This window comes from Bacillus sp. EB106-06-01-XG163, assembly GCF_058791615.1.
In genome coordinates, this window is sequence record NZ_JBYTDS010000004.1 from 56,068 (window position 1) to 112,148 (window position 56,081).

The window sequence follows — 56,081 nt, forward strand, 5'->3', positions numbered from 1 at the left end:
ATACGCGACTGAAAAAAGCGAACATTGAAGGCGGCGACATCTTGATCGCAGACGGCACCGTTTACGCCGGGCTGAGCGAGCGCACGGATAAAGCGGCTGTCCGGGAGCTGCGGGAGGCGCTGCCGGAGATGACGGTTGTGCCGATCCCTCTCAAGGAAGATTTCTTACATTTGGACTGTGTATTTAATATGATCTCGGAAACGGAGGCGCTATACTGCAAAAATGGCTTGCGGCAGGAAGAAATTGATCTTCTCGCCGAACGTTTTGAGATGATAGAAGTGCCTGAAGAAGAGCAATTCACGCTCGGTCCTAATATCCTGTCAATCGGCAATCAGACAATTATCAGCCTGCCGCAGCACCGTCATACGAACCGCGAGCTCAGAAAAAGAGGTTATACAGTCATTGAAACCGAGTTTTCCGAAATTATTAAATCAGGCGGTTCCTTCCGCTGCTGCACCTTGCCGCTTGTCAGAACATCTTAAACATTTACAAGGCAGTTTCCTTCAAGATACGTTAATATAGAGAAGACAAGACTCTAAAGGGGGAAACCGAATGGCTAAGTACATAGGATACGCGGGAACATATACAAAAGGCGGAAGCGAAGGCATTTATTGTTTTGAACTTGATACAGAAGCGAAACGGCTCAGCCGTCCGAAGCTGGCAGCAAAGCTCGGCAACCCGACATACGTCACTCCGAATTCTGATAACAGCATGCTGTATTCCATTGAAAAGGCAGACGGAAAAGGCGGCGTCGCAGCCTATCAGATTCATCAGAACAGCGGGGAATTAACTTTTGTGAACCACCAGCTGATTGAAGGCCCGTCTCCATGCCACGTCAGCATTGATGATAAACATGAATATGTGTTAACCGCTAATTACCACAGCGGAAAAGTGCACGCCTTTCCCGTCAATGAAGACGGAAGTCTGCGGGAGCCGGCTGCCGAAGCCGCTCATACGGGAACAGGTCCTCATGAAAGACAAGAGAAACCGCATACCCATTTCGCAGGCTATACACCTGAGCATAACTACATTGCAGCCGTCGATTTAGGGACGGATACGCTTTATACTTACCAAATGAAAAACGGTTCGCTCACAGAGGTGAAAACTCACTCTTTCGCACCGGGTTCAGGGCCGCGCCACATCGTTTTCCATCCGGCGGAAAAATACGCCTATGTCATGACGGAAATCAGTAATGAAGTCATCGCGCTTGAATACAACCCGACCTTAGGTGAATTCAGAGAGCTGCAGGTCATTTCCGCTTTGCCTGAAGGCTTTACGGACAAATCGCAAGGCAGCGCGATCCGCATATCTAAAGACGGCAGATTTCTTTATGCCGCCAACCGCGGACATGACAGCATCGCCATCTATAAGATCAACCAATATTCCGGCGAATTGTCTCTTCTTGAATGGGTGCCGACAGAAGGAAACTGGCCGCGTGATTTCGCGTTTGACCCTTCCGAGACATTCCTTGTCGCGTCAAACGAAGAAACGGGAAATCTGGTTTTGTTTGAACGTGATCCGGAAACAGGCAAATTGACTCTGCTTCAATCTGACATTCCGGTTCCGTATCCGGTCTGCGTGTCATTTCTGCATCAGGTTTAATTAAAAAAGAAAGCTGACTTTATATTGTCAGCTTTCTTTTTTGTATAAATGGCAGGCGACAAAACGCCCCGCCTTCACTTCTTCAAGCTCAGGCGTTATCTTACCGCAGAGCTCCATCGCTTCAGGACACCGCGTCCTGAATACACAGCCGCTCGGCGGGTTAAGGGGGCTCGGCAGCTCCCCTTTCAGAATAATGCGTTCACGCTTGTCCTCAAGAAGCGGATCAGGAATCGGGATTGAGGATAAAAGCGCCTTCGTATAAGGGTGAAGCGGTTCCCGGTAAAGCGCAGCGCTTTCTGTAATTTCCATCATGCGGCCCAAATACATCACGCCGATCCGGTCGCTGATATGCTTGACCATTGATAAATCGTGGGCGATAAATAAAAATGTCAGCCCTTTCTCTTTCTGTAGCCTTTTTAAAAGGTTGACGACCTGAGCCTGTACCGACACATCCAGCGCGGAAATCGGCTCATCCGCCACGATAAATTCGGGATGCAGAGAGAGCGCTCTGGCAATCCCGATTCTCTGCCTCTGTCCGCCGCTGAATTCGTGGGGATACCGGCTGCCGAAATCCGGATGGAGCCCGACAGCTTCAAGCAGTTCATCCGCCATCATCAGACGGGCTTTTCTTGTATTGTAAAGATTGTGTATTTCCATCGGCTCCATAATAATTTCCCTTACGGTCAGGCGCGGATTTAACGAGGCGTAAGGGTCTTGGAAAATCATCTGCAGCTTGCGGAAGAAGACCGACCGCTGTTCTGCCGCGGCACGGTGTATATCCGCCCCTTCATATGATACCGAACCGGACGTCGGGTCATACAGACGGAGAATAACCCTTCCGAGCGTCGATTTACCGCATCCCGATTCTCCGACAAGTCCGAATGTTTCCCCTCTGTTAATGTGAAAGCTGACACCGTCGACTGCTTTTACGGCTTTCTTTCTTCCTGCGTCAAAATGCATTTTCAGCCCGCTGACTTCAAGGAGCGGAGATGCCGTCATTTTCTATTCCCCCTTTTCGCTTATACAGCGGCGTACGGTGCATAATTCTTTTTCATAGGTTCCTTCCAAAGACAGCACTTCGATTGTTTTTCCCGTTTTCGGGGAGTGCAGCATTCGGCCGTCTCCCAGCGCCAAACCGACATGGTGGATCGCGCCTTTTCCTTCTTCATAGGCGAAAAACAAAAGGTCAGCCGGCAGGATATCGTTTACCGCCGCGCCGCATCCGGCTTTTGCTTGGTCCGTTGCATCACGGGGAAGGGTATAGCCGTTTGCTTTAAATATCGAATACATAAACCCGGAACAGTCAAACCCGAAACCGCTCAGTCCTCCCCATAAATACGGAAGCCCGAGAAACATCATGCCCGTTTCGATGACATCGGCCGCCCGTCCTTCCGTATGCCGGCACTCGTCTGCGTCAGCTTCATTTACGAACCTTTCTCCGAGCGGCGTCACCACCCGGAAAAAGCCTTTCTCACGTCCTGATGCCGGAAGACGCGTTAAGAAACTTACTTCCAAGTCCGGTTTGCCGTTTGTGTGATATAAAAAAGCTGTCGGTTTGGTAATCCATACGGCGGGGGAAGATGCATGAAAGCCGTCTTTTGAAAGCTGGCTTTTTTTCATCCACCCCGGATATCCGCGCACATCCTTGTTTGAAGGCTGGCCGGGAACGGCGACAAAAGCCCATTCCCCTTCCTCTTTGAGAATGATCACTTCTTCCCCGAAAAGCGCTTGCGTTTGGACAAGGTTGTCTGTGCATAATTGCAGCCGCTCTTCATATCCCATAGACGCTAACCATTTTCTGATCTGCGGCGGGTTTTCGAGCATCGGCGCATCATACGAACGGGGAGATGACGGCAGCGTCCATACGTTGGCTGCTGCCGCTGTAACGGCTGCTCTCATCTTTTCGCCCCCTCTTGTATCGACACACCGGTAATGCCGAGACCCGGTTCGTCGGGAATCGCAATCTGACTGCCGCTGTATGTGATGCCGCCTTGAATCAAATCATCTTTCAGCATAAGCGGCGCATCAAAATCAAACCTTGTCACATTCCGTTTGGCCGCGGCAAAATGAGCCGCGGCGGTGATGCCGAGCTTGGTCTCAATCATGCTGCCGACCATGCATTCCACGCCGCACGTTTCCGCCATCGCATTGATTGTTTCCGCCTGCTTTATGCCGCCCGCTTTCATCAGCTTAATATTAATTAAATCGGCGCTTCTCGTCTGCAGCACGTGAAAGGCCTGACGGGGGGTAAAGACGCTCTCATCCGCCATAATCGGCGTGTCTACGGCATCTGTGACCTGCTTCAGCCCGGCGATATCGTCTTTGTGAACAGGCTGCTCGACCAGCTCAATGCCCAGTCCGGCGTCTTCCATCTTTCGGATCGCAGTCACGGCTTCTTTCGGCGTCCAGCCTTGGTTGGCGTCCAATCTCAGTTTGACGTTTCCGCCGACACGTGATCTGATCGCCTGAATCCGGGCAACATCGTCTGATATGTCACCTATGCCGACTTTTATTTTCAAAATATGAAATCCTTTGTTCACATAACGGTCTGCATCCCCCGCCATCTCCTCAGGAGAGTTAACGCTGACGGTAAAATCTGTTTCCAGTGTATTCCGATAGCCGCCGAGAAGCCGGTAAAGCGGCTGTCCGTGCATTTGCGCCCATCCGTCATATACAGCCATATCCACCGCGGCTTTTGCGCTTTGATTTCTTTCCAACAGCCGGCTGATATCAAACAAAACGGCTTCCATGCCGGAAAGGCCCCGCCCCAAGAGAGCGGGCTTCAGCACATCGTGGACGGCGCTTTCAATACCGGCCGCACTGTCGCCTGTAATGACAACCGTCGGCGGCGCCTCCCCCCAGCCGGTCAGACCGTTGTCAAAAGTGAGCTTCACAATGACCGATTCAGCATTGTAAACCGTGCGTAAAGCGGTCTTAAACGGCTTTTTCAGCGGCACGGACATCCGTCCCGTTTGAATATCTGTAATCCTCACGCCTGATCACTCCCTTCCGGAAACCCCCGATTCAAACGTTACCCCTTTGGCCGCCGTATCCATAACCGCGCGGGCTCCGATCGGAACGGCGAAGCTCGGTGAACAATGGCCGATTTTAAAGCCTTTGAGCGCGGGCTTCCCTGATTTGACAATGTAATCGTTCAGCACTTGCTCTAAAGTAAGCGACTTTTCTTTATGCTTCGGTTCGCATTGGTGAAAATCACAGACCAGGATTCCGGCTGCGTCTGACAGTTTTCCGGCCATCTTTAATTGATTCAGCATTCTGTCGATTTGATACGGCTCCTCATCAATATCCTCGATAAACAGCAATTTGTCTTTTGTATCAATTTCAAACGGCGTGCCGAGTGTGGACGTAATGAGCGACAAGTTGCCGCCTGCAAGCTCTCCCTCGGCCCTTCCGCCTGTCAGCACCTCAAGCGGAGAAATGTCCTCCGTATAGGTAAATTCCGTTTCTGTAAAAAGCTGATGATACGACGCTTTTGTCAGGGGATCAGCATCTTCAAGCCCGACATCGGTGCTCAGCATCGGGCCGTGAAATGTGACGAGCCCCGTATTTTGATGAATGGCGGTATGTAAAAACGTGATATCACTGTATCCCCAGAAAATTTTCGGATTGCGGCGGATTAAGCCGAAATCGATGTCGGCGGCAATGCGGCCCGTGCCGAATCCTCCGCACGCGCATATCACCGCTTTGACATTCTGATCACTAAACATGTCATGGAGATCATCGAGACGCGCCCGGTCTTTTCCCGCCAAATAGCCGTGACGGGTCTTCAGCGCCCGGCCGAGTTTCACTTGAAGGCCAAGCTCATTCTCTAAAAACAGCAGCGCGGTTTGCAGCGTCCCGCTCTCAGGCGGGCTTGCGGGCGCAATCACACCGACCGTGTCGCCTTTTTGCAGTGCTTTCGGTTTATGGTTCATGACTTTTTCAATCTCCTTTCCGGATTGAAAAGTGAAACACGCCGCTCCTTTAACGGCAAAAGAGCGGCGTATGTTTCCGCTGTAAGATCAGGACTTTTCCGCCCACTTCAGATCAATGTAACCGACGGGGTGCCGGACAATGCCCTTCACGCCGCTGTTCTGCAGATGCACCTGATTGTAAAAGTAAATCGGAATGATCGGAGCCTCGTTCATGAGCAGTTTTTCCGCTTTATGCATGAGCGCAAAACGTTTTTTGGCATCGGCTTCCTGTTTTGCCTGCTTGATGCAGCCGTCGTATGCCGCGCTGCCCCAGCCGGTGCGGTTCATGGAATTATCCGTCTGGAAAGCCTCTAGAAAACTGATCGGATCTGCGTAATCCGGTAAAAATGAGCTTTGAGAGAACTGGAACTTCAGTCCTTTCTGCTCTTCTAAAAAGACGTTCCATTCCATATTGGCGAGCTTAACGTCTATACCGAGTACACTTTTGAGCTTCTGCTGAATCGCTTCCGCTATTTTCTTATGCTCCGGTTTTGTGCTGTATGTCAATGTAACGGCGGGCAGCTTGTCATAATGCTCTTCTGCCATGCCTTTTTCCAGCAGTTTTTTGGCTTCTGATTCATCCGGATTTAATAAACTGCCGCCCGCTTCGCGGAAATCTTTCCCGTCAGGCTGAGTAAATCCCGGGGATACAAAGGCATGTGCCGGCTTTTCACTGTTTTTGGTCACATAATCCGTGATTTCTTTCTGATCAATCGCTGCCGCGAACGCTTTTCTGATCTTTTCATTTTGAAACGGCTCCATTTTTACGTTAAAACGATAGAAATAGAGTCCGGCCTGATCCCACGTGCGGACATTTTTTCCTCCCATCAGCTGCTCGCTCAGCTCTGCCGGCACAAAGGCGGTATCCAAATCCCCCGACTGGAACATCTGATAGTCGGTATTCCGGTCACTGACCATCGCCCATGTGACTTTATCCAGTTTCACTGTCTTTTTATCCCAATACGTCTCGTTTTTGACCATCGTCATGCTGTCGTCATGCTTCCATTCCGTCAGTTTGAACGGCCCGTTGCCGACAAAGGTTTTTGCTTCAGTGAACCATTTCGGATCAGCCTTGGCGACCTTCTCATTAATCGGGAAATACGCCGGATTGGACACGACACTCAGAAAATAATCCTGCGGTGCCGCCAATGTGACGACAAGCGTTTTTTTATCTTTTGCCGTGACTTTCACGTCTTCTTGTTTGCCTTTTCCGCTGTTAAATTCTTCTCCGCCTTTGATCATGTAGCCGAGAAAAGCGGAAGATGCGCCCGTTTTCGGATCGAGCATCCGTTTCCAGGCGTACACGAAGTCTTCCGCCGTAACGGGATCGCCATTTGTCCATTCGGCGTTATCCCGGATATTGAAGGTATATGTCAGCTTATCAGCGGACACCTTCCAGCTTTCCGCCATGGCCGGTTCGGGCTTATTATCTTTTCCGAGCCTCGTCAATCCTTCCATGATGTTATTCAGCGGCTGCCAGGAAACATTATTAAATCCGATCGGCGGATCAAGTGAGGTCGGCTCATTTTCGTTATTGAGCCGCAGCACCGTTTCACCCCCCTGTTCTTTTGCTTTGCCGGGTTCTGTCCCCGCCTGTTCATTGGCTGTACAGCCCATCAGAGCAAACGAAACAACAGCAATCACACCGATCGCCCATCTCTTTTTCATTTCAATCCCCCTTTTTCCTCTGCTGCCGTCATCTGCTGCTTCAGCCGCTCTGCACGGTGATCCTGAAGCCAGCAGTTGACGATATGGCTTTTGGATTTCACGGTTGTTGCCGGGTATACCTTTTCACAGACGATCATCCTGTCCGGGCAGCGGGCGGCAAACGGGCAGCCCGGCGGCGGATCGAATAAATCAGGCGGCGTCCCGTCAATCGGCGACAGCTCACTATCCTCCATATCCAGCCGCGGCACTGAACGAAGCAGCCCCTTTGTGTATGGATGAGCCGGACGGTAAAAAATATCATGCCTCGTGCCGATTTCGGCGATTTTCCCCGCATACATGACGGCGACTCTGTCGGCGGTCTGAGCGACGACGCCGAGATCGTGTGTGATCAGAATAATAGACACGCCTGTTTTTCTTTGAATCTTCTTAAATAATTCAAGGATTTGTGCTTGAATCGTCACATCAAGAGCCGTTGTCGGTTCATCGGCGATCATAATTTCCGGCTCGCAGATCAGAGCCATCGCGATCACGATCCGCTGCCGCATGCCCCCGCTTAATTGGTGGGGGTACTGCTTCAGGCGGGATTTCGAGTCCGGGATACCGACCAGATCCAGCATGGCGAGAACTTCGGATTCAGCTTGTTTTCTTGTCATGGCGCGGTGTTCCAACAGCGCTTCTGAGAGCTGATTCCCTATGGTCAAAGTCGGATTGAGCGCCGTCATCGGGTCCTGAAAGATCATAGAAATATCGCGCCCCCGGATTCCCCGCATTTCCCGATCCGACATTTGGCAAAGGTCTTTCTGTTTAAATTGTATGCTTCCGGATTCAATCTTTGCCGAATGTTTCGGAAGAAGACCCATCACGGCTTGTGACGTCACGCTTTTTCCGCAGCCCGATTCACCGACGATCGCAAACGTTTCACCTTTATATAAATCGAAGCTGACGCCTCGGACGGCTTTTACAGTGCCTCCGTATGTTGAAAAAGTAACATGCAGATTTTGAACGGAAAGAACTTGCTGCGCCATTTTTCCTACCTCCTCAGTTTCGGGTCTAACGCGTCCTGCAAGCCGTCTCCAAGTACGTTAAACGCGTACATCGTCAAGGAAATGAAAAAAGCGGGGAAAAACAGCCGCCACCAATGGCCTGATAAAATCGCCGGCAGCCCGTCGTTTGCCATGACTCCCCAGCTTGCAAACGGCGCCTGAATGCCGAGTCCGAGAAAACTTAAAAATGATTCCGCAAAAATCGCCGCCGGCACCGTAAGCGTCATTTGGACAATAATGGCTCCCATCGTATTCGGCAGCAGATTTTTCTTAATGATCCGAAATGTTTTCGCTCCAAACGTTTTCGAAGCCAATACGTGTTCATCATGCTTCATCCTCAGCACCTGCCCTCTGACAATCCGCGCCATGCCGACCCATCCCGTCACGGTCAGAGCGACGATAATGGAACTGAGCCCCGGCCCCATCAGCACCATTAACAAAATGACAACGAGCAGATACGGCAATCCGTAGAGAACCTCGATGATTCTCATCATGGCGCTGTCTGTCCGGCCCCCTTTGTAGCCGGCGACGCCTCCGTAGATGACGCCGATCAAAAAGTCGATCAGCGCCGCCATCACACCGACAAATAAAGAGATCCTCGCTCCGTACCACGTTCTTGTAAACACGTCCCGGCCAAGTTCATCGGTTCCGAACCAGTGTGAAAAAGACGGCGGAAGATTCTGCTCGGCGAGCGTCTGCCTTGTCACGCTGTGCGGTGATATCAGCGGACCGAACACAGCCGATAGAAACAGGCAGCATAATATCACAAGGCCGGCCATCGCCAATTTATTCTTTTTAAGCCGCCGCCACGCATCCTGACTGTAAGACAGGCTCGGACGCTTGACCGACTCGGTTTCACCCTTTCTTTCCGCGCCCGGCTGAAACCAGTCATCGGGCACTTCTGTGTGTTTTACCGTTTCTTGCGGGAGATTCATCAGGATCACCCTTTCTTATGAAGTTTTATGCGCGGGTCTAACAGGCCGTATGCCAAATCAACCAGAAACAGCAAGACGATCAGAATCACACTGTAAAATACGGTCGTTCCCATGATGACCGGGTAATCTCGCTGATTGATGCTTTCTACGAAATATTTGCCCATTCCCGGTATGGCAAAAATCTTCTCGATGACGAAACTGCCCGTTAAAATACTTGCGGCAAGCGTCCCGAGTACTGTCACAACAGGCATAAGAGCATTTTTCAATGCGTGTTTGATCACAATTTTGACGGGAGAAAGCCCCTTTGCTTTTGCCGTGCGGATGTAATCCTGAGTCAGCACTTCGGCCATGCTTGATCTTGTCAGCCTCGCGATAATGGCCATTGGACCGACGGCAAGCGCAACAGTCGGCAGGACCATGTGAACGGGACTCGTCCAGGTAGCTGCCGGAAACCATCTCAGATGAACCGCAAATTGCTGAATCAGCAGCGTAGCCATAATAAAATTCGGAATGGAAATCCCGAGCACCGCAAGGCTCATGGCCGCATAATCGAGAAAGCCGCCGCGCCTGAGAGCGGCCATTATGCCGAGCGCGAGTCCGGAAATAACAGCGATGATGATCGCCGTTATCCCAAGCTCAAATGAGACCGGAAACCCGCGTTCAAGCATAGCGTTTACACTGTCTGACGGTTTTTTAATTGAAGGACCGAAATCAAAGGTAAGAATGGATTTTAGATAGATGGCGTATTGAGTGATAAGAGGTTCGTTCAGATGGTAGTAGGATTCGAGATTTCGCTGGACCGCTTCGTTTGTGCCCCGCTCTTCGTTAAAAGGCGAGCCGGGTATCACTTTCATCATGACAAATGTCAGAGTGGTAATGACGAGGACGGTCATAATCATGGCGATAAAACGTTTGATAAAATACCGCAGCAATGCCGTTCACCCCTTTAACAGAATGTTGTTCTCATGGCGAGTTCTGTCATGACGAGCATGGCCTGATAGGCTTCCGGCATGTCTTTTGCCTGAAATTGAACGATTGTCGTTCCCGGGATGATTTCTGTGCCCGGCATTAAATGGGCCCATTCAGCCTGTCCGTAGTTGGCAAATTCAATGCCTAATACAGGTCTTTCAGGCGGAGTCAGCGGTTTGACCTTATCTTTATTTTTGAGCGCATAGGCTGTTTTTTCCGTCAGGAGCCGTCCGGCTTTTTGAGGGGACAGGCATTTGACCGCGGTTCTTGAAATGGTTTGTTTGACGGCGGCAGTCGTCACATTCGGGATCAGCTCCTCCGCTTCTTTTGCGGCGCAATCATCTCCGGCAGCCATGATGACCGGGACATCGTAAAATCCGGCGAGATAGGCATTTAACCCCAGTTCACCGACCGGCTTATCATTTATGTAAAAGTGGCGGACGCCGAATATCATGCTGTGCGACATAACGCCCGGCATCGACGCTCTCGCATGATAGCCGATAAACATCACGCCCGAATACGATTCATCAAGCCCCTGCATCATGGAAAACGGCTTGACATCCCCCGTAATCAGCTCTGCCTCAGGGTGAAGTTTTTCCGCGAGCAGATTATTCATCTTTGAGTGGCTGTCATTCACGGTCACTTCCGTGCATCCGTTATTAAACGCTTCTGCGATGCACCAGTTTGCTTCTTCGGTCATCAGAACCCTGCCGCGCTCATAATTGTGCATGCGGGAATTGACAAATGTTTCATCAGGCAGCCCGGAAATCCCTTCCATATCCACAGATAGATACAGTTTCATGTAATGCCTCCTTTTTTACTTAAAATTTCGATATTAAATTATGAATATTCTAACAAATTATATTAAAAAAGGATGAAACATGCAATATACCATTCTGCCATTATGGGAAAAAACAAACCCTTTTCACCGGGAAAAGGGTTTGCTGATAGAAAAAGTTACATACTGTTTTTGCTTATATGATGACGCTGAAACTGTCTGACCGCACTTCTGTATTCATGATCGGGAATGACCTGATGCCTGATCGGTTCAGGAGCCTGCGGCGAAGGCTGTTCAGCCGCCTGCTTACGGACGGCATGCGGTTTATGCGCCAGCTTATGTCCCATGCCGGTCGCATTCATGACAAATGATAAACACACTAAAAGCAAGCTTAAGATGAAAGCAATAAGAAACAAATCGCTGTATGTCCCCATCAGCAGATCATGCGGTGATTGCGTGCCGCGCGCGCGCCGAAGCGTGCCGGAAGCATCTCTTTTCGTAAAATACCCTATTAAAACAGGTGCGCCCATATAAATGAAAAGCCTCAAAAACTGAACTGCCGTCATGCGTTTCACCAGTTCCGGAAGCGGTCCGCCCAACGCGGCTCCCATCAGTCCGGCTGCCACAATAAGCCCTGTCCCGGCCGCCAGCATCACGAAAAGCCCCGCAAATAGAATAAGCGGTATATGATGATCCGCCGTCATCCATTGGAAATTCACGAACACCAGTATAACAGAGCCTGTTATGCCGAGCATGCCCGGACCGACTTTATCATATGCTAATGCACTGATGACAGCGGCGATGGCCACGCCTCCCAAAAGGCTCGCATAAAGGAATATCAGTTGAGTTTGTGACATATGATATGCGGTCTGAAGCTCCCCGTGAAATGCAGAAAGACTGACCGCTATGGAAATACTGCCCGCAGCGATCATGAAAACACCCAGAATCGGCTTTGGAATCAGCATAAGTTTAATCGAAATCAGCGCATGTTCGTTTCTGTACTGCATGATCAGCAAGATCAGAAGAATGACGATGCTTCCTCCAAATCCCGCCAATGTCTGCCATGATGAAAAGCCCCATTTCGGCAGATGAATAAATGTATAGGCGGTCAGCACGGCTGATACACCCGCTAACAGAAAACCGATGCCGTCAAATGGAGATTTTTCAGCATTTTTATGAGCGTCATCCCGCAGCCACATATAACTGAAAATGAGGCCGAAAAAAGACAGCAGGCCAAAAATGCCGAACAGCCAATGCCAATGGCCGGCGCTTGCCGCCGCCGTGCCTAAAACGGTTCCCATAATGACGGACCCGTAAAATCCGCCGATCAACACAAATAATGCGTAATTCCGGCGCTCAATCGGAAACGAAAGCACCAGCATCGGGATCATAATCATCAGCATAGTGCCCGCCGCAGCTCCCTGTAAAAAACGGCCCGCGGCGAGCGGATAAATATCATTTGTCACAGCAGCAAGGAGCGCTCCGATGACACCCGCGGCCATCGAAATCATATAGACAGGCCGGGAGCCGAATCTTTTTCTTAAATACGGCCCCGCCGGCACGAATAAGGCAAATGCCATATTACCGATAATAATCGGATGAAAAGAGTCAAAGTTTTCCCCGCCGACCGTCTGCCGGACAAGGCTTTGGACAGCCGAAAGAGCGGTATTCGACATCAGCCCCGGCCCGACCGCCAATACAGCAAGCAGAGAAATGATCCAGTGATGTTTTTCTTTCATGTGACAGCTCCTTTCTGACTATTTGACAAAGTGAAAAAGCTAACAGATCTCCCCCATTAGCTTGACAGAATTTTCATATCTTTTCATGTGAAGGATTGAACATAATATCTCATTTATTATTTCAAATCCGATGGAAATTGTCAATATAAAGCGCCGCCGTCCGATTTCGTCTTTTTCACAATTTCCCACAATCTTTTCATTATTATCCCACACTTTTTGTTTAAGATGGAGTCAGTAATAATAGGCAAATCATGCTATGATGAAATAGAGAAACGGAGTGAACATGATGGATAACTATCGTGATGAAAATCGGACAGACCAAAAAGAACAGGAAGTCCTTTTAGTAAAAGAAAACCCGCAGACGGCCGGATATTCCGCGCCGGACGAGGACAAGAAAAAACGAAGCTTCGGCTGGTTCAGACCGCTTCTCGGCGGAGTGATCGGCGGAGGGCTCGCCCTCGGCATCTATACATTTACGCCGCTTGGAGACCATCAGACTCAAGATACTTCCAATCCGGCTCCCGCTCAGGAAACGTCATCGGTAACCGCCAAGCAGACATCTTCTGAATCAGACAGCGGCAAATCGGCAAACAGCTCATCGGCAAATTCAAGCAGCATTTCGAATATGGTGGAAGACATTTCACCGGCGATCGTCGGGATCACCAATCTGCAGAAGCAGCAAAGCAGTTCCGATTTATTCGGATTCGGATCAAGCTCAGATTCAAACTCAAATTCATCGGGTGATGATGCGGAAACCGGATCGGGTTCAGGCGTTATTTTTAAGAAAGCAAACGGCAAAGCGTATATCATTACGAATAACCACGTGGTCGAAGGCGCCTCTTCCCTTAAAGTGTCATTATTTGACGGCACCGATGTAACAGCTAAACTCGTCGGCAGCGACTCTCTGACAGACTTGGCCGTTTTAGAAATCAGTGATAAACACGTGACAAAAACGGCAAGCTTCGGCAGCTCATCCGCTCTCAGAACGGGTGAATCCGTCATCGCCATCGGTGATCCGCTCGGAAAAGACCTTTCCCGCACCGTCACACAAGGCATCGTGAGCGGCTTAAACAGAACCGTCTCGATCTCTACGTCAGCCGGCGAGTCGAGCATCAACGTCATCCAAACCGATGCCGCCATCAATCCCGGAAACAGCGGCGGACCGCTCTTAAATACAGACGGCAAAATCATCGGCATCAACAGCATGAAAATCAGCGAAAGTGATGTAGAAGGCATCGGCTTTGCCATCCCGAGCAACGATGTAAAACCGATCGCCGAAGAGCTTCTCACGAAAGGACAGGTGGAGCGCCCTTATATCGGCGTGAGCATGATCGACTTGGAACAAGTGCCGCAAAACTATCAGGAAGGCACACTCGGGCTTTTCGGCAAACAGCTGAATAAAGGCGTTTATATTCGAGAAGTGGCGCAGGGCTCACCTGCTGCCAAAGCCGGATTAAAAGCAGAAGACATCATTATCAGCTTAAAAGGGAAAGAAACCGGCACGGGCAGCGAACTCCGCAATATTCTCTACAAGAATACGAAAGTCGGCAGCACCGTTGACGTGAAGATTATCAGAAACGGCAAGGAAATGACGAAAAAAATGAAACTGACTCAAAAAGAAGAAACATCTTCTTAACAAAAATCCAAGGCAGCCGCCTTGGATTTTTTATATACAGCTGAAACTTCAGGCCTGGATCAGCCGTATGACTTAGTGTACAAAGGAGGATACATACACATGAAACAAACAGGACTTTTGCTGGTCGTTACAGGCCTGATCTTGCTGCAGCTGAGCATTCAGTTTCCTCAGCAAAACGCTGCTTGGGGAATGACGCTGGGTGCAAGCATTTTACTGAACCTTTCGGGAACCGGACTGATCATGCGCTCTCTGCACACGCAGACCGGCCGCAGATGAATGAAAAAAGCCGCGGGACATTCTGTCATCCCGCGGCTTTTATTTCACATAAAAGCACCCTGTCCGCTGGCCGGACAGGGTGTTTCGGTTAAGACATATGCTGGTCCCGATAAATCTTTTCGTTTTTCATGCCGTACGCTTTTTGCACGATATAGAGCGGACGGTCTTTTGCTTCGTCATAAATCCTTCCGATATATTCGCCGATCATTCCGAGCATTAATAGAACGATGCCGCTGAATAACAGCTGTATCACAATCAGAGAGGACCAGCCCGTAATGGTGCTGTTCGTAAACAGCTTCATGTATAAAACGATAAACATATAGAGAAAACCCGCTCCGGACATGATCATTCCCGCATAGCTTGCCGCCTTGAGCGGTTTATGAGAGAACGTTGTGATCCCGTCCATGGAAAGCTTCAGCATTTTTTTAAGCGGGTATTTCGTTTCCCCCGCAAGCCGCTCATCACGTTCATATTCTACAGCAGTCTGCTTAAAGCCGACCCAGCTGACGAGTCCTCTGACAAAAGGATTTTTTTCTTTTAATCTTTTCATCTCATCACAGACTTTTCTGTCCAGCAGGCGGAAATCTCCGGTGTCGAGCGGAATATCAATATCAGTCACGCTCCGCAGCAGCCGGTAAAACATAGAGGCCGTCTGTTTCTTGAAAAAGGTTTCTCCCTTTCGTTTCGTTCTGACGGCGTACACCACATCGTAGCCTTCTTTCCACTGCTCAATCATATCAAGGATTAATTCAGGAGGGTCCTGCAAATCGGCGTCAATGACGGCGATTGCATTCCCCTCTGCATAATCCATACCCGCCGTGATCGCGATCTGATGTCCGAAGTTTCTGGAAAAGTCAATAATTTTCACTCTCGGATCAATCAGACTTTGCTCTCTTAAAATCTCAATACTGCGGTCTTTGCTTCCATCATTGACAAAGATCAATTCATAATGCTCTTTTGTTTGATCCATGACTTCTTTCAGGCGCTGATAGGTTGTCTGAATGACGGGTTCCTCGTTATAAACCGGGACGACTATTGAATATTGAATATGTCTGCTCATGTTTTTTCCTCCTATTCATCAGATTGAAGTTCGTATAGTGAAGCTGATTGATTCATTCCGCCCGGCCCGCCGCTCATTCGGCTGTTTTTACCCGCGGCCTTGCTGCTTTTTGTATCAGCCGGATCACTATTTTTCGTTTTCTGATCTGTGCTTGATTGCCATTTATCTGAAGATACTTTCTTTCCGTTTTTCTCAACCCACTGCACAATATCGTTATTTCCGCCTTTGCCCATTCCGGATGTTAAGAAGTATTTTACTTTCCCTTCTTTTACGAGCTTTTTAAATTGAGTCAGCGTAATGGCCGGGTCAGACCCGCTGAATCCGCCGATCGCCATGACCGCTTTTTTCGTTTTAATAATGTAAGGCGCCGCCGTGTTGGAATCGGTTGCAGCAAATAGATAGTCCGCTCCGGCGTTGTGTTTCTCTAAATAGTTGATCAGTTTTGTATTGACAGATGCGTTATCCATTCCCATGCCTTTTCCGCTTGTTGAAGCGAGCTGAGGGCCTGTTTCAGGCAATGAGCTGTTGCCTCCGTACAGAAGCGGTGTGCTCGCCCAATAAATCGGCATGACCATCAAGACGAGAAGGGCTGCAAGTGAAACATAATAACTTAGCGGTTTTTGGCGCTGTTTGAATACGAACAGGGCGATTGCTGCCACTGCGCCGAGAACGCCTGCTCCGATGCTCCAGCCTGCGCCGATTTGATCATTGTAGTTTCTGAGGATAAACAGCTCAAATCCGGTTGTCACAAGAATAGCGGCCGGCAATAGCCAAGTTTTCCATCCCGCCTGCTTGCGGTACAGATGAACGAGGGCGACCCATCCCGCACCGACAAGTGCCGCGATCGGAGGCGCCAGCATAATGAGATAATAATGGTGGAAAAATTCCGCCACACTGAAGAATCCGGCAATCGGCACAAGCCACGCTGCCCAAAAGATCGTTTCCTTCTGTTCTGCTGATAATCGTCTTCTTTCTCTCGCCCCGGCGATCAATAAACCGGCCATGCCAAAAATCGCAAACGGCAGAAGCCAGCTGATCTGATCAGATAATTCCGTTTGGAAAAGGCGCAGCGGACCAGGGGTTCCCGTACCGAACATTCCTGAACCTGATTGCATTTTCGAGCCGGTGCCTGCACCGCTTTTTCCTCCGCCGCCATCTCCGCCGCTTGGAGGACCTCCTTGACCGCCGCTTGGCATTTTCCCGTTAGATGGAGGTGCCGTCATACTGCCGTTTTGTGGTTTGTCTCCGCTTGCTGAACTGCTGCTTGAAGACTGGCCAGGCGGTTTTTGCATTTGTGAAGAACCATCGGAAGAAGACATCTCTTTCGATGCGTTTCCGTCCGGCCCGCCCTGGCCGCCGCCGGAACTTTGCCCTGTCAGCCGCTGAATCCCGTTATATCCGAAAGCCAATTCCAATACGGAGTTTGTCTGGCTGCTTCCGACATATGGCCTTTTGCCGGCAGGAATATTATCAACAATGAGCGGCCATGACAATGAAACGGCTGCTAAAACGGCTAACGCGCTTACCAATGAGATGATTTTTTTCTTAATCGTGGTGTTTGCCGCAATCATATAGAACAGCAAGAAGGCCGGCAAAATCATATAAGCCTGAAGCATTTTTGTGTTAAAGCCTGCTCCGACGACAAAAAATGCCGCCAAAAGCCAGATCAGTCTGCCTTTTCTGATCGCTTTAAAGAGAAGCCAGGTGGCGAACAAGAGGAAAAAGACCAGTAAAGCATCGACATTGTTCGTCCGCGCGACCGCTACTGCGATCGGTGTACACGCCATGACAAATGAGGCGATGCGCGCCGCCGTTTTTCCGAACGTCGGCTTTATTAATAAGTACATGAATAGAACTGAACCTACACCCGCCAATGCCTGAGGCAGGACGACGCTCCACCCGTGCATACCGAATATCAGCGCGCTGATCGTTTGAATCTGGTATGTAACAGGCGGTTTATCTACCGTGATAAACCCGGCTGCGTCAAATGAAGCGTAAAAGAAATTATGAAAGCTTTGAAGCATACTCGTTACCGCTGCGGTGTAATAAGGATTCACCGTATCGTCATTCCAGATGTTGTACATATTCAAGAATGCGGAAGCGAGTAAAATGAGAATGAAGACTGCGTCTATCTCGCGTTTTTTCATTTTCACCTGTGTTTTCACTCCTTTTGTTTAACTTTGAACAAGTGTAACAACCAAATGTGAAAAATTTATTAATAAACAAAGACAATTATTTTGCCGTTTACAAATAGGTAAAAAGAATGACAAAACGGGTAAAAAAGCAAAAAAAAAGATGCCCCCGTCAAGCCGGGAGGCATCTGTCATGATTTCTGATTTACTGTATCGGTTTCAGCCGTGCTTCTATTTCAGAACGGCGGTGTTCGAGATAAGGCGGGAGCGCAACCGTTTTGCCTAGCTCTTCAGGTTTTTCATCAACCATAAATCCCGGACCGTCCGTTGACAATTCAAACAGAATTCCGTTCGGCTCCCGGAAGTACAGCGCTTTGAAATAATAACGCTCTACAATGCCTGAGTTGCTGAAACCTTCTTTCGTAATGATGCGGTGCCATAAAGCAAGCTCCTCTTCATTCTGAACGCGGAAGGCCACATGGTGGACGCTGCCTTTTCCAGGACGCTCGCGCGGAAGATCGTTTCTTTCAATCAGATGGACTTCCGTGCGCGCGCCTCCGTTTCCGGATTCGAGCACCGTAACCGTGCCCCGGTCTTCATGCGTTTCTTTCCCGATTTCAGTGAAGCCGAGCACATCGGTTAACACACGCAGCGTCGGTTCTGCATACGGGACGGTCAATTCAACGGGACCAAGACCGCGGAAAGAATATTCTTCCGGTATGCCGCTTTGCTTCACCGCTTCACCGATGTCTTTTCCTTTTTCGTCAGCTGTCAGCACAAGCCGCTGTCCTTCATGATCCCAAAAAGCGAGTGTCTCTCTGCCCGCTATTGTCATGATGTCGCCATGAGCGACCTGATGCTCTTCGAATCGTTTTTTCCAATATTGCAGCGCTTGTGCATCCGGGACACGCAGGCCGATTGAAGAAATACTGTTTGTTCCCGCATGAAACGGCGCAATCCGCGGAATTTCGAAAAACGTCAATTCCGATCCCGGATTGGCTGCTTCATCACCGTAAAATAAGTGATACATCGTCGGTTCATCCTGGTTTACGGACTTTTTCACAAGCTTCAATCCCAGGATGTTCCGATAAAAATCTAAATTTTTCTGCGCATCAGCCGTCAATGCTGATACATGGTGTATTCCATTAACTTTCATTATGTTATCCTCCAGTCAATTATCTCGATTTCGAGATATTTTATATATACAATTTATGTTATCCGGATCGCAAAGTCAACCCATCTGCTTCACAGACGGTCTGCAGACTGTCGCTCCCCAAATAACGAACCTTCGATATTAAAAAACCATTAATGTTCGTTTTTAAAACGGTATTTTTTCCTTCTCAAAAGCAGAAACCTTTATCTTTTAGGGAAAACAACAAAATCAGAAAATTTATTTTATTCGTGTTTCAGCAATTAGGGTTTACAATATGGAAAATAGTTTTTTCAGCATGACGATTTTACATCTGGAGGGAAAGGATATGCAGATTGAAGAGAACGGACTTAAAAAAGAGATCGGCCTTACCATCGCCCTCTCACTTGTTATCGGCACCATCATCGGTTCCGGCGTATTTATGAAACCAGGCGCCGTGCTTGCCTACTCCGGTGATGCGAAAACTGCGCTTATCGCGTGGCTGTTAGGAGGCATTTTGACGCTTGCCGGCGGCTTGACCGTTGCGGAAATCGGCACTCAGATTCCGAAAACGGGCGGACTTTATACATATCTCGAAGAAGTGTACGGCGAATTTTGGGGCTTTTTGTGCGGATGGGTTCAAATTATCATTTACGGCCCCGCCATTATCGGAGCAATCGGCTTGTATTTCGGCTCTTTGATGGCGCACTTGTTCAATTGGGATTCCGGCTGGTCTAAATTGATCGGGATTTCAGCCGTTTTGTTTTTAAGCATCATTAACATTATCGGAACGAAATATGGCGGCATCGTCCAGGGAATTACGACTGTCGGCAAATTGATTCCGATTATCTGCATGATCGTGTTCGGCCTTTGGAAAGGCGATCAGCATATTTTCACAGCCGTTACAAGCAGCATGTCGGACATGAATTTCGGCGCTGCCATACTGGCCACCTTGTTTGCTTATGACGGCTGGATTCTGCTTGCGGCACTCGGCGGCGAAATGAAAAATCCGGAAAAGCTGCTCCCGAGAGCGATGACGGGCGGACTGCTGGTCGTCACCGCCATTTATCTTTTCATTAACTTTGCGCTGCTGCACATTCTTCCTGCGACCGACATCGTCAAACTCGGTGAAAATGCGACCGGCACCGCTGCCGGAATGCTGTTTGGCGACATCGGAGGAAAATTGATCAGCGTCGGAATCATCGTCAGCATCTTCGGCTGTTTAAACGGAAAGATTCTCGCTTTTCCGCGTGTCTCATTTGCGATGGCGGAACGGAAACAGCTGCCGTTTGCCGGACAGATTTCGCGGGTGCATCCGACGTTCCGCACCCCGTGGATTGCCGTGTCATTTCAGATCGCGCTGGCCATTATTTTTATGATCGCCAGCAATCCCGATAAGCTGTCTGAAATCTCTATTTTCATGATTTATATTTTTTACGTCATGGCCTTTTTCGCCGTGTTTATCCTCAGAAAAAAAAGCGGCGGAAAACCGCGCGCCTACAGCGTGCCTTTGTATCCGATCATTCCTGTTTTGGCCATCGCGGGTTCACTGTTTGTGCTGATCAGCACGATCATTACAGATACACTGAGCTGCGTGCTGTCCCTCTTGATCGGCCTCGCCGGGCTGCCGCTTTATTTTTGGCTGAAAAACGGCAGAAAAAACTGACAAAAACGGTTCCTTTTACGGGAGCCGTTTTTTTTCTGGCAAAATCACGTGCAAAAGTTGACAGCAAATTCACATCTTTTGTTATACTTTTTAAGCAAGATGTCTGAATTCGAAGTATGTTACGTTTTTTTGGCGAAGTGGGTAACATAAGAAAAACAGGATGAGACACGTTTTTACGAAAAAATCAAGAGGCGTTTTTTTCGACTTTATCTGTTTTTTTTCGACAAAAGGCTATATAATAATTTGATGTGTGCATTGTCTCATTCAAACAATGGAGGGTTTTTAATGATAAAAAGAAAAAAAGATAAGTTCTCACTCCTTTTAACAGAAATCGCAAAAAACATAGACGAAACCGCAGAATACTTTGTCAACTTTAAAGTGACGAACCAGACGACTTTAAAGGAATTTGCCGATACGTTAAAAGAGTTTGAAACAAAAGGAGATAATCATGTTCATGTCATGATTAAAGAGCTGAACAAAGCTTTTATCACTCCCATTGAACGTGAAGACATCCTTGAGCTGACAAACAGCCTCGATGACGTGCTTGACGGAATCGAACATTTTTCAGCAATGATGGAGATTTTCTCGATCACTTCTTCCGATGAGCATATCGATAAGTTCAGCGGATACATCAGAGAGTGCGCGAAGGAAATTTTAATCACGATTGAACTGCTTGCAGAAAACCGATTGAAGGACATTCACCCTCACGCCATTAAAATTAAGGAATACGAGCACAGCTGTGATAACCTGCACCGTAAATCATTAAAAAATCTGTTCGGCACAGAAACCGATCCGATTAAAGTGATTCAGTACCGCGAAATTTACGAAACGCTTGAGGAAATTGCCGACTCTTGCCAAAGCGTTGCCAATAACCTTGAAACCATTATTATGAAAAACGCGTAACGAGGGGTTATAATGGATACTCTATTACTTTTAACGATATTAATTGTCATATGCGCTTTGGTATTTGACTTCATTAACGGATTTCACGATACCGCAAACGCAATCGCCACCTCAGTTTCGACAAAAGCGCTGAAGCCGCGGCACGCAATCGTCATGGCCGCCATCATGAACTTTCTCGGAGCGATGACATTTACCGGTGTGGCGAAAACCATTACAAAGGACATTGTGAATCCTTATACATTAGACAACGGGTCAGTTGTCATTCTGGCGGCTCTACTCGCCGCAATCGCCTGGAACTTGATCACATGGTATTTCGGCATTCCGAGCAGCTCTTCACATGCGATTATCGGAGCGATCGCCGGAGCGGCCATTGCAGCGTCAGGTTTTGCAACGCTTAATTATAAAGGGTTCATTAAGATTCTCGAAGCACTTATTTTATCACCGATCATCGCCTTTGTTCTCGGCTTTATCGTATATTCGATCGTGAAGCTGATTTTTAAAGACAGCAATTTGGCGAAAACAAATAAACGTTTCCGCAGAGTGCAGATTTTGACGGCTGCCATTCAGTCCTATACACACGGAACGAACGACGCGCAAAAAGCGATGGGTATCATTACGATGGCGCTTATGACGGCCAATTTACATAAAAGTGATGCCATTCCTTTTTGGGTGCAGCTCTCTTGTGCCCTGGCAATGGGTCTCGGCACATCCATCGGCGGCTGGAAAATCATTAAAACCGTCGGCGGAAAAATTATGAAAATCCGTCCGGTAAACGGCGTATCTGCCGACTTAACCGGCGCAGCCATTATTTTCGGGGCCACGTTTATTCATCTCCCTGTCAGCACGACGCATGTCATTTCGTCTTCCATTCTCGGTGTGGGCGCTTCCCACCGCGTAAAAGGCGTAAACTGGGGAACGGCTAAACGGATGCTCATTACATGGGTCATCACCCTGCCGATTGCAGGTACACTCGGCGCCATCGCCTTTTTCATCCTAGATCTCTTTTTCTGATGACATCCGCTTCTTTACAGAAGCGGTTTTTTTGTGACAGGAAAATGATGTCATGACATAGAATGAACATAGCAGACCATTTTTCAAATTGTGAGGGATGCTCATGCTTATGTTTTTTCAGATTATGGTGTGGACGATGGCGGCCGCACTCATTTTATATGTGTACGCATCCTGGCGGTATGAGGCAAAGGTAAAAGAAAAAATGTTTGCCATCCGTAAAACGTGGTATTTACTATTTGTACTGGGCTCCATGGTCTATTGGACATATGATCCTGAATCGCTCTTTGCCGCATGGAGACAATATTTGATTGTTGCCGTCTGCTTTGCCCTTATTGATGCGTTTATCTTTTTGAGCGCGTATATCAAAAAGCTCGCCGGCAATGAATTAGAGACGGATACGCGGGAAATTTTAGAAGAAAATAACGAAATGCTTCACTCCTATCTTGAAAAACTGAAAACCTATCAATATCTGTTGAAAAATGAACCGATCCATGTATATTATGGAAGTACAGAAGCTTATGCGGAAGGCATCAGCAGACTGCTGGCCGCTTATGCCGAAAAAATGAATGTCACGGCTTCCTTGTGCGACTATTCCGCACAATCGGATAAGGACCGCTTGACGGAGCATATGCCTGATGCGGCGGACGTTCAGTCCCGTCTTAACCGTAAAGACGTCTACTATGATCAAAAAGGCAGGCTTGTGCTTATTCCGTTTACAGTCCAGAACCGCCATTACGTGATCAAACTCACGTCGGAAAACCTGTTGACGGAATTCGATTATTTGCTTTTCACATCGCTAACGAGCATTTATGATTTAATGCTGCCAATAGAAGAGGAAGGTGACGGTTAAATGGAGCAGGCATTTCAAAACGGGCAGCCGGAACAAAGAGCGAAACCGTTCAAAATGTTTAAAAAACGTTCAATGACAAGTATCGCAAGTTACCAGGTCAGCCCTCATACCGCCAGAATTTTCAAAGAAAACGAGCGGCTGATTGACAAGTATAAACAAAAAAAAGCTTGATTACACTAAGGACAGGAGACACGGCTCTTGTCCTTATTCCTTTTTTCCTTATCTTTCATATAATAAAACCAACAAAGAGATGCGACAGGTGATGATGTGAAGAAAATTGTCAGGCGCGTAAAGTTTGTGGATTACGGACGCTTCGGGCTTTCCGCTTATTCGCTGAGGATGCGGGCGAGGAATCTCAGGCTATTGAACCGGTTAAAAAAGAAAAAAGGCTGAATCCCGCAATGTGAACGGGACTCAGCCTTTTTTGTTAAAGCTGCATCAGAATTTTCGCTTTTACAGCGGGGCCGTAGACGCCGTCAGACGTCAGTCCGTTTACAGATTGGAAGCGGGCCACGGCATCTGCGGTTTTCGGACCGTAGATACCGTCAATTCCGTTATTGACAGCTCCTTTTTCAGGATAGAAATAAAGCGCGGCGAGCGCGTTTTGCACCTGGTATACCTTTTCGCCGGACGTGTACGGCTCTGTCAGCTGAATCACCTCGTTCGGAAGAGAATACAGTGCTTCAACCGGCGGGCTGACGATCAGTACTTGTCCGACTTTAATCAGGTTCGGGTCAGCGATGTTATTCCACTTCTGCAGATCGGCCACGCTGACGCCGAATTTCCGCGCGATCGCCGACAGCGTATCTCCTTTTTGGACGGTATACGTCTGTCTTTCCCCAGAACCGATTCCCGCTTTAAACTCATCCCATGTATCCAACAGTCTTCTCGGACAAAGCTTTCCTGACCAATGCTTGTGCGCAACGACATTTGCAAGCGGGATGCCGTGCGAGGTCATTAATGTGCGGATGAGCCATTGGGCGTTTGCCACGGCCTGTGAAAAGTTGCCGTCTGCGTTTTCACAAATTTCAATACCAATGGATTTACGGTTGCCGTCCCCGTTTCCGTCACCGGCATGCCAGCCGTTTTCGTTCAGCGGAAGATGCTGATAAATTTCCGTATCATCGACTGTGAAATGCCAGCTTGTCGGTGTATCGGGATTTTTCACATAGCTTGCGTGACTTTTGGCGTTAGCTCCGACTGCGGTATTGGCTGTATTGTGCACCGTAATGTAAATCGGTGTCATTGCATAGCCTGGACGGTTATTGTTTCCTGCCGGGATAAAATCCTGTGTGATTTTTACCATATTCTCATCTCTCCTATTTCGATAAATTGTTTATTTTTAATAAAGCCTGCTGTTTTTTCCCTTTTGCTGTAACGTAATTGTTTTTAAACCAGGCAGCGGCAGTCGTTATGATTGTAAAAACGGCCGACCCGGCGGCATACAGCGTATCTGCAAGCTGGCTGACCTGGTCCTCCTGAATATTCAGCGGCGATTTGCCGAACATCAGCAAAGTTTGATTCAATAAAGCAAGCAAAAGAAGCACCGTCCTGACGACCGTGCCTTTGTCCGCGAATTTCATATCGGTTTCCCCCTTACTTTTGCAGCAGATTGTACATGATGGCGATGGCTCCGCCAATGACGCCCGTGCAGATTGCTGTCACGATCGCTCCTGTAATGGTCCGCTTAATCCATGTTGTGTTTTCGTCAATTTTGTTCAGTTTTTCATTCAGCGTCATGATTTGCTGATCCTGCCGGTCGGATACCCGCTCTAATGCGGCTACCCGCTGTTCAAGCACCTTTTGTTCACCTTTGATGCCTGCGAATTCTTTTTGCACCGCTTGTTCATCCAGAAGCACTTCCGCTCCCCCCTCTTACATTGTTCTCACCTCCCTTCGGAAGCTTCATTCTTACGAAAATGCCGTGCCTTTGACAGAAAGGCTCCCGCCGGAAATGCTCTGGATTTCCATGACGATTTCCTTAAAGCCGGCAATATCAAATGACCACACTTCTTCTGTGCCTGACGTACCGGCGGCTGATGTCCCGTCATCAGACCTGATTCCTCTGATCGGCACATTTTTTCCCGAGATGGATCTCCCCCAAAACGCGACATGGCCCGACTCAGCCGTGCCGGTGATTTCGACGAGAAGTTTTTTCCAAGCGCCCGCCGAGAAGATGCTTCCCTCGCCCGCCTCTGCTGCATTTTCATGAAAAATCACGTCTGTATATGAAAACGCCATATCACCGCCCGTACCGACAGATTGGTATAAAACAAATTCGGACTGCTTTTGATTTCCGTTTTCAAAACGGAACCGGTAATATCGTTTTGTCAGGAAGACCCACCCCGAAGCGGTCAGCACTCCGCCTTTGACTGCGACAGAATGTGAAGCCGTCCACGAATTGTTATCCTCGCTCTCTTCGATAAAAAGAGTTCCGCTGCGGTCCGAATAAGCCCACCCCTGTGCTCTGTCTATTAAGACGGCTCCTAAACGGTCTTGTCCGAATTGGCTGTATACTTCTATCGCTTCTAGCGGCGTATTGGTAAGAAGCTCTGCCATTCCGGACAAATCAGCAACCGGTGTGACATAATCGTTTTTGTTACCGCGATAAGCTTTTACGGCGCCGGGTCTGCCAAGTTGATCGGCGGGAAATTCAAATGAATGCTTTTTCATCGGCCGTCCTCCTTTTCTCATTTATTAAAAATGACAAATAAAAAAGCCATTTGGCTTATGACACAGCATTTTTATAGTTTTCGTATGTTTCACCTGTTATTTCTTGAAATTCCTCAGGCGTGATATACTTCGCGGCCACACCTTCAGCCAGATCTTCGGCAGAGCAGTCATCATAGCCCATAGCTTGTTTTACCATTTCTATTGTGGCCCACTTATAAAACAAAGCGTAAACCCAAAAGTTAAGTCTCTTCATTTTTTCATTCTCCTTTTACGTTTAATAATTCTAATTTTAAAGACGCTAATTGCCTGCCGAGTGACTGCTGCGCTTGTTCGGCTGCTTTTCTGGCCAATTTCTCATTCGCCAGCTGTCCGCCGAGGCCTGCAAGCTGGTTTGAATCGGGAGCCGTATCTTTTTTTAAGCTGTCTTTATATGCTTCGTCAGCCGTTTCCACCCATTCTTGTTTCTCTTCATCAAAAAATGGGCGCCACATGCCTTCGCCGTTTATTTCCGGCGGAAAGTCCGCAGCGTTAGGAGGCATCATATAATCTCCTGTCTCAGAATCCGGATAAAGCTCAACCGGAGTGCCTGTATAAATGTTGTCATTGTCATACGGAAATATTAATTTCATATTCTCGCTCCTTTACGTGAGTGCCAAAACAAGGTCAATATAATAACCGTTCACGTTATTTTCTATATTGGCCATAATTCCCGTCAGCTTCATATCTCCATTAGAATAAATAATAAATTTGCTGTAACCGGTGGTGCCGCTGGCTGCAACCATCGTCACAACGCCTTTGGCCGGCGCACAAGAGGATGGCACACTCCCGAATACCACTTCTCTGTCCGTAAGAACGTGTCCGTTCAGGTGAAGGGTGTTTCCCACTTTGCGGTATTGAAGCGGCCTGTCTCCTGATTTAGCGCCATTTTTATAAGGAACATTGATCCAAGGTACATTCTCAGTATCAAGTTCAGTAACGAGGCGACGCCAGCCCTGCCAGCCCAAGTTCAAATCCAAATAGTTCGTGAACATATTATTTTTATAATCGACGGCAATGACATACCCAAACGTTCCCTTTCCCTCACTGTCAAGAGAGGTAAAATGAAACATGCCGCGGGTCGAAGCGTTGCTCGGACTGTTTGCCGCTTTGCCGGTTGAATAAAAGGTGCCGAACGCCCTGCCGTTTTTAACGATTTTTTCAAGAAAGTTATCATCATCACCAATTGTAAGAAGATAGCCGCCGTTATCGTTTGTTATTTTCGAAAGCTGTGCGCCGTTCCAGATATTTTTATCCGCCTGTGTGACATGGATGTCTTTTTTATTGGCGTGAGCGTCTACTTTTGCTTGAGAGCCTGCATCTGTTTCTCTTTGGCTCCATTCCGACCATACGCCTTTAGTGCTGAAACTTCGGACGTATATGGGATTTCCGGCGGTTACTGTGTCTATAAACATTTGGACAAACGTCGGTGATGCTCCGCGGGTTCTTTGCATTACAATTAATTGTCCGTATTCCGCAGAAAACAGCCGCTGGCGTTCGTTTAACTCATCACCTTCGCCCGGGTTGTTTTTTCCGCCGCTTTCCGCGTTCTTATGAAGCGCCTCGTCCCAGCGCCCTTCTTTTTTCCATCTGCCGATCGTTCTTGCGGATACGCCTGATTTGCCGGCAAGGGCGCGATTTGTGATGCGGCCTTTATGAGACTGATAGATTGTAAATGCCTGTTTTCTTTTTGCGTTTTTCATGCTACGGCATCACCGCCACCTCCGACATGATTGTCTATAATAAAAAGCGGCTTCTAATCGGGCCGCTTTTTGTGATCGTCTGTTCACTTCTAGGTGGCAAACGTATGACAACTTATGAAGCAGGCGATTGATTTCTTTGTTCCTGCTGTTTTTGTATTTTCAGAAGCGCCCGTTTGACCGTCGTCTGTACGGTTGATTTCTTTACATTCAGCAAGGCGGCGATCCGTTCATATGAAAAGCATTCCGCTTTGTGGAGCAGCAGCATTTCTTTTTCTCTATCCGTTAAAACGGCTAATGCGTCCCGCAGTCTGATTCTGTCTTCTTCAGTCACATTCCCGGAAGGTTCAAACATCAGCGCCTGCGAATAGGTTTCTATGATTCTCGGATCTTTAATCAGCATTCTCTGATAAGCGTCTCTGCGGTCTATCGCTCTTCTTATGCCGGGCTGCCGGCCTTTTTCAAGCCATTCGATGACATATTCCACATCTGTAATGATCGTTCTGATGATTTTTTTATCTTTCAGTTCTTCTGAAGTAAGCACCGTTTCATCGGCTTCCTCCAGCTGCTTGTACCACTTTTTCGTCTCTTTCAGCGTGCGTTTATATTCAAATAGTAAGTCTTCCATGCAGATCCTCCTCTTTTTCGGAACAAAAAAAGGACACCAACCAATGCGCAGCATGTACGCGATTGATCAGTGTCCGCAGGCTTTCCGTCTTGGACGTATTCTGTTTTTTTCGATTAATTCAATTTAAAGCCGATTTCATATTCGACCCGGGCCAGATCCCCTTTTCGCGTTTCGACAAGCGTTTTGCCGTGCTCCGGCGCTTCGGCGAGCCATGCTTCCTTCTTCAGTCCGTCTACAATAATCACCCGAACCTTGCCTTCTTCCAGCTGGCTTTGTAATGTTGTATGTTCAATGTCAGTCAGTTTTTTAGGATTCATGTTTTACGTCCTCCGTTTTTTTCAGGATGTTTACTTCATGTATGAGGCTTCCGAGCTCATTTATGAACGCTTCTTTTTCTTCAGAACTTTCTCCCCGGAGCAGGCGGAGAGCCGTTTCGGCCGCCTCAAAAAGTTCCGGAGCCTTTGCCATCAATGCCGCGTTGATCTGCTGAGAGTATGAACTTAAGTTGAAAACGGCCGCGATGAGCCTTCCGTTTGAATAAGGGAACTTCTCTTTATCCGCTTCGCTGTAAGCGGAATAAATGTAAATGGGTTTTTCTTTTCCGCTGTGTACGGCCCGCCATGGAGCGGGGCTGTGTTTTTCTTGCAATGGTTATCCTCACTTTCCATCAGCCTCATGCCATGCTTCAATTTGCTTTTCTATCCGTTTCGCCCTGAACAGCAGGCAAAAAAGCCATTTAATATATTTATACACGTGCATCAAGCCTCGCTTTTGCGTCTTGAACCATTCGCTCAAGACGTTTAATGACCGGCGTTAAATCAGTGCCTGTTTTGCAGTTCGGGCAAGGGTGAAAGACAGCGCCGAAACCCGTTTCCGTCACAATGACCTTCTTCGGCCCGCACAGCTTACACATTATCTCGCCCCCTCTAATCTGTGGTTTACGTCAAATGAATTGCCATTAATGATGACTAAATAATCGCTGCACATCTCATAAATTCTTGTGCCCAAGGCTTCATCAACCTGCACCAGTCTGTCACAGGCCAGCTCGCTCGAGATAAGAACCGGCTTATGATTTAAATAGCGGTAATTCACGACGGCGTACATTTGTTCAATCTGCCAATCGGTCGCCCGGGGTTTTCCGTTCAGCGGTTTGAACAGATCGTCAATAAAAAGCACATCCGCCTGTTTCATACGGCCAAGCTTTGCATCAAGCAGATCAAAATCATTTTTTAAATCCGTAAAGCCCTCCACAAAAGGAAAATACAGCACGGGTGTCTGCATCTGTCTCATGACATAATTGCTGAGAGCGGTCAAAAGATGGGTTTTTCCCGACCCCGGACGCCCTAAAAGGGCAATGCTGTTTTTCCGGCAGTTTTTAATCTTGTCGAAGTTTTCAACATATTCAAGGGCGCACTCGTATGCGTCGACGACTGCCTGAGGCTTGCCCCGCGTGATAAATCCTTTGAAATCCAGCTTCCGAAAGGCGCCTGTAATCTCACTTGCGCTGAGAATGCGCTCTGCTTTTCGTTCGGCGGCGCAGCGGCACTTAACCCACACATCCATTCCCAGCTGGTTTTTGAGATAACCGCCCTGATCTTTACAGAGCGGACAGTCAAAGCGGCTTTCGTCTGATTCTTCCGGTCTGTCCGCCAGTAATGGACGTTTTCCGTTTTTCAGGTCGGCCAGTATCTGCTCGATCGTTCGTTTTGTCATGTATCGTATTCCTCTCTTTTTTTGTTGTGATTGTCCTTCCCGCAATTCGTGCATTCAAGCGGTCTTCCATATACTTGGCGCAATAGCTGAAAGCCTTGATCGTTTCAGCTGAAGATGTGCGCCGCTGTTCAAAAGCGGTAAAGCATTCGCCGAGCCATTTGATTGCTTCTTGTGCTGACGCACCGAGGGAAACAATACGGGCGATGGCCTGATAATCCCGGGGCGACGGGTATACGCTCCGCCCCTCCTGTGCAGACCTTAATCTGATAAAATGGGCGGCAATGTCGTTAATCGCTTCTTCAGCAGTATGATTTTTTGTTATATCTATTTCTCTCCGGACATTTTTGTCCCGGTGATCCGCCGATATTGTCCGGTCAGTTGCTTCCGGGCGGGTCAATGTCTTTTTCGGCGTGAATCTTTTCGAGTGCTTTACGGAGACGATGAGTCCGTAAGGGGCGCGGACGGTTTTGATATATTCATGCTGTTCCAAAACCTCAAGCCACCGTCTGACGGTTTTTTCGCTGACGGCAAATACATCGGCCATCTCTCTTGCTTTTACGGGCTTATGACCAAGGACGATCCCCCACTTTACACCGTCTTTTACGTGTTCCTTTGTCGTTGAGCTGATGAACCATAAAAACAGCCAAATGGCGTGTCATAATGTTCTGAATTCAATAATCCGGAATAGATGAAAAACGGGTAGCTTTTACGACTCATAAGGAACGTCTCCGTTTGTCTTCAGACCTATATAGCGTTCATACTGCAATCGGTTATCAAATCGGAATACCGGAAGTCCGCAAGCGGTAAAAGATATCGAACCGCCTGCTTTTCCTAAACATCTCTGGTCAGCCGGATTGCTGCTGAAACGGATGATTATCGGCTGCATCTCTCACCCTCCTGATCAATTTTTTATCGTATATTGATACATTTTGTATCCTTATGATGTTGATTATATACGATACATTTCGTATCATCAAGACCTTTTTGATACTTTTTTTATCATCTCTTTATTTTGATACATTTTGTATCTATAATCATAAGTAACTTAGGGTGTTGAAAAAAGAGAGGTCATTCGGATGATAGGCGGAAGATTAAAGAGTCTCAGAGGAAAGAAAACGCAGGAAGAAGTCGCAAATCATATCGGTGTCTCACGCGCCAGATATTCTCATTATGAAAACGGCCGATCTGAACCCGATTATGACACGCTGCAAAAGCTTGCGGATTATTTCAAAGTGTCGACTGATTATTTGTTAACCGGAAAAGAACCTTCAGATGAAGACATGTTTGCCGATCCCGACCTGCAGATCGCATATCGGGACATGCAGGACTTTTCCCCGGAAAGCAAGCAGCAGGCCATTGAATTCATTAATTATTTAAAAGAAAAAGAGAAAAACCGCAGGCCGAAACATAAATAATCCGCTCTTTTCCTTTAAATTGCTTAACGTTCAGCCGATATAAAAGCTGAATGTTTATTTTTAAAAGAAAAGGGAATTGATTCAAAGTCCGATCAGGGCTTTTCTTTCTCGCTTAAAAAAGAACATATGTTCGAAAGGGTGTATTCAATTGGGCGATTTTTTAACACATCTTGAGGAATACGTCAAAAACTTATATTGCCGCATGGGAATGACCGCCCCTCTCCATATTGATATGCAGATGATTGCCAAGGAGCTTGACATTTGGATTCATTTTGAAGATACGCACAGTATGATGCTGAAGCGGGACGGCATGTACAGCATCGTCCTGAATCAAAGAAAGTCACCCGAAGAGCAATGGCAGGATTTTGCGCACGAACTGTGCCATGTGCTGAAGCATACCGGCAACCATTTTCATATGAACAAGCTGTTCAGGGAACTGCAGGAATTTCAGGCCAACCATTTTATGTACCACTTCTGTGTGCCGACCTTTATGCTGTTAAACATGGAGCTTCCCCAACGGAGAAGCCATGCCGTTATTTTAATCGCAGCCGCTTTCCGGGTGACGGCATCATTTGCGGAAAAAAGACTCGAGCTGTTTGAACGGCGTAAAGCAGGTATTCAATTTCAGAAGCGGCTCGCTTGTCTGTTATCCGACAAGCGGCCGAATGTGTATTATGAAAGCGGACAGACACACTTGCATGCCGCTGAAGAAAAAACGCCGTATTTTATTGAAAATTAGCGATTCTCCGCGGCTTGGAACGCAGCCGGCAGAATGTCATCATTTTCACATCGCAGGAAAGGTTTTTGCATCATGACGCTGTTCTCACCGTGCTGCCCGCCACGCACTTCTTGCGCCGCATAGCAGCTCCAGTAAATATAAGAACGGGCCCCCTGTTCATTTATCATAAAAACCGGCCTTCACGGCTTCTACATACCGAAAAAACAGATCGGTTGGCGTATATTTTTCTCCCCGGCAGCCAAAATTGCTGAACAGCGCGTGTCTCTGCGCCGTGCTCACTTCCAATTGCAGCCCCATTTTCCTTTTTGTCCGATTGACAATGTTGCGGGGATTTACACCTGCCAGCCGATCATTCTTCTCTGTCAGCTCGGCATCAAACCCCGCTTCACGCAGCAGATCACAAATCAGTCTTGCTTTTTCCAGATCCGCGCCCCCGACGAGTGTATTTGCCTTTTTCAGATCATGATACCCATGAAAAGCCAATCCGTAATGATGGGCGGTCACTTTTTCTAAAGCCAGGGGTTCGTCAAAGCGTGTGCTTGTCAAATGGAGAGAACGGTTATCGCACCGCTTCGTTCCTTCAAATAAATAAATTGAGCTTTGGTCAGAAAATGCCCGCACCAGCTCACTGACACCCGGCTCAATCCTGCCGCCGTGGGGAGCGAGGACGATACATTTACTTCCCTCTTTTTCTTCATAAATAATTCTGTATTCCGATTCAGTAGCAGAAAGGGCTGCGAAATTGTCATATCTATCTTTCATGTGTAGCATGCTCTCCTTTTCCAGTCAGCACCAGTTTACTCTACTCATCTGGGAATGGAAACCTTTTTATAGTATGATTTGATAGAATACGTATCAGGGGGGATATATCATGGGGTTCATCAATGGATTGCTGGGCAATGCGTCGACAATATCGACGGCTGAAGCAAAAGCAGAACTGGCTCGTATTCTGCTGGAAGGTGAGAATGTCAACGCCGCATTTAAGCTTGTCCGAGATATCATTGTCTTTACGGATAAGCGTCTTATTCTTGTTGATAAACAGGGACTCACGGGGAAGAAAACGGAGATTCAATCCATTCCGTACAAGAGCATTTCCAGATTCAGCGTAGAAACCGCCGGCCGCTTTGACCTTGATTCAGAGCTGAAAATTTGGATTTCAGGCGCGGAACTTCCCGCTGTCTCAAAGCAGTTTAAAAAAGATGAAAGCATTTATGATATTCAAAAGGCCCTTGCCGCAGTTTGTATGTAAGAAGAAACGGAAGCCCGGGGAGCTTCCGTTTTATTGATTACAGTTTTTCTTCAATTTTCGCCTTCGTTTTCGGGCCGTAAATTCCGTCTGCCGTTAACCCGCTGACGGATTGAAAACGTTTTACAGCATTTGCCGTTTTCGGACCGTAAACGCCGTCCGCCCCATGATTTTTTGCTCCTTTATCGGGATAAAAATAAAGAGCGGATAAAGCGTTTTGCACTTGTTTTACGTTTGTCCCTTTCGTCAGCGGTTTCGTCACTTTGATCACACCGGATGGAAGCGGATAGGAAGACACAGCCTGACTTTTTGAAGAAGAACCCGTCTGAGCGAGCTTGATCACTTGTCCGACTGTAATGTGATTCGGATCTGTGATATGGTTGATGCTTTGCAGCGATTTTACGCTGACACCGTGCGATGCGGCGATTTCCGATAAGGTGTCGCCTTTTTTCACATGGTATTCAGACGCGGAAGAAGAAATAGAGGCTTTTTTCGCCGGCATACTTCCGCTTAATTTCTTTTCAATCTTCGCCTTCACTTCATCCCAGCGGCCTTCAGACAATATGCGGTGCGGGCAGTACTTTCCGTTCCAGTCCTGATGCTTTCTGATTCTGTCAATCCCCCAGCCCCGTTCTTTCAAAAGCTGCGCCGCAAACGCAATCGCCAGTTCTTCTGCGGCTCTGTACCGTTCGCCGCCTGACTTACTGTAACAGATTTCTATAGCAATCGACTTTCGGTTTCCGGTACCGTTCGTGCCGTCTCCCGAATGCCAGGCATTCCGGTCCAACGGAATTCCCTGGATCACTTCTTTGTCATCAACCGCAAAATGATAGCTCGTTGATTCGCTGTTTCCCGTCATATAGCTGATTTCATTAGCGGCGGATGCGTCGTTTGCCGTGTTATGAATGGTAATATACTCCGGCGTCATCGGATTCGGACATTTTAACGCATATTTATCAGCCGATACGAGCAGTTTTTTCACTTCAATCCCCACTCTTCATCTCTCCTTATGCCTTTTTCATCAATAGGTGGCATTCGTAGGACAGATAACTTGAGCATATAGACCCTGCATTCGGATAAAAATGGAATGGATACGCATGCAAAAAATAAGACCCTTCCACAGAAGGGTCTTTATGTTATGTTTGGTTGCGCGCGGCAATATGGAATGTGCCGTCCGCTTGGTTTTCCAAATGGCTTTCATGGCCGATCACCTGTGTAAAGCTGAACCCGACAGCAACAAGCAGCAATCCTGACAACAGTTTAGATTTCATATAGACAATCTCCTCTCTGGATTTGTTTTTGGGCGTGCACCATTTTTTCATAAAACGTGAGCGCTTTTTCAGGCTGTCCGTGTTTCATGTAAAATTTGGCAGCATCATGCGCCAATTCTTCCACATACGGATACAGCATGTGTTCTTCCAGAAAATCAAACGTGTGCCTGACGGATGCGTTATCCATTTCCTTGCCGTATAACGCATGTAAAAATTGAAACAGATTCACAAACAATTCATCATTGTATTCGCGGGCGATACTGAGCCCGAGACGGTATTGCTTCTCTGCTTCGGCTGTAGTGTTCTGTTTATAGAGAACCTGTGTTAATGAGTAAATAGAATGCGGAAGATTATCGAACTTTTCTGACCTGCAAATGGAAACGGATGTCTCAAAATATTCGGCTGCTTTAGAGAGGTCTCCCATTTTTTCGTAACAGTTTCCGAGATTATATAAGGCTGAACTGATAAGACGGGGATTGCCTTCTTGTTTTGCAAGATCTAAAGCAAGTTCTAAGTGGGGCAATGCTCTTTCTGGATACTGCATGTCATCATAATTCCCTGCAATAACGAATTCACATTGGATTCTGCGGACGTTGTACGTCTCATACGATTGGTACGTTTCAAGGGCTTGAACGGCATAACTCATGGAGACGTAGGTTTGTTTCAGGTTGTAAAATATCTCGGCCATTTTAAAAGCAAACTCAGCTTTCTCGATGTCATCAGAAACGAGTGCAAGGTTTTTTTCAGCCCGTTTGTAATACATCATGGCGTTTAGGAACATTTTCTGTTTAAATTCGTACATTCCTCGAAAAAAATTAAAGTAGTAATCAAGCAGTCCTGTCAGTTTATACTGGTTGCCTTCAATGTCTTCCAATAATTCTGAAAACTCAGGCTGAGAAGGGTCCTCTTTTAAGGGCTTGATGTAATCCAGCATGACACGGTGTCTGAATTCCATTAATGAATAATACAGCAGCAGATCCTGATCTTCTTCCATATCCTCGATCTCTCTCTCTACTTCACGTTTGACGCGCTCCGCCTCAAGAACGTGAAACTGCCGGATATGGGTATACCATTCATTAATTTTGAGCCCGACAAAAGAGGACGGAATAGTCTGCTTCATCCTCAATAAATCCCCCCTTTTGGAATGACCGAGATATGTCATATTTTATCATATTTGCTAGAAAAAGAAGAACGCAAAAAGACCGCAATTGTCGAATTTCGGATATCCGCAACGATTTATCTCCGTCACAAGCTTATTGCTTGTTTCTTCCGTGCCGTTGATATAGCATATCCTTGCAGCTTTTTATTCTGTATTAAATGGGGGTTTTCACATGACAGCACAAAATCAGTTGGTCAGCCACTTTCTGTCACATCGAAACGTAACGATTGAGCTGGCGGAAAAAATCAGCCGCGAACATTACGATTACAAGCCGGCAGAGACATCAATGTCCGCTCAGGAACTTGTAAAACACATGGTTTATTCTTTTCTTATGTTTGCAAACGTCATTAACGACGGAAACGCATCAGCCATCCAGAACAAACCGAAAGAAGAAGCAGAAACAGACCTCGTCAAACTGGCTGAAACGTGTACTGAAAAAACGACAAACATCCTGTCACAGCTGACAGAAGAGCAGCTGAACCGCGAAATTGACCTGACCGCCTCTTTCGGCAGAAAAGTGACCGGCGCGGCTCTCCTTCAGCTTGCCATGGAGCATGAAATTCATCATAAAGGCAATCTTTTCGTGTATGTCAGAGAAATGGGCCACACGGAACTTCCGTTTTATCAGCAAAAATCATAATCCGGCCATCCGCCGGTCTGCGACATAACAGCAGGCTGGCGGATTTTTTGTTCTGTATAAAATTTTCCGAAAATTTAATTGATTACCGCCTCTTAATCATATATAATCTGATAAAAATAGTAGGATTATTCAGGAGGCACACAGATGACTGTAAGCATTGTGTTTATGGGTTTCTTTGTCGGAATGCTTGTCGGATTGACGGGTGTGGGAGGAGCGGCGCTCTTGACTCCTTTACTGATCGTTTTGGGGATCAACCCCTCAATCGCCGTCGGCACTGACCTTTTATATAACTCCATCACCAAACTGTTCGGTGTCGTTTCTCATTGGAAGCAGCGCACCGTTCAATTTAAACTTGTCGGTTACTTGGCGCTCGGAAGCATTCCCAGCGCAACAGCCGCCATCGGTGTTCTTCACTTGTTTCCCGCTTTTCACCAGCATCAGGAGCAGATTATCAAACAGGCGCTCGGCTACGTACTGACCCTTGTCGCCATTTCCATTATCGCCCGCCTTTTTTTCGATAAAAAACTGCGGCCGAACCGCTGGCAGCAAAAAACGCTTGAAGAAAAGCGGACACTCATGATATTGATCGGCGTCATTTTCGGTTTCATCGTCGGCCTGACATCTATTGGATCCGGCTCATTATTTGCGATCGCCATGCTATACCTGTTCAGAATGAAAACGGCAGAAGTGGTGGGAACGGATATCGCACATGCCTTTCTGCTCGTAACTGTTGCCGGTCTGTTAAACGCAAGCTTCGGAAGCGTCGATTACCTGCTTGTATTGAATCTGTTGATCGGCTCTGTGCCGGGTGTGCTTCTCGGCAGCTTCTTTTCGCCGAAATTCTCACCGCGCCCCCTGCAGTTTGTGATGGCGGCGATTATTTTAATCAGCGGAATAAAACTAATATAAAAAAGGCGGTCTGTTGTCAGATCGCCTTTTCCCTTATAACGTCACACCGGACTTAAAGATTGCAAGCTCCCGAAAATCGTTTTTTTCGTTATTGACGAATTCTCCGCTTGCAACTTTAATAATGTATTGAATAAAATCTCTTACAATGTGATCTTCTGTTGTTTGGTCTTCCGCCAATCTGCCCGCGTTGTAATCAATCCAATGAGGCTTTGATTGAAATAAATCGGTATTTGTTGATACTTTCACAGTCGGGACAAATGTGCCGAACGGCGTGCCTCTTCCGGTTGTAAACAAAACGATGTGACAGCCCGCCGCGGCGAGCGCTGAAGAAGCGATTAAATCATTGCCGGGCGCACTGAGCAGTGTCAATCCCTTTGTTTTCAGTGTTTCACCGTATGTCAGCACATCAGAAACCGGTGCAAGACCGGCTTTTTGGGTGCAGCCGAGCGACTTGTCTTCGAGCGTTGAAATGCCGCCTTCCTTATTCCCAGGTGACGGGTTTTCATAAATCGGCTGCTCGTGCTTCATAAAATATTGCTTGAAATCATTGATCAATCGGACTGTTTTATGAAACACTTCTTCACTCGCCGCACGCTGCATGAGAATCGTCTCAGCGCCGAACATCTCAGGCACCTCCGTTAAGACCGTGCTCCCTCCCTGTGCAATCAAGTAATCTGAAAATCTCCCTAATAAAGGGTTTGCGGTGATGCCGGAAAAACCGTCCGACCCGCCGCATTTCAATCCGATGCTCAATTCTGACAGCGGAATCTCCTCACGTTTATCTCCCTTTGCCGCAAGGTGTATCTCTTTAAGAAGCGCAGTACCCGCTTCAATTTCATCTGTGACAGCTTGTGATTCGAGAAATTTCACCCGATCTCCATTCACTTCAGAAAGCGTTTCCCTAATCGCCGCCAGCTCATTATTTTCACAGCCGAGCCCTAAAACCAGCACACCGCCCGCATTTGGATGACGGATGGCGTTCATCAGCATTTGTTTCGTATTCTCATGATCATCGCCAAGCTGGGAGCAGCCGTATTGGTGCTTTAAAACCAGCACATTGTCAAAGGGCGCAATGTCTTTCGCCTCTTTTACGAAGCGCTGCAGGATTTTCTCAGCGACGCCGTTAACGCAGCCGACTGTAGGCACGATCCACAGTTCATTCCGGACGCCGGATGTACCGTTTTCTCTTCTGTAGCCTTTAAATGTCCGGTTCTCATTTGTAAAAGGATTGTCCTCGAAGCGCGGTGAATACGTGTATTCTTGCACATCGGATAAATTCGTTTGCAGATTATGGGTATGAATATGCTCGCCGGCCGAAATCCGCCTTGTCGCACGCCCGATTGAAAAACCGTATTTAATGATGCTGCCGTTTTCTTCAATGGTTTGCAGCGCGATTTTATGCCCCCGCTTTACAGGGTCCTTCACTTCAATCGTCAGTCCGTCTGTATGCAGCCGCTCCCCTTTGTTAAAATGGCGCATGGCGAGAAGCACGTTATCGTTTTTATGGATTTTTATGACCTCTTTCATTTCACTTCCCCCTTTTTGCCGCAGCATTCATGTATCGCCTGCTTCATACCCCGCTCATGAATGACAGACAGAAAAAAAGCCGTTCGTTCAGTCAGCCCCGGAAGATGGTTCAGATTCTTTCCCCACAACCGGTCTTCTCCTAATATGGCAGACGCCGCTTGAAACATATCATCTTTGCAACAGGACCGCGCCATTTGAAAACGGTTAAGAACCTCCTCGCAGTCAGCCGGTTTGTTCGGTCCGTTCCAGTATGAATAGATCATGGCGCTGAACGAAAATACCAGCTTCTCAGGTAGCCGGCCCTCCTGTTCGATATAAGCCTTCAGCGTCGGCAGGTTTCTTGTTTTGAATTTCGCGGCGGCGTTAAGGGTAATGCTTTGCAGATAATGGTGGATATAAGGGTTTTTAAACCGCTGTAACACATCTGCCGCGTATTGGGTGACATCCTCCATTTGCAGCACAGGGAGGATTTCTTCATTGATCAGCTCTTCAATGAATCTGCCCGTCAACTCGTGCTCAGCCGCTTCCCGGACGGTTTGCAGTCCGTATAGTAAAGCCACTGGCGCCAATGCCGTGTGAGCGCCGTTTAAGATTCTCACCTTTTTTGTCCTGTAAGACGTAAGGTCAGACGTGATCAGTGCGTTCAGCCCGGCCTCAGCAAAAGGAAGCTCATTCTGAAGCTGTTCCGGCCCTTCTATCACCCACAAATAATAATGCTCACCAACCACAAGCAGACGGTCTTCGTATCCGAGAAAATCGGTAAGTTCTTCCGCGGTATCAACAGGAAATCCGGGAACAATCCGATCCACGAGGGTATTGCAGAAGATGTTCGCGTCATGAATCCATTGAGTAAAACCAGGTTCCAGCTCCCACAGCCCGGCATATTGAAGCACGGCCGCCTTCAGTTTCCGTCCGTTTTCTTCGACCAGTTCACATGGAAGCACAATACACCCTTTCTCGGCGTCACCCGCAAATGCCTTATAGCGGAAATAAAGGAACGCCGCTAATTTCCCGGGGAATGTTTTTTGAGGTCTATCCTCAAGCCGGTCGCCTTTCTCAAACGTAATTCCCGCTTCTGTCGTATTGGAAATGATAAAACGAAGCTCCTCTTGTGCTGCCAGCCGTTTAAAGGAATCATAGTCAGAAAAAAGATCAATGCCGCGGCTGATGGATTTGACGATCATGTGTTCTTCAGCCGGTTTTCCGTCCTTTATCCCCTGCAAAAAAAGCGTAAATAAACCGTCCTGCTCGTTTAAACGTTTTATTTTCTCAGAGCCTCTCGGCTGTACGGCGACAACGCTTCCGTTAAAATCCGTCAATTGATTCAATTGATCGATCTGCCAGTCAGCGAAAGCCCGCAAAAAGTTGCCTTCACCGAACTGAAGGACTTTTTCAGGATATTGAATGTATTCGCCGCACATCTTTTTATTCAGCTGCTGCAAGCTGTCCGCCTCCTTCTGTATTTATGCACACGTTAACATTTCTCCGTGTGAAAACCCGGATATTCAGACGGGCCGTTATGTGAGTTTTTTAATGGAATCTCTTATCATCACCTCGGTGTTTTCATATATTTTTTCCGCCGCCGTATCCGGGTCGGCGATTAGCGCCAAAATCTTCTCTGCGCCGAGTATGCTGATGTTTTCAACCGGGCGTTTTACTGTCGAAAGCCTCGGCGTCATGTATTGGGAAATGCCGATGTCATCAAACCCGATAACAGATATATCTTCCGGAACGTTCAGGCCTTTGGCGAAAATGGCATTCATCGCCCCGATCGCCATATCATCGTTTGAACAAAAAACAGCCGTAGGCGGTGATTGAAGCGCCAAGAGTTTTTCCATCGCCTGACTGCCGCTTTCCATATCATAGCGGCCTTTTACACTGTATTCATGCTTAATCGGGATAGAATGATCAATTAAAGATGTCAAATAGCCTTCTTTCCGCTGAGAAGTTGACCTGAATCCTTCCTTTCCCTCAATGATCGCGATATCTCTGTGTCCGTTTGCGATCAGGCAGTCGACCGCCTGTCTGGAGCCTTCTTTATCGTTTGACAGGATATTCGTGATGCTCCGGTCATCAATGTCCCGGTTCAGCACGACAAGCGGGATGTTTTTCTCGCGGATATGATAAATAAATGAATTATCACTGTCGCTTTGGCTCATTAAAATGATTCCGTCATATCTCATGGGCGTAATGGTTTCAAAGCTTTTCAGGTCGTCAATCGCGCGGACGAACAAATTGTATTCCTCACTGATTGTTCGGTTTACACCTTTGATGGTATCGGAAAAAAAGCTGTGTGAGGTTCCGTTTGTGATGCTTGTAAAAAACAGCCCGATCGTATGGGACTTTTGCATGGCAAGGCTTTTTGCATTTACATTCGGTGTGTAATTCAGCTGTGAAGCGAGCTCTAATATTTTCTGTTTTGTATGCTCTTTAATGTAGGGGCTGCCGTTAAGTGCCCGGGATACGGTTGTGTGGGATACGTTGGCGAGTTTTGCGATATCTTTTATGGTTACCATCGTTTTTCCTTTCTTTCTGTATGCTGTCATTTATTTCTATTGTACCATTAACGGACAGTCCATAAAATCACTAAAGTTAAGGTTTTGCATGATGTAAGTCCTGAACGAGCTCGGCATGCTGCCGGTCCGTCAGCTTATACATCAAACCGATAATCAGCATGGCGCACGCTAAAGCGAAAGCCGGGTACAGCAGCAGAAGCCCTTTAATCCCGATCAGCGTGCCTTTTGTCTGAGATGCATTCGGGATATAGCCGATAACGCTCAGCCCGATGCCTGAAAGAAAACCTGATAAAGATTGGGCGAGTTTTCTGGAGAAGTTGAAAAGCGAATATGTCGTCGCCTCCTTCCGTTCACCCGTCTTCCATTCCCCGTAATCAATAATGTCCGACACAAGCGCCCACGTAATGCCGTTTGGTATGCTGATCCCGATAAAAGCAATGCTCGCTAACGCCGTAAAGATATATACATTTGACGGCAGACAGAAATTCAGCGCATCAGCCGCGGCGCTGACGGCAAAACCGATCATCACCGTTTGCTTTTTTCCGAAACGTTTGACGAGTTTCGGCATAAACAAAACACCTAAAAATGAAGAACCGATGATGATAAAACTCATGTAGGACATCAGCTCCGCATTGTTGAGATTGTACTGGGCGAAGTAAACAAGCATAGCGGATTTAATGTTATATGCCGATATTGAGAAAATCGTCATGAAAACGACGGTCAGAAGCGGTTTGTTGCCGATAAAGCATTTGAAAACCGACATGACGGACAGCTTTTCTTTCGGCGCTTCACGGACGATAATTCTTTCTTTGCAGTTTCGGTAGCAGATCATAAATCCCGCGATTCCGATTACGGCCATCATTCCCATGACTGCCGGGTAGCCGATGTGAACGTTATCAAAATGAACAAGAATCGGGATGACGATGACACTTGTAATGAGCAGCGCGCCGAGGGAGCCTATCTGGCGGAATGCGGAAAGCGCCGTTCTGTCCTCCGCATCCTGTGTAATGGCCGCGCCGAGAGAGCCGTACGGAATATTGACGAAAGAATAAGCGCCCCCCCACAGCATGTAAGAAGCATAGGCGTACACAAGCTTCCAGGTGACGCTCACGTCCGGTGACACAAAAATCAATACGGTCATGACCGCAAGAATAATACTTCCGAATAATAAGTACGGCCTGAATTTCCCCCGGGGTCCGATCTTTTTTCTGTAGTCAATGGCCGAGCCGACAATCGGATCAGTCAAAGCCGCAAACAGCTTGCTGACCAAAAAAATACTGCCGGCGAACGCTGCCGGAATGCCTGCGACATCTGTGAAAAACTTCAGCAAATAGATCTGCCCGAGATCAAACATAAATCCGTTCCCAAAATCTCCAAAACCATAGGATACTTTTTCTTTCAGACTCAGCTTATGCTCCTTCACTTTTGCGGCAGGTGCTGTCACGACAGGCACATTACTCATAGGCCACCTCTTTCATTCCATTTTTTAAAAGCGGAAATATTCCTCAGCATTCCGGTAACAAATCCCCTCGACAATCTTTCCTAAAAGCTCCATATCGTAAGGCGCTTCGCCTTGTTCCGCCCAGCCGCCGATCAGCGTGCAGACAAGCCGCCTGAAGTATTCATGGCGGGGATAGGACAGGAAACTTCTTGAATCCGTCAGCATCCCGATAAAACGGCTGAACAGGCCTGTGTTTGATAACGCTTTCATTTGCTGGAGCATTCCATCTTTCGTGTCATTGAACCACCAGGCTGTGCCGAATTGAATTTTCCCCGGTGTTTTCCCATCCTGAAAGCTGTTGATCATGCTGGCGATAATATAGTTGTCATTCGGATTCAAAGAATACAAAATCGTTTTAGGCAATTGCCGCTTTTTTTCGGCGGAATCTAACAGCCGGGCAAGCGGTTTTGCGATACGTTCATCATTAATTGAGTCATATCCCGTATCAGGACCGAGGCTGCTGAACTTATTTGTATTGGTATTTCTTAACGCGTTAATATGGAACTGCATCGCCCAGTCCAGTTCGGCGTAAAGACCGCAAAGATATTGCAGTGTCCGTGTTCTGAATTTCTTTTCATCTTCAAAAGACACATGCTCTCCGCTTAATCCGGCTGCAAAAATCCGGGCCGCTTCCTCTTCGGTCGTCTCGGCATAAACCATTTGATCTAACGCATGATCCGACACTCTTCCCCCGGCATTGTGAAAAAAGCGGACGCGGGATTCTAACGCATCTAAATACGATTGGTAGGTGGTGACAGCCATTCCGGAAGCGCTCTCCAGCGAACGGACCCAATCGGCAAAACCCGGGCTGCTGATGTCCAGTCCTTTGTCAGGCCGAAATCCGGGCAGCACTTGAACCGGAAAATCACTTTCTTTCAACAGTTCGTGGTATGTCAGCGCATCGGCAGGATCGTCGGTTGTGCAAATGACTTTGACATTTGATTTCAGAATGAGATCCCTTGCGCCAAACCCGTCTCCCTGCAGGAGCTCATTCGTTTTTTTCCAAATTGCCGCGGCCGTTTTTTCATTCAATACGTCATAAATGCCGAACCAGCGCTGCAGCTCTAAATGCGTCCAGCTGTACAGCGGATTGCCTATCGCCATCGGCACCGTTTTTGCCCAGGCGAAAAACTTCTCTTCATCTGAAGCGTTTCCGGTAATGCAGCGCTCTTCAATGCCGTTGGCCCTCATGATCCGCCACTTGTAGTGGTCACCGTAAAGCCATGCCTCCGTAATCGTTGCGAAGGTTTTATTTTCATAGATTTCCTTTGGGCTTAAGTGACAGTGATAATCAATGATCGGCATGTTTTCGGCGTATTCCCTGTACAGCTTTACGGCCGTTGTACTATCCAGTAAAAAATCATCACCCATAAAAGCTTTCACACTTTCATCCTCCCTCTTAAAAATGTTAACGTTAACAAAATGATTCTTTTTTATTTTAGCTTCCTCTTTCTCACATATCAATCATTTTTATTTTATTTTTCAGAAAATTGTATCCGTTAACATTTTCATACAAAAAAAAAGACACTGCCGAGAAAGTCCGGCAATGTCTTCTGTGTGATCTTAAGGATTAGTAAGCGAGGCTGAATAATCCTTTGATATGTGTTAAATAACGTACGTTACTTGCTTCTTTCATTAAAGATGCCGGAAGACCTTTCAGCGGAGTAGAGTTCGCTCCGATGATGGCAACCGCGTCTTTACGTCCGAGGCTTGCAAGCGTACCAGAGTTTACAGGCTTGAATGTTTCAAGCGTTTTTCCTTCTAAGTAAGCGAACAGGTTGTAACCCACAAGTTCACCCATCTGCCAAGCGATTTGCGCTGTCGGCGGGTACGGACGGCCGTCCGGCGCAAAGTATACAGCGCTGTCTCCGACAACGAATACATCTTCATGAGAAGTAGATTGTAAGAAATCGTTAACCGTCGCACGTCCGCGGTTCACTTCAAGGCCGGATTCGCCGACTAACGGGTTGCCTTGTACGCCGCCTGTCCATACAAATGTGTTGGCAACGACTTTTGAACCGTCTTTCAGATCAATAACGTTTCCTTCAACATTTGTAACAGGAAGACCTGTTAAGAACTCAACGCCGCGTTTTTCAAGACTTTTTGTCGCGCGTTCGATAAGGTCATCAGGAAGAACAGGAAGAATTTTCGGACCTGCTTCTACTAATTTCAGTTTGATTGCTTTCGGATCTACGCCGTATTTTTTCGTAAGGTTCGGCATGATGTCAGCAAGCTCACCGACAAGCTCGACGCCTGTTAAGCCGCCGCCGCCGATAAGGATCGTTGCATCAGCTTCGTTTTTCGTTTTAGCGTATTCACGCACACGGTCTTCCACGTGTTTGTATACTTTGTTGGCATCAGCAGCAGATTTCAGCACCATGCTGTTTTCTTCGAGTCCAGGAATGCCGAAATAAGCCGTAACAGAACCAAGTCCGACAACAAGCGCGTCATAAGTCAGCTTAGAACCGTCAGAAAGGGCAACTTCTTTCTTATCAACTGAGAAAGAATTGACTTCTGCGATTTTAATGTCGACGTCTTTTCCTTTCAGAAGTTTTTCAAGCGGCATAGCAACAGCCTGTTCAGACACGTTGCCCGCTGCAAGGCGGTGCAGTTCCGTAATGATTTGGTGAGTCGGGTATTTGTTCACAACGGTTACGCGTGCTTCATCTTTACTGTAATGTTTGCGAACGGTTAAAGCAGAAAGAACTCCGCCGTAACCAGCGCCTAAAATGACAATATGTTTTGACATCGTATATCCTCCGTCCTTTATATCAATTTGAATCTGAGATTATTTTTGTTTTTCGTTCATGATTTCAAGATAGCTGTTAGCAAAACGGAACAGCTTTTGAGCTTGAGGATCTTTCAGCATGCGCAGCAGGCCGAAAAGTCCGATCGTTTCATTGCTTGCATCCGCGCGGTCTTTTGCTTCGATCGCAGTAGCCGCCACTTCTTTCGCTGTTTCTTTCACCGGCTCAAGAATTTCTGTAAGCGCACCCACTGTATCGCTCTTCAATACTTCGTCTGTCGCTACAGACTGTGCAAAATCATAAGACTTCGTTAAAATATTTACTAACTCAGTCAGTTTTGGAAGCTGATCCACTAAAACAGTCAGTGATTCTTGAACTTCAGGTTTTAGCAGCTGATCAATAAGATCGCGTTGGCCTTGGCTGACAGATGCATTTGTTTGATCGATTGTTTCTGGCATATCCGATTCTCCTTTACTATAAGCAGTATGCTGATTTTTTTGGAAAGGGTAGCCTTTCCCCCTTCATGCAGAAAAGCATGAAAAAGCAAGATTGTGAATTCATGCACAATCATTTACAAAAATAAATGTTTACTACCCAGTTTTTCACTTTGCCATATCCAGTATTATTTTTATATCAACAAAAACAATTGAATAAGTCAAAATTTCTTTTTCCTCTCTGAAAATAGCAAACATAAAAAACCCCAATTTGATTTACTCTTATATAATAACACTTTTTGAACAAAATTTGAACGTGAATTGTTTCGTTTATGAAATTATTTATATGGCGGGGGTGTAATAACGTTTCTTTTAGGCTATTTTTTTACAGACCATCCGCTTTTCCCCTGTCATTTTTCCCACAATTTTAATAGCGGGCCCGTTTTTCCCGTAAAGGGGTCGCATTCCGGGAGCGGGACACGGCTGATTTCTTCTGAAGTTCTATCATTTTTCTCCGTTTTTGTATCGTACTGCCGGCCGCCCGGATAAGCCCCGATCACGGTAAAATCAGAACTGCCCGACAGTTTTTTATGTCCGGTGCCGGCCGGAATGACCGCTGCGTCTCCCGTTTGAAGAACGGCGTCCGCTCCTTGTTCCCCGCCGAACCTCAAAACCGCGTTTCCTTTTACCGCGACAAGAACTTCGTGCGTGGTGCTGTGAAAATGGTGATACGGAAATACTCCGCCCGTCCAGCTGTTCGACCAATCGTGCCGGCGGAGGACGGACTCTGCTTTCTGTACCGTTTCTTCATTAAATACCGCGTTATAAATAACAAGCGGAAGATTCGGGTTATTCGGAATGCGGCCGTCATCTTCAAAATAAAGCACTTGAATATCCTCTTTCTGCATTGTTTTCACCTCCGTATATGTCTGTTTCCCATTCATCATTTGTTAAAACGCTATTTTCTTATATTCCATTGCGAAGCCTGCCGGTGAATAGTATAGTATAAAAAAATATGTGTCAAAATGAGGGATTTAATGAAAGCCATCGTGATCGGAATATTGGCATCTCTGTTTTTTGCAGTCACCTTTATTTTAAACAGGGCGATGGAGCTTTCCGGCGGAAGCTGGATGTGGAGCTCTTCCCTGCGTTTTCTTTTTATGGTTCCGTTTTTATTTTTGATCGTTTATGCGAAAGGAAAATGGGCGCCGCTCTGGCATGAAATCCGGAAAAAACCGTTTTTTTGGCTGAAGTGGAGTTTTACCGGGTTCGTGCTTTTTTATGCCCCGATTACGTTTGCGGCGGCATATGGGCCGGGCTGGCTGATCGCCGGCACGTGGCAGATTACAATTGTCGCGGGTGTGCTTCTGTCGCCGTTTTTCTACGAAACAAAAAATTCACCGGCGGGCCCGGTTTCCGTCAGACAAAAGATCCCGCTGATTTCGCTGGTTACTTCCGTCATCATCCTGATCGGAGCCGGTCTGATTCAGCTTCAGCATGCGGGTTCTCTGTCCGGCCGCACGATACTATTCAGCGTGGTGCCGGTCGTCATCGCCGCTTTTGCCTATCCGCTCGGCAACCGCAAAATGCTGGAACAATACGGCGGAAAACTCGATACGTTTCAGCGGGTGCTCGGCATGACGCTCGCAAGCCTTCCGTTTTGGCTTTTGATCGCCGCTTTCGGCTGGCATAGAGACGGGCTTCCGTCAATGGGACAGACATTCCAATCCTTTATCGTCGCACTCAGCTCTGGCGTTATCGCAACAGTATTATTTTTCCGCGCCACTGATATGGTGAGGAATGAGCCGCAGAAGCTCGCTGCTGTTGAAGCGACGCAGTCCGGAGAGGTTCTTTTTGCACTGATCGGCGAAATCGTCTTTTTATCCGCGGCGTTTCCGTCACTTCTTTCATTTGCCGGACTGTTCATTATTATTGCGGGAATGGTCATGCATACATTCGCTTCCCGGCAGACAGACCAGAAAACGGCTGAGCAAACGTCAGCCAATCTCACCGGTTCCTGATTTTTTTACGAAAGGTGTCCTCCTGTATGAAAGAAGAAATTCCGGCAATATCTTTTCTGTCAGCCGGCAAACGCTTTGAACAAAACAATACGTCCTTTGATGTCCTAAGCCGTGTAACCGGACATATTCAAAAAGGTTCTATCACGGCGTTGATAGGGCCTTCCGGCGCGGGAAAAAGCACATTGCTGTCACTGTGCAATCTGATGAATACACCTGATGAAGGGGAAGTGCTTGTATTCGGAAAAGAAATAAGACACTGGGACATCAGAGAGCTCAGAAAAACCGCGGGCCTTGCATTTCAATCAGCTCCCGCCCTCGAGGGAACGGTGCGGGACAACCTTCTGCTCGCAGAAAAACTCCACGGAGCACAGCACTATACGCCTGAAGAGCTCGCAGATTTTACAGACCTTCCGCGCGGGCTTCTGGATCGAAATGCAAAAGAATTATCCGGAGGGCAGCGGCAGAAGCTCTCATTAGCGCGAACTCTCGCCGGACTGCCGTCCATCCTGCTGCTGGATGAAATCACCTCGGCGCTGGACCCGTCATCCGTTCTCATCATTGAGAAACTGATTACGAAACTCCATCGGCAAAAACAGCTGACGGTCCTGTGGATCACCCATAACCTTGAACAAGCGGAACGATTATCCGATACGGTATGGTTTATGGCTGAGGGTCGGCTTTTAGAGACCGCGGAAACGAAAACGTTCTTTAAGGAACCGAAACACGAAAAGGCCCGGGCGCTTTTACAAGGGAGCGGGTGCTGATATGAATGATCTTTCTCTATTATTGACAAGTATATTTGTCATTATTGCTTTATTCCTGTCTACATCTTTTAAAGCCGGCGTCGAAAAGGATATGATCGTCGCAACCGTCAGGGCCGTCATTCAGCTTCTCATCATCGGCTATGTGCTGTCGCTGATTTTTCGCGGTGATCACCCGATATTTATCATATTAATGGTGCTTCTCATGCTCACGGCCGCTTCGCACAATGTCTCCAAACGGAAAAAAATGCGGATCGGCTCATTTTGGCGCGTTTTTCTGACACTGGCGATCGCGGAAACCGTGACGCAGGGACTTTTACTGACCCTTCACATCATTCCGTTCACTTCAAGATATGTCATTCCGATAAGCGGCATGGTCATCGGAAACTCCATGGTGCTCTCAAGCCTGTTTTTAAGCAGGCTCAGTTCGGAAGCAGACCTGCGGAAAGAAGAAATCCAGCTGATTCTCTCTCTCGGAGGAACGCCTAAGCAGGCCGTCCGGCAGATATTGACGTCCAGTATGAAGCTCAGTATGATCCCGACGCTTGAAAGCCAGAAAACATTAGGTCTCGTTCAGCTTCCCGGCATGATGACGGGGCAGATTTTAGCGGGGGCTGATCCGATACAGGCGGTGCGCTTTCAGCTGCTGATCGTTTTTACAACGATGGCCTCCGCTCTTCTTACATGTATCATACTCAGCGCCTTGACATATCCTTCCCTTTTCACGGAACATTGGCAATTAAAAAAATTCAGCAGGGAAGCGTAGGCTTTTTTCCCTGCTGAATGATGGTTCATGACAAGGTCAGAGATTCATAGTAACGGGATAATTCAATAATCATCGCTCCCATCCGCTCAATGTCCGGAGCAAGGACCCTCTTTACCCCTTCATCCCGGATCGCTTCAGCCGTCACTTTGCCGACTGCGGCGGCAAGCACTTGTTTTTCGAATGCCTGCTGCAATTCTTTTGTGAACCCTTTTTCTTTTGCATAATCAAAGAGAGAGCGCACTTGAATGGCTGTTGTAAAACATACGGCATCGACCTCTCCGTTTAACAGCTCTGCCAGCAGTTTATCGACCGTCTCCCTTTCAGGCGGAATATGCTGATACGGCAGAACAGGGAATACCTCCGCTCCGTTTTTCTCAAGGAACTCCGTTAAGACCGGCGCTTTTTCGCCATGAAGCTGTATCATGACTTTTTTATCTTTAAAGTCAAATCGTTCCAAGGAGCGGATCAGCCCTCTTGTTGTACCGTCTTCATCTGAGGCATGCGGCGTGATGCCGAGCTTTTTTAAGGCCGCATATGTTTTATAGCCTCTGCAGCCGATTTTCGCTTCATGAACGGCCGCTAAAAATTCTTCTTTCAGACCGATTTTTTCCGATACCGACAATAACGTTTCCGTACCGATGCCTGTGGTGAATATTACCCAGTCGGCTTTTTGCCCGGCAAATGTTCTTACGTCGGGTTCCATTTGATCCTCCGCCAGGTATACGGTTCCTTGGAGGGAACGGACGACCGCCGTTCCGCCCTGCTTTTCTATTAATTTTGTAATCTCTTCTGTTTTCCGCGAACCGCCGATGGCAATCCGTTTCCCGTTCAATCCTTTTCCCATCGCTGTTTTCTTCTTCCCTTCAGATGCCGGGCGCCCTATGGCAGGCCGTCATTTATTTCTATTATTGTTACGCAATCAGCCGGGAAAATCAAGCTATGCTCCCGTTGAATCCCCCGTGCAGTTGCTGTATCATTAACCGGGCAGAATGATTTGATTCGCGGAGGGACTTTCAATTATGGAAACAAAAAAAGAGTTCGAGACAAAAGGATACGATACTTCGGTCATTTATGAGTTCAATGAATATCCTGATGTTCACAGCGGCCGATGTGACAATTGCGACTACACGCTGTTTAAAAGCTCAGTGAAGGGCGGAAAATTTTTGAGGGAATGCCGGAGATGCGGCATGAAGAAAAACATATAACAAAACAGGCAGCCGTCTTCCGGTGCGCTGCCTGTTTCTCAATCAATTTTCGACGGCCGCCTTTTTCAAAAATTCTTCAATGGCGCAAACAGCCTGTTTTGGACCGCCGGTTTCTTCTATTTTCTGCTGCATGCTTTTCACGCGGCTGAGGATGTTTTTATCGCTGTATACGTTCTGAACGTCTTTTTGCAAACGGGCCACAGTGACTTCTTTCGGCGGCAGATGCACGCCAAGCCCCAATTCATCCACACGCTTTGCGGTAACCTCTTGTTCGTGCATTTGCGGAACGACAACGAGCGGGACACCCGCATTCATCGCCTCCATTGTACTGTTCATCCCGCCGTGAGATACGAACAGCTTTGCTTTCTCCAGCACATCAAGCTGAGGAACGTGCTGGCGGATGATAAAGTGATCGGGGACATCCGAAAAACTTTCCGGATCAATTGTTGTGCCGACTGACATAATAACTCGCCAGTCCGAGTCCCGAAACGCGTCAATACACATCTGGTAAAATTCAGGCCAGGCGTTAAACGCCGTTCCCAGTGAGATGAGCATAAGCGGACGGTCATCGGCTGCATCAATTTCCAGACTTCCCGTATTTGTGCGTTCTCCAAGAGACGGACCCACAAAACAGAATCGTTCATCAAAGGTTTCCTGTTTCGGCTGAAAGGCCCTTGGCATAAAGACAATATTCAGTTTTTCAGGCATAAAAAATTCTTCCATTGTCATCCGTTTCAATTGTTCATTTTCAATCTGCTCCTGGTATTCTTCTATCGCCTGTTTGGCCGCTTCCAGTGTTTCTTCGTCTCTTCCTAATTGAAAATACTCATTCATTGCATAGCTCGGGCAGAACTTTACGGCCGGGATGCCGCTATTATCCGCAAACAATTTTCCGGCAAGAGCTAAAAAATCAAACAGGACGATGTCAGGAAGGTCGTCTTTGTACAGCTCTTCCAGCTGCGGAAGCACTTCAACCGCTTCTTCCAGAAACATCACAAACGCATCATTTTTATTTACCCGTTCTTTTATCGTCTCCGGGTCCGCCTTTATGCTTGTGCGGTATAAAACGGGAATGGCGCCCGTTTTGGCAACGGAAGCTTCGAATTCCTCAGTCGTAGCGAATGTCACTTTATACCCGCGATTGACAAGTTCCTCGGCTACAGGCAGCGTGGGATTGACATGACCGTGAGCGGCCACATTAATAATGGCGATGTGTGTTTTTCTCATCATTTTTCTTCTCCCTCATTTTCGTTTATCTCCGCTTCTAAAGACTCCAGCCCGTACATGACACTGTTTCGGATCGGCTCAATCTGGACCGGCTCAAGGTGTGAAAAGGCTTTTACAATTCCTTTCAGCGCCACTTCCGCTTCAAGTCTGGCAAGCGGAGCGCCTAAGCAGAAGTGTACGCCGAATCCGAAGGAAAGGTGCGGATTCGATTGGCGATGAATATCAAATACGCCCGCCTTCTCAAATTTGTTTTCATCACGGTTGGCAGATGCAACGTAGCAGAGAACGATCTCCCCGCTTTTCAAGCGGCGTCCGCGCAGTTCAGTGTCGTGCCGGACCGTCCTTCTGACAAACGGAGCGGGAGCGCGAAAACGCAGCGTCTCTTCCACCGTTTGCGCGATGAGAGAAGGGTCCTGTCTCAGCTCTTCATAAAGGCCGGGCGTCTCTAATATGCTGTAAACCGCATTTGAAATGAGATTAGTCGTTGTTTCATTTCCCGCCACTAAAAGCAGGTTGCAAAACGGGATCAGATCTTCTGCCGTGAGCTTCTCTCCCTCTTCTTCCTCTTTTATCAAAATAGAAATAATGTCTTGGCCGGGCTGTTTTCGTTTGCTTTCTATTATTTCCGCAAAAAACGCCGCCAGCTCCGCCTCACATTGGTCACGTTCCTGCTGATTTTTCTCCGCCGCTTCAGGACTCGCATCTTTCGGCATGCTGACGAGAATGTCCGACCATTTTTTAAACTGATCCATACGTTCGGACGGAACGCCTAATAATTCTGAAATCACCATGACCGGCAAAGGGTAAGAGAGATCTTTAACGATATCAATCCGCCCTTTGTTCTTTGCCTGTTTCAGGAGATGATCGGTAATGTCTTTAATTCTCGGCTCCCATTCCTTCAAGACGCAGGGAGTGAAAGCGCGATTGACGGCGGATCTGATTTGGGTATGCTTCGGCGGGTCCATATTCAGCATGGACTTTGCAATCGAGCTTTTCACATCAGTCATGAGGCTTGAGAACGTCTCTTTATCACTGATGACTTTTTTGACATCATCGTATAAAAACACACTCCAAACCTTCGTTTCTTCATCAAAGTGTATAGGGCTTTCCCGTCTCATTTTTTCGTACCAAGGAAAAGGGTTGTATACGTCCAGGCCGTTTTTTCCTTTCATCAGGGTTCTTTGGATGGCTTGTCTCGTGCTCCTCAGCTTACTCATGTTTCATCACTCCTGATTGTTTCATATTTGAATAGTTGACGTACCTTGAATTTTATCCTAGCACATATTTTCAATTTTTTTCTATTCATAACCTTAACTATTAACATAACACAACAAAAGTCATGAATCCGGAGGTGAAATTTCTCCCAAGAAAACAGCAGAAGCGCACAAAAAACCCGAGCCTTCGGCCAGGCTCGGGAGATATGTTCACTCATTCGTCTGCGGTTTCTGGTGCTGCTTTTGGTCTTCAGGAGGCTGCGTATTTCTTTCCATATCGTCCGTATCAGCGCCCATGCCTTTCAGGAAAGAAAACAGCAGAGTGACGGCCTTGTTGATTTCCGGGTCTTTTAAAGCGCGGACGATATCAAAATACCCGGTCTTCCTGCCGCTGTCTTTTTCCTCGACGGCCTTTGTGACCCCCGTATTGATTTTAACGATAAACGGCTCAAGCTGTTTTACATCGAGCATGCCGAGAACGCCGCTTAACAGCAGGAGATTTTTCAGCATATTGGCCGTTTCCGGAGTATTCGCCTTCTTCACGAGGATATCCATCACTTTGTCTCCCTGGCCGAAGAGCCCGCGCAGAAGCGCCAAAACGCCGCGCTCGTTCATGTGCTGAAGAATGTGCAGAGATTCCAAAATCGCGTCTTTATTTCGTAAAAGAGCCGTCTCGATCTCTTCTAAGTCCTTTTTTCGTTTGTCTTCTTCTGTGACGGTCTGTTTTCGGATGCCGCTGATTGCTTTAGCCATTTTGCTGCTTCCCCCTTTTTACGGCGTCTCCCGGAAATACATAATCTTTACGCGCCCATTTCCGATCAACCCGGACACCGATCTGCGGCTGCGGGTTTCCGTAACGGAAATTGATTTTCGGAAGCGGATTAACGCCTTCTTTTTTCAAAATCTCCATCTTCGCTGATGTTTCTTTATAAGCCGGTGTATCGGTATCCTTATCCGCATAGCTGCTTGTCAAAAGGTTAATGGCGGCGTCTTTTGAATCGTTCATCGGAAGATAGACTTGTTTGCCTTTTACCCTGTCTGTGATGACGCATTTGACTTTCACATTTCCGTACGGTGAAGTCAGACGGACAAGCGTTCCGTCTTCCAGCCCTCTTTCTTCGGCGAGTTCGGGCGAGACCTCAAGGAACACACTCGGTGTTTTTTCGGATATTCCTTTTGATCGGTAAGTCAGATTCCCTTCGTGAAAATGCTCGAGCAGCCTCCCGTTATTCACATGGATATCATATTCTTCATCAAATTCTTTCGGCTCGGTCCACTGAACGGGATATAGAATCGCTTTGCCGTCTGAAAACGGGAACTTGTCCGTAAATAAAAGCGGTGAATCGGTTCCGTCCGCTGCAACCGGCCATTGCAGTGAATTGTAGCCTTCGAGACGTTCGTAAGTGACGCCTGCGTAGAGCGGCGAAAGCATTGCCGCTTCTTCCATAATGTCTGCCGGATGTTCATAGTGCCAATCAGCGCCCAGACGGTTGGCGATGTCCGTAATGATCTGCCAATCAGGCTTTGAATCGCCCAGCGGTTCAAACACTTCGTAAAGACGCTGCACCCTCCGTTCCGTATTCGTAAACGTCCCTTCTTTTTCAAGGCTCGGGCTTGCCGGAAGCACGACATCGGCGAACTCGGCCGTACGCGAAAGAAAGATATCCTGCACAACGAAGAAATCAAGCTTTTCAAATGCGGCATGAACATGGTTAATATTGGAGTCGACAAGCCCCATTTCTTCTCCTTTTAAGTACATGGACTTCAGTTTTCCTGAGTGGATGCCTTCGATCATTTCATGATTTGTCATTCCGATTTCTTTCGGCAGGTCTGTTCCCCAGCCCTGCTCATACTTTTTGCGGGCTTTTTCATCCGTTACTTTTTCATAGCCGGGGAAGCTGTCAGGCATACTGCCGAAATCACTGGCTCCCTGCACGTTATTATGGCCCCGAAGCGGATATGAGCCTGCGCCGGGCTTGCCGTAATTTCCGGTCACAAGAAGCATGTTGGAAATGGCCGTGCTCGTATCACTTCCTCCGATATGCTGGGTGACACCCATCGCCCACAGTGCGCACACGCTGCCGGCTTCATGAATCATCCGGGCCACTTTGATTAGGGTATCCTTGTCCACACCGGTATGTTTTTCCGCATATTCCATTGTATAAGGTTCAAGGCTTTTCACGAATTCATCTAATCCGTTCACTCTCTCCTTCAGAAATGCAGTATCCGCCAAATCGTGATCAAGCAGATATTTCGATACGGCATTCAGCCAGACAATATCTGATCCGGCACGCGGCTGGAAAAACACATCGGAGCGCTCGGCCATTTCATGTTTTCGCAAGTCAGCGACGACGAGCTTCTGTCCGTGCAGTTTATGAGAACGTTTAATGCGTGTGGACAGGACGGGGTGAGACTCAGACGTATTTGAGCCGATAATCAGCACGAGCTCAGCTTTTTCTATATCTGTAATCGACCCTGAATCACCGCCGTATCCGACCGTTCTGAACAATCCGGCCGTGGCGGGAGACTGGCAGTAGCGTGAGCAGTTGTCGACATTATTTGTGCCGATGACGGCTCTTGCAAGCTTCTGCATCACGTATGATTCTTCATTCGTGCATTTGGAAGATGTGATAAAGGCAAGTGCGTCCGGGCCGAAATGTTC

62 protein-coding genes and 3 pseudogenes (2 of these 65 only partly in view) are annotated in these 56,081 nt (G+C 47.5%); 19 read left to right on the forward strand and 46 right to left on the reverse strand.

The genetic code is table 11. The annotated features are described in order from the left end of the window. On the forward strand, positions 1-482 hold the 3' portion of the coding sequence (locus tag AC3WTF_RS06115; RefSeq protein WP_015239707.1) for a dimethylarginine dimethylaminohydrolase family protein. The gene continues 379 nt to the left of window position 1, outside the view; only the last 482 of its 861 coding nucleotides appear in the window; its start codon lies off the left edge, out of view; its stop codon occupies positions 480-482. 70 nt (positions 483-552) lie between these two features. Further along, a complete protein-coding gene (locus tag AC3WTF_RS06120) occupies positions 553-1,602 on the forward strand; it encodes a lactonase family protein (RefSeq protein WP_032866102.1) in 1,050 nt (349 codons plus the stop codon). Between the two features lie 27 nt (positions 1,603-1,629). Here AC3WTF_RS06120 and AC3WTF_RS06125 read toward each other — a convergent pair whose 3' ends face one another. From AC3WTF_RS06125 to AC3WTF_RS06170, 10 genes are all read right to left on the reverse strand, one after another. After that, positions 1,630-2,601 (reverse strand): ABC transporter ATP-binding protein, encoded by a 972-nt coding sequence (locus AC3WTF_RS06125; RefSeq protein ID WP_129004104.1) that lies wholly within the window; start codon positions 2,599-2,601, stop codon positions 1,630-1,632. 3 nt (positions 2,602-2,604) lie between these two features. Continuing rightward, positions 2,605-3,501, reverse strand: a complete 897-nt coding sequence (locus AC3WTF_RS06130) for a C40 family peptidase (RefSeq protein WP_047935646.1) — start codon at positions 3,499-3,501, stop codon at positions 2,605-2,607. Continuing rightward, complete coding sequence (locus AC3WTF_RS06135; RefSeq protein WP_404977396.1) at positions 3,498-4,565, reverse strand: dipeptide epimerase; 1,068 nt, start codon at positions 4,563-4,565, stop codon at positions 3,498-3,500. The genes AC3WTF_RS06130 and AC3WTF_RS06135 overlap by 4 nt, the downstream gene beginning before the upstream one ends. Positions 4,566-4,601: 36 nt before the next feature. Continuing rightward, a complete protein-coding gene (locus AC3WTF_RS06140) occupies positions 4,602-5,537 on the reverse strand; it encodes a S66 peptidase family protein (protein ID WP_129004102.1) in 936 nt (311 codons plus the stop codon). Positions 5,538-5,624: 87 nt separating this feature from the next. Next, positions 5,625-7,244: a peptide ABC transporter substrate-binding protein gene (locus AC3WTF_RS06145; protein ID WP_060675390.1), complete on the reverse strand. Its 1,620-nt coding sequence runs from the start codon at positions 7,242-7,244 to the stop codon at positions 5,625-5,627. Further along, the gene (locus AC3WTF_RS06150; protein WP_025284619.1) at positions 7,241-8,269 is read right to left on the reverse strand and encodes an ABC transporter ATP-binding protein; all 1,029 of its coding nucleotides are present in this window, start codon (positions 8,267-8,269) and stop codon (positions 7,241-7,243) included. Before AC3WTF_RS06150 ends, AC3WTF_RS06145 begins: the two co-directional genes overlap by 4 nt. Before the next feature lie 5 nt (positions 8,270-8,274). Further along, positions 8,275-9,222: an ABC transporter permease gene (locus AC3WTF_RS06155; RefSeq protein ID WP_003154782.1), complete on the reverse strand. Its 948-nt coding sequence runs from the start codon at positions 9,220-9,222 to the stop codon at positions 8,275-8,277. A 5-nt stretch (positions 9,223-9,227) separates the two neighbouring features. Next, on the reverse strand, positions 9,228-10,154 hold the full coding sequence (locus AC3WTF_RS06160; protein ID WP_007407247.1) for an ABC transporter permease: 927 nt from the start codon (positions 10,152-10,154) through the stop codon (positions 9,228-9,230). A gap of 14 nt (positions 10,155-10,168) precedes the next feature. Next, positions 10,169-10,993: a D-aminopeptidase DppA gene (dppA, locus tag AC3WTF_RS06165; RefSeq protein ID WP_007407248.1), complete on the reverse strand. Its 825-nt coding sequence runs from the start codon at positions 10,991-10,993 to the stop codon at positions 10,169-10,171. Between the two features lie 155 nt (positions 10,994-11,148). Then, positions 11,149-12,708: an MFS transporter gene (locus AC3WTF_RS06170; RefSeq protein ID WP_326246060.1), complete on the reverse strand. Its 1,560-nt coding sequence runs from the start codon at positions 12,706-12,708 to the stop codon at positions 11,149-11,151. Between the two features lie 286 nt (positions 12,709-12,994). Between AC3WTF_RS06170 and htrA the strand changes: the two genes are divergently transcribed. Both htrA and AC3WTF_RS06180 read left to right on the forward strand, forming a co-directional pair. Then, positions 12,995-14,344, forward strand: coding sequence for a serine protease HtrA (gene htrA, locus AC3WTF_RS06175; protein WP_251248507.1), 1,350 nt, complete (start codon positions 12,995-12,997; stop codon positions 14,342-14,344). Positions 14,345-14,443: 99 nt separating this feature from the next. Further along, positions 14,444-14,620 (forward strand): hypothetical protein, encoded by a 177-nt coding sequence (locus AC3WTF_RS06180; protein WP_164463354.1) that lies wholly within the window; start codon positions 14,444-14,446, stop codon positions 14,618-14,620. Positions 14,621-14,708: 88 nt separating this feature from the next. Here AC3WTF_RS06180 and AC3WTF_RS06185 read toward each other — a convergent pair whose 3' ends face one another. The 3 genes from AC3WTF_RS06185 to AC3WTF_RS06195 form a co-directional block, all read right to left on the reverse strand. Next, entirely contained in the window at positions 14,709-15,680 is a 972-nt protein-coding gene (locus AC3WTF_RS06185; protein ID WP_007407251.1) for a glycosyltransferase family 2 protein, read from the reverse strand. An 11-nt stretch (positions 15,681-15,691) separates the two neighbouring features. Further along, complete coding sequence (locus AC3WTF_RS06190) at positions 15,692-17,833, reverse strand: glycosyltransferase family 39 protein (protein WP_326246062.1); 2,142 nt, start codon at positions 17,831-17,833, stop codon at positions 15,692-15,694. Positions 17,834-18,017: 184 nt separating this feature from the next. Further along, complete coding sequence (locus AC3WTF_RS06195) at positions 18,018-18,968, reverse strand: ring-cleaving dioxygenase (protein ID WP_007407253.1); 951 nt, start codon at positions 18,966-18,968, stop codon at positions 18,018-18,020. 322 nt (positions 18,969-19,290) lie between these two features. Here AC3WTF_RS06195 and AC3WTF_RS06200 point away from each other — a divergent pair, with 322 nt between their 5' ends. From AC3WTF_RS06200 to AC3WTF_RS06225, 6 genes are all read left to right on the forward strand, one after another. Further along, complete coding sequence (locus AC3WTF_RS06200; protein WP_007407254.1) at positions 19,291-20,607, forward strand: APC family permease; 1,317 nt, start codon at positions 19,291-19,293, stop codon at positions 20,605-20,607. 285 nt (positions 20,608-20,892) lie between these two features. Continuing rightward, entirely contained in the window at positions 20,893-21,510 is a 618-nt protein-coding gene (locus tag AC3WTF_RS06205) for a DUF47 domain-containing protein (protein ID WP_003154804.1), read from the forward strand. A 12-nt stretch (positions 21,511-21,522) separates the two neighbouring features. Beyond that, the gene (locus tag AC3WTF_RS06210; RefSeq protein ID WP_020955696.1) at positions 21,523-22,521 is read left to right on the forward strand and encodes an inorganic phosphate transporter; all 999 of its coding nucleotides are present in this window, start codon (positions 21,523-21,525) and stop codon (positions 22,519-22,521) included. Positions 22,522-22,624: 103 nt separating this feature from the next. Continuing rightward, on the forward strand, positions 22,625-23,371 hold the full coding sequence (locus AC3WTF_RS06215) for a type II toxin-antitoxin system SpoIISA family toxin (protein ID WP_032866111.1): 747 nt from the start codon (positions 22,625-22,627) through the stop codon (positions 23,369-23,371). Further along, positions 23,372-23,542 (forward strand): type II toxin-antitoxin system SpoIISB family antitoxin, encoded by a 171-nt coding sequence (locus AC3WTF_RS06220; RefSeq protein WP_003154807.1) that lies wholly within the window; start codon positions 23,372-23,374, stop codon positions 23,540-23,542. A gap of 96 nt (positions 23,543-23,638) precedes the next feature. After that, positions 23,639-23,764 (forward strand): hypothetical protein, encoded by a 126-nt coding sequence (locus tag AC3WTF_RS06225; protein WP_023356844.1) that lies wholly within the window; start codon positions 23,639-23,641, stop codon positions 23,762-23,764. 34 nt (positions 23,765-23,798) lie between these two features. Here the strand turns inward: AC3WTF_RS06225 and AC3WTF_RS06230 are convergent, their stop codons facing one another. The 15 genes and pseudogenes from AC3WTF_RS06230 to AC3WTF_RS06300 all read right to left on the reverse strand — a co-directional run bounded on the left by AC3WTF_RS06230 (position 23,799) and on the right by AC3WTF_RS06300 (position 31,007). Then, entirely contained in the window at positions 23,799-24,677 is an 879-nt protein-coding gene (locus AC3WTF_RS06230) for an N-acetylmuramoyl-L-alanine amidase (protein ID WP_492314212.1), read from the reverse strand. 13 nt (positions 24,678-24,690) lie between these two features. Further along, entirely contained in the window at positions 24,691-24,954 is a 264-nt protein-coding gene (locus AC3WTF_RS06235) for a phage holin (RefSeq protein ID WP_003154813.1), read from the reverse strand. Between the two features lie 13 nt (positions 24,955-24,967). Further along, complete coding sequence (locus AC3WTF_RS06240) at positions 24,968-25,231, reverse strand: hemolysin XhlA family protein (RefSeq protein WP_003154815.1); 264 nt, start codon at positions 25,229-25,231, stop codon at positions 24,968-24,970. Positions 25,232-25,282: 51 nt separating this feature from the next. Then, positions 25,283-26,044: a hypothetical protein gene (locus AC3WTF_RS06245; RefSeq protein WP_039062952.1), complete on the reverse strand. Its 762-nt coding sequence runs from the start codon at positions 26,042-26,044 to the stop codon at positions 25,283-25,285. A gap of 55 nt (positions 26,045-26,099) precedes the next feature. Beyond that, a complete protein-coding gene (locus AC3WTF_RS06250) occupies positions 26,100-26,297 on the reverse strand; it encodes an XkdX family protein (RefSeq protein ID WP_012117366.1) in 198 nt (65 codons plus the stop codon). Positions 26,298-26,301: 4 nt separating this feature from the next. Beyond that, positions 26,302-26,673 (reverse strand): YomQ N-terminal domain-containing protein, encoded by a 372-nt coding sequence (locus AC3WTF_RS06255; protein ID WP_007407260.1) that lies wholly within the window; start codon positions 26,671-26,673, stop codon positions 26,302-26,304. Between the two features lie 12 nt (positions 26,674-26,685). Further along, a pseudogene (locus tag AC3WTF_RS06260) lies at positions 26,686-27,558 on the reverse strand (XkdV family phage structural protein); the annotation flags it as partial. Beyond that, positions 27,550-27,783 (reverse strand): annotated as a pseudogene (locus tag AC3WTF_RS06265) (terminase); the annotation flags it as partial. The pseudogenes AC3WTF_RS06265 and AC3WTF_RS06260, both read right to left, overlap by 9 nt. Positions 27,784-27,895: 112 nt before the next feature. Continuing rightward, on the reverse strand, positions 27,896-28,408 hold the full coding sequence (locus tag AC3WTF_RS06270) for a sigma-70 family RNA polymerase sigma factor (RefSeq protein ID WP_007407279.1): 513 nt from the start codon (positions 28,406-28,408) through the stop codon (positions 27,896-27,898). A gap of 113 nt (positions 28,409-28,521) precedes the next feature. Beyond that, positions 28,522-28,725, reverse strand: a complete 204-nt coding sequence (locus AC3WTF_RS06275) for an XtrA/YqaO family protein (RefSeq protein ID WP_007407280.1) — start codon at positions 28,723-28,725, stop codon at positions 28,522-28,524. Next, positions 28,715-29,056: an XkdD/Y8K6 family phage-associated protein gene (locus AC3WTF_RS06280; protein WP_007407281.1), complete on the reverse strand. Its 342-nt coding sequence runs from the start codon at positions 29,054-29,056 to the stop codon at positions 28,715-28,717. The genes AC3WTF_RS06275 and AC3WTF_RS06280 overlap by 11 nt, the downstream gene beginning before the upstream one ends. 97 nt (positions 29,057-29,153) lie before the next feature. Continuing rightward, a complete protein-coding gene (locus AC3WTF_RS06285; protein ID WP_003154863.1) occupies positions 29,154-29,321 on the reverse strand; it encodes a hypothetical protein in 168 nt (55 codons plus the stop codon). After that, positions 29,321-30,121 carry an ATP-binding protein gene (locus AC3WTF_RS06290; RefSeq protein WP_007407283.1) on the reverse strand — a complete coding sequence of 267 codons (801 nt, stop codon included), beginning with the start codon at positions 30,119-30,121 and terminating at the stop codon, positions 29,321-29,323. The genes AC3WTF_RS06285 and AC3WTF_RS06290 overlap by 1 nt, the downstream gene beginning before the upstream one ends. Then, positions 30,021-30,838: pseudogene (locus AC3WTF_RS06295) on the reverse strand (phage portal protein). Before AC3WTF_RS06295 ends, AC3WTF_RS06290 begins: the two are co-directional and overlap by 101 nt. Further along, the gene (locus AC3WTF_RS06300) at positions 30,828-31,007 is read right to left on the reverse strand and encodes a YjzJ family protein (protein ID WP_007407285.1); all 180 of its coding nucleotides are present in this window, start codon (positions 31,005-31,007) and stop codon (positions 30,828-30,830) included. Before AC3WTF_RS06300 ends, AC3WTF_RS06295 begins: the two are co-directional and overlap by 11 nt. 190 nt (positions 31,008-31,197) lie before the next feature. Here AC3WTF_RS06300 and xre point away from each other — a divergent pair, with 190 nt between their 5' ends. Together xre and AC3WTF_RS06310 are read left to right on the forward strand one after the other, a co-directional pair. Continuing rightward, positions 31,198-31,536, forward strand: coding sequence for an HTH-type transcriptional regulator Xre (gene xre / locus AC3WTF_RS06305; RefSeq protein WP_003154871.1), 339 nt, complete (start codon positions 31,198-31,200; stop codon positions 31,534-31,536). Positions 31,537-31,684: 148 nt separating this feature from the next. Continuing rightward, positions 31,685-32,275, forward strand: a complete 591-nt coding sequence (locus tag AC3WTF_RS06310; RefSeq protein ID WP_007407286.1) for an ImmA/IrrE family metallo-endopeptidase — start codon at positions 31,685-31,687, stop codon at positions 32,273-32,275. On the opposite strand, the gene AC3WTF_RS06315 is transcribed toward AC3WTF_RS06310, so the two are convergent. Both AC3WTF_RS06315 and AC3WTF_RS06320 read right to left on the reverse strand, forming a co-directional pair. Next, positions 32,272-32,442 (reverse strand): hypothetical protein, encoded by a 171-nt coding sequence (locus tag AC3WTF_RS06315; RefSeq protein ID WP_007407287.1) that lies wholly within the window; start codon positions 32,440-32,442, stop codon positions 32,272-32,274. The two genes, AC3WTF_RS06310 and AC3WTF_RS06315, sit on opposite strands and share 4 nt — an antisense overlap. After that, positions 32,432-33,037 (reverse strand): poly-gamma-glutamate hydrolase family protein, encoded by a 606-nt coding sequence (locus AC3WTF_RS06320; RefSeq protein ID WP_085341917.1) that lies wholly within the window; start codon positions 33,035-33,037, stop codon positions 32,432-32,434. Before AC3WTF_RS06320 ends, AC3WTF_RS06315 begins: the two co-directional genes overlap by 11 nt. Positions 33,038-33,146: 109 nt before the next feature. Between AC3WTF_RS06320 and AC3WTF_RS06325 the strand changes: the two genes are divergently transcribed. Further along, the gene (locus AC3WTF_RS06325) at positions 33,147-33,524 is read left to right on the forward strand and encodes a PH domain-containing protein (RefSeq protein WP_007610770.1); all 378 of its coding nucleotides are present in this window, start codon (positions 33,147-33,149) and stop codon (positions 33,522-33,524) included. Positions 33,525-33,561: 37 nt separating this feature from the next. On the opposite strand, the gene AC3WTF_RS06330 is transcribed toward AC3WTF_RS06325, so the two are convergent. The 3 genes from AC3WTF_RS06330 to AC3WTF_RS06340 all read right to left on the reverse strand — a co-directional run bounded on the left by AC3WTF_RS06330 (position 33,562) and on the right by AC3WTF_RS06340 (position 35,918). Then, on the reverse strand, positions 33,562-34,515 hold the full coding sequence (locus tag AC3WTF_RS06330) for an N-acetylmuramoyl-L-alanine amidase (RefSeq protein WP_047935635.1): 954 nt from the start codon (positions 34,513-34,515) through the stop codon (positions 33,562-33,564). A 142-nt stretch (positions 34,516-34,657) separates the two neighbouring features. Continuing rightward, on the reverse strand, positions 34,658-34,792 hold the full coding sequence (locus tag AC3WTF_RS06335; protein WP_003154881.1) for a PhrA family phosphatase inhibitor: 135 nt from the start codon (positions 34,790-34,792) through the stop codon (positions 34,658-34,660). Then, positions 34,782-35,918: a Rap family tetratricopeptide repeat protein gene (locus tag AC3WTF_RS06340; protein ID WP_087920760.1), complete on the reverse strand. Its 1,137-nt coding sequence runs from the start codon at positions 35,916-35,918 to the stop codon at positions 34,782-34,784. Before AC3WTF_RS06340 ends, AC3WTF_RS06335 begins: the two co-directional genes overlap by 11 nt. Positions 35,919-36,123: 205 nt before the next feature. Here AC3WTF_RS06340 and AC3WTF_RS06345 point away from each other — a divergent pair, with 205 nt between their 5' ends. Both AC3WTF_RS06345 and AC3WTF_RS06350 read left to right on the forward strand, forming a co-directional pair. Next, complete coding sequence (locus AC3WTF_RS06345; protein ID WP_015417279.1) at positions 36,124-36,591, forward strand: DinB family protein; 468 nt, start codon at positions 36,124-36,126, stop codon at positions 36,589-36,591. Between the two features lie 144 nt (positions 36,592-36,735). Continuing rightward, the gene (locus AC3WTF_RS06350) at positions 36,736-37,500 is read left to right on the forward strand and encodes a sulfite exporter TauE/SafE family protein (protein WP_047935633.1); all 765 of its coding nucleotides are present in this window, start codon (positions 36,736-36,738) and stop codon (positions 37,498-37,500) included. Positions 37,501-37,533: 33 nt separating this feature from the next. Here the strand turns inward: AC3WTF_RS06350 and AC3WTF_RS06355 are convergent, their stop codons facing one another. From AC3WTF_RS06355 to AC3WTF_RS06390, 8 genes are all read right to left on the reverse strand, one after another. Next, positions 37,534-39,027: a UxaA family hydrolase gene (locus AC3WTF_RS06355; RefSeq protein ID WP_039062935.1), complete on the reverse strand. Its 1,494-nt coding sequence runs from the start codon at positions 39,025-39,027 to the stop codon at positions 37,534-37,536. Next, on the reverse strand, positions 39,024-40,469 hold the full coding sequence (locus AC3WTF_RS06360) for a tagaturonate reductase (protein WP_047935632.1): 1,446 nt from the start codon (positions 40,467-40,469) through the stop codon (positions 39,024-39,026). Before AC3WTF_RS06360 ends, AC3WTF_RS06355 begins: the two co-directional genes overlap by 4 nt. 75 nt (positions 40,470-40,544) lie before the next feature. Continuing rightward, a complete protein-coding gene (locus AC3WTF_RS06365; protein WP_007407297.1) occupies positions 40,545-41,543 on the reverse strand; it encodes a LacI family DNA-binding transcriptional regulator in 999 nt (332 codons plus the stop codon). Between the two features lie 76 nt (positions 41,544-41,619). Beyond that, positions 41,620-43,005, reverse strand: a complete 1,386-nt coding sequence (locus AC3WTF_RS06370) for an MFS transporter (protein ID WP_326254382.1) — start codon at positions 43,003-43,005, stop codon at positions 41,620-41,622. Between the two features lie 24 nt (positions 43,006-43,029). Further along, positions 43,030-44,427, reverse strand: coding sequence for a glucuronate isomerase (gene uxaC / locus AC3WTF_RS06375; protein WP_129004086.1), 1,398 nt, complete (start codon positions 44,425-44,427; stop codon positions 43,030-43,032). 187 nt (positions 44,428-44,614) lie between these two features. Then, a complete protein-coding gene (locus AC3WTF_RS06380) occupies positions 44,615-45,793 on the reverse strand; it encodes an NAD(P)/FAD-dependent oxidoreductase (RefSeq protein ID WP_012117352.1) in 1,179 nt (392 codons plus the stop codon). Positions 45,794-45,832: 39 nt separating this feature from the next. Beyond that, on the reverse strand, positions 45,833-46,249 hold the full coding sequence (locus tag AC3WTF_RS06385) for a DUF1641 domain-containing protein (protein ID WP_003154908.1): 417 nt from the start codon (positions 46,247-46,249) through the stop codon (positions 45,833-45,835). A 386-nt stretch (positions 46,250-46,635) separates the two neighbouring features. Beyond that, entirely contained in the window at positions 46,636-47,133 is a 498-nt protein-coding gene (locus AC3WTF_RS06390) for a cupin domain-containing protein (RefSeq protein WP_129004084.1), read from the reverse strand. Between the two features lie 129 nt (positions 47,134-47,262). Between AC3WTF_RS06390 and AC3WTF_RS06395 the strand changes: the two genes are divergently transcribed. The 3 genes from AC3WTF_RS06395 to AC3WTF_RS06405 are packed head-to-tail and all read left to right on the forward strand — an operon-like array spanning position 47,263 to position 49,773. After that, complete coding sequence (locus AC3WTF_RS06395; protein WP_033574552.1) at positions 47,263-48,246, forward strand: DMT family transporter; 984 nt, start codon at positions 47,263-47,265, stop codon at positions 48,244-48,246. A 26-nt stretch (positions 48,247-48,272) separates the two neighbouring features. Beyond that, positions 48,273-49,010 (forward strand): ABC transporter ATP-binding protein, encoded by a 738-nt coding sequence (locus AC3WTF_RS06400; protein ID WP_007407304.1) that lies wholly within the window; start codon positions 48,273-48,275, stop codon positions 49,008-49,010. 1 nt (position 49,011) lies between these two features. Further along, the gene (locus AC3WTF_RS06405; RefSeq protein ID WP_007407305.1) at positions 49,012-49,773 is read left to right on the forward strand and encodes an ABC transporter permease; all 762 of its coding nucleotides are present in this window, start codon (positions 49,012-49,014) and stop codon (positions 49,771-49,773) included. Positions 49,774-49,798: 25 nt separating this feature from the next. Here AC3WTF_RS06405 and AC3WTF_RS06410 read toward each other — a convergent pair whose 3' ends face one another. After that, positions 49,799-50,617, reverse strand: a complete 819-nt coding sequence (locus AC3WTF_RS06410; RefSeq protein ID WP_129004082.1) for a uroporphyrinogen-III synthase — start codon at positions 50,615-50,617, stop codon at positions 49,799-49,801. Between the two features lie 175 nt (positions 50,618-50,792). Between AC3WTF_RS06410 and AC3WTF_RS06415 the strand changes: the two genes are divergently transcribed. Beyond that, positions 50,793-50,978, forward strand: coding sequence for a DUF8096 family protein (locus AC3WTF_RS06415; protein WP_003154919.1), 186 nt, complete (start codon positions 50,793-50,795; stop codon positions 50,976-50,978). A 42-nt stretch (positions 50,979-51,020) separates the two neighbouring features. Here the strand turns inward: AC3WTF_RS06415 and AC3WTF_RS06420 are convergent, their stop codons facing one another. The 4 genes from AC3WTF_RS06420 to fdhF all read right to left on the reverse strand — a co-directional run. Further along, complete coding sequence (locus AC3WTF_RS06420; protein WP_061046962.1) at positions 51,021-52,205, reverse strand: macrolide family glycosyltransferase; 1,185 nt, start codon at positions 52,203-52,205, stop codon at positions 51,021-51,023. After that, positions 52,205-53,422 (reverse strand): cytochrome P450, encoded by a 1,218-nt coding sequence (locus tag AC3WTF_RS06425; RefSeq protein ID WP_421726956.1) that lies wholly within the window; start codon positions 53,420-53,422, stop codon positions 52,205-52,207. Before AC3WTF_RS06425 ends, AC3WTF_RS06420 begins: the two co-directional genes overlap by 1 nt. A gap of 207 nt (positions 53,423-53,629) precedes the next feature. Continuing rightward, on the reverse strand, positions 53,630-54,172 hold the full coding sequence (locus tag AC3WTF_RS06430) for a helical membrane plugin domain-containing protein (RefSeq protein ID WP_007407310.1): 543 nt from the start codon (positions 54,170-54,172) through the stop codon (positions 53,630-53,632). Continuing rightward, positions 54,165-56,081, reverse strand: the 3' portion of a protein-coding gene (gene fdhF / locus AC3WTF_RS06435) for a formate dehydrogenase subunit alpha (RefSeq protein WP_007407311.1). Its footprint extends 1,041 nt past the window's final position; 1,917 of the gene's 2,958 nt are visible here — the last part of the coding sequence; the start codon falls outside the window, past its right edge; the stop codon is at positions 54,165-54,167. Before fdhF ends, AC3WTF_RS06430 begins: the two co-directional genes overlap by 8 nt.

Bases quoted from the DNA above. Each gene is read 5' to 3' on its own strand.
- AC3WTF_RS06120 (WP_032866102.1), top strand. From the start codon at position 553: ATGGCTAAGTACATAGGATACGCGGGAACATATACAAAAGGCGGAAGC.
- AC3WTF_RS06125 (WP_129004104.1), bottom strand. From the start codon at position 2,601: ATGACGGCATCTCCGCTCCTTGAAGTCAGCGGGCTGAAAATGCATTTT.
- AC3WTF_RS06130 (WP_047935646.1), bottom strand. From the start codon at position 3,501: ATGAGAGCAGCCGTTACAGCGGCAGCAGCCAACGTATGGACGCTGCCG.
- AC3WTF_RS06135 (WP_404977396.1), bottom strand. From the start codon at position 4,565: ATGTCCGTGCCGCTGAAAAAGCCGTTTAAGACCGCTTTACGCACGGTT.
- AC3WTF_RS06140 (WP_129004102.1), bottom strand. From the start codon at position 5,537: ATGAACCATAAACCGAAAGCACTGCAAAAAGGCGACACGGTCGGTGTG.
- AC3WTF_RS06145 (WP_060675390.1), bottom strand. From the start codon at position 7,244: ATGAAAAAGAGATGGGCGATCGGTGTGATTGCTGTTGTTTCGTTTGCT.
- AC3WTF_RS06150 (WP_025284619.1), bottom strand. From the start codon at position 8,269: ATGGCGCAGCAAGTTCTTTCCGTTCAAAATCTGCATGTTACTTTTTCA.
- AC3WTF_RS06155 (WP_003154782.1), bottom strand. From the start codon at position 9,222: ATGAATCTCCCGCAAGAAACGGTAAAACACACAGAAGTGCCCGATGAC.
- dppA (WP_007407248.1), bottom strand. From the start codon at position 10,993: ATGAAACTGTATCTATCTGTGGATATGGAAGGGATTTCCGGGCTGCCT.
- AC3WTF_RS06170 (WP_326246060.1), bottom strand. From the start codon at position 12,708: ATGAAAGAAAAACATCACTGGATCATTTCTCTGCTTGCTGTATTGGCG.
- htrA (WP_251248507.1), top strand. From the start codon at position 12,995: ATGGATAACTATCGTGATGAAAATCGGACAGACCAAAAAGAACAGGAA.
- AC3WTF_RS06180 (WP_164463354.1), top strand. From the start codon at position 14,444: ATGAAACAAACAGGACTTTTGCTGGTCGTTACAGGCCTGATCTTGCTG.
- AC3WTF_RS06185 (WP_007407251.1), bottom strand. From the start codon at position 15,680: ATGAGCAGACATATTCAATATTCAATAGTCGTCCCGGTTTATAACGAG.
- AC3WTF_RS06195 (WP_007407253.1), bottom strand. From the start codon at position 18,968: ATGAAAGTTAATGGAATACACCATGTATCAGCATTGACGGCTGATGCG.
- AC3WTF_RS06200 (WP_007407254.1), top strand. From the start codon at position 19,291: ATGCAGATTGAAGAGAACGGACTTAAAAAAGAGATCGGCCTTACCATC.
- AC3WTF_RS06205 (WP_003154804.1), top strand. From the start codon at position 20,893: ATGATAAAAAGAAAAAAAGATAAGTTCTCACTCCTTTTAACAGAAATC.
- AC3WTF_RS06210 (WP_020955696.1), top strand. From the start codon at position 21,523: ATGGATACTCTATTACTTTTAACGATATTAATTGTCATATGCGCTTTG.
- AC3WTF_RS06215 (WP_032866111.1), top strand. From the start codon at position 22,625: ATGCTTATGTTTTTTCAGATTATGGTGTGGACGATGGCGGCCGCACTC.
- AC3WTF_RS06220 (WP_003154807.1), top strand. From the start codon at position 23,372: ATGGAGCAGGCATTTCAAAACGGGCAGCCGGAACAAAGAGCGAAACCG.
- AC3WTF_RS06230 (WP_492314212.1), bottom strand. From the start codon at position 24,677: ATGGTAAAAATCACACAGGATTTTATCCCGGCAGGAAACAATAACCGT.
- AC3WTF_RS06235 (WP_003154813.1), bottom strand. From the start codon at position 24,954: ATGAAATTCGCGGACAAAGGCACGGTCGTCAGGACGGTGCTTCTTTTG.
- AC3WTF_RS06245 (WP_039062952.1), bottom strand. From the start codon at position 26,044: ATGAAAAAGCATTCATTTGAATTTCCCGCCGATCAACTTGGCAGACCC.
- AC3WTF_RS06250 (WP_012117366.1), bottom strand. From the start codon at position 26,297: ATGAAGAGACTTAACTTTTGGGTTTACGCTTTGTTTTATAAGTGGGCC.
- AC3WTF_RS06255 (WP_007407260.1), bottom strand. From the start codon at position 26,673: ATGAAATTAATATTTCCGTATGACAATGACAACATTTATACAGGCACT.
- AC3WTF_RS06270 (WP_007407279.1), bottom strand. From the start codon at position 28,408: ATGGAAGACTTACTATTTGAATATAAACGCACGCTGAAAGAGACGAAA.
- AC3WTF_RS06275 (WP_007407280.1), bottom strand. From the start codon at position 28,725: ATGAATCCTAAAAAACTGACTGACATTGAACATACAACATTACAAAGC.
- AC3WTF_RS06285 (WP_003154863.1), bottom strand. From the start codon at position 29,321: ATGTGTAAGCTGTGCGGGCCGAAGAAGGTCATTGTGACGGAAACGGGT.
- AC3WTF_RS06290 (WP_007407283.1), bottom strand. From the start codon at position 30,121: ATGACAAAACGAACGATCGAGCAGATACTGGCCGACCTGAAAAACGGA.
- AC3WTF_RS06300 (WP_007407285.1), bottom strand. From the start codon at position 31,007: ATGCAGCCGATAATCATCCGTTTCAGCAGCAATCCGGCTGACCAGAGA.
- xre (WP_003154871.1), top strand. From the start codon at position 31,198: ATGATAGGCGGAAGATTAAAGAGTCTCAGAGGAAAGAAAACGCAGGAA.
- AC3WTF_RS06315 (WP_007407287.1), bottom strand. From the start codon at position 32,442: ATGATAAATGAACAGGGGGCCCGTTCTTATATTTACTGGAGCTGCTAT.
- AC3WTF_RS06320 (WP_085341917.1), bottom strand. From the start codon at position 33,037: ATGAAAGATAGATATGACAATTTCGCAGCCCTTTCTGCTACTGAATCG.
- AC3WTF_RS06325 (WP_007610770.1), top strand. From the start codon at position 33,147: ATGGGGTTCATCAATGGATTGCTGGGCAATGCGTCGACAATATCGACG.
- AC3WTF_RS06335 (WP_003154881.1), bottom strand. From the start codon at position 34,792: ATGAAATCTAAACTGTTGTCAGGATTGCTGCTTGTTGCTGTCGGGTTC.
- AC3WTF_RS06345 (WP_015417279.1), top strand. From the start codon at position 36,124: ATGACAGCACAAAATCAGTTGGTCAGCCACTTTCTGTCACATCGAAAC.
- AC3WTF_RS06350 (WP_047935633.1), top strand. From the start codon at position 36,736: ATGACTGTAAGCATTGTGTTTATGGGTTTCTTTGTCGGAATGCTTGTC.
- AC3WTF_RS06355 (WP_039062935.1), bottom strand. From the start codon at position 39,027: ATGAAAGAGGTCATAAAAATCCATAAAAACGATAACGTGCTTCTCGCC.
- AC3WTF_RS06365 (WP_007407297.1), bottom strand. From the start codon at position 41,543: ATGGTAACCATAAAAGATATCGCAAAACTCGCCAACGTATCCCACACA.
- AC3WTF_RS06370 (WP_326254382.1), bottom strand. From the start codon at position 43,005: ATGAGTAATGTGCCTGTCGTGACAGCACCTGCCGCAAAAGTGAAGGAG.
- AC3WTF_RS06380 (WP_012117352.1), bottom strand. From the start codon at position 45,793: ATGTCAAAACATATTGTCATTTTAGGCGCTGGTTACGGCGGAGTTCTT.
- AC3WTF_RS06385 (WP_003154908.1), bottom strand. From the start codon at position 46,249: ATGCCAGAAACAATCGATCAAACAAATGCATCTGTCAGCCAAGGCCAA.
- AC3WTF_RS06390 (WP_129004084.1), bottom strand. From the start codon at position 47,133: ATGCAGAAAGAGGATATTCAAGTGCTTTATTTTGAAGATGACGGCCGC.
- AC3WTF_RS06395 (WP_033574552.1), top strand. From the start codon at position 47,263: ATGAAAGCCATCGTGATCGGAATATTGGCATCTCTGTTTTTTGCAGTC.
- AC3WTF_RS06400 (WP_007407304.1), top strand. From the start codon at position 48,273: ATGAAAGAAGAAATTCCGGCAATATCTTTTCTGTCAGCCGGCAAACGC.
- AC3WTF_RS06405 (WP_007407305.1), top strand. From the start codon at position 49,012: ATGAATGATCTTTCTCTATTATTGACAAGTATATTTGTCATTATTGCT.
- AC3WTF_RS06410 (WP_129004082.1), bottom strand. From the start codon at position 50,617: ATGGGAAAAGGATTGAACGGGAAACGGATTGCCATCGGCGGTTCGCGG.
- AC3WTF_RS06415 (WP_003154919.1), top strand. From the start codon at position 50,793: ATGGAAACAAAAAAAGAGTTCGAGACAAAAGGATACGATACTTCGGTC.
- AC3WTF_RS06420 (WP_061046962.1), bottom strand. From the start codon at position 52,205: ATGAGAAAAACACACATCGCCATTATTAATGTGGCCGCTCACGGTCAT.
- AC3WTF_RS06425 (WP_421726956.1), bottom strand. From the start codon at position 53,422: ATGAGTAAGCTGAGGAGCACGAGACAAGCCATCCAAAGAACCCTGATG.
- AC3WTF_RS06430 (WP_007407310.1), bottom strand. From the start codon at position 54,172: ATGGCTAAAGCAATCAGCGGCATCCGAAAACAGACCGTCACAGAAGAA.